37 protein-coding genes, 2 tRNA genes and 1 pseudogene (1 of these 40 running past the window's edge) are annotated in these 57,671 nt (G+C 38.6%); 32 read left to right on the top strand and 8 right to left on the bottom strand.

Annotated elements, in window-relative coordinates; all coding sequences use genetic code 11:
- Both PGN18_RS19795 and PGN18_RS19800 read right to left on the bottom strand, forming a co-directional pair.
- The coding region (locus tag PGN18_RS19795; protein WP_335321309.1) for an IucA/IucC family protein at positions 1–957 on the bottom strand (957 nt) is incomplete at its 3' end.
- Complete coding sequence (locus PGN18_RS19800; RefSeq protein WP_335321310.1) at positions 902–2,443, bottom strand: pyridoxal phosphate-dependent decarboxylase family protein; 1,542 nt, start codon at positions 2,441–2,443, stop codon at positions 902–904. The genes PGN18_RS19795 and PGN18_RS19800, both read right to left, overlap by 56 nt.
- 322 nt (positions 2,444–2,765) lie before the next feature.
- Between PGN18_RS19800 and PGN18_RS19805 the strand changes: the two genes are divergently transcribed.
- Positions 2,766–5,201 (top strand): TonB-dependent receptor, encoded by a 2,436-nt coding sequence (locus PGN18_RS19805; protein ID WP_335321311.1) that lies wholly within the window; start codon positions 2,766–2,768, stop codon positions 5,199–5,201.
- 163 nt (positions 5,202–5,364) lie between these two features.
- Here PGN18_RS19805 and PGN18_RS19810 read toward each other — a convergent pair whose 3' ends face one another.
- Entirely contained in the window at positions 5,365–6,585 is a 1,221-nt protein-coding gene (locus tag PGN18_RS19810) for a metallophosphoesterase (RefSeq protein WP_335321312.1), read from the bottom strand.
- A 214-nt stretch (positions 6,586–6,799) separates the two neighbouring features.
- Here PGN18_RS19810 and PGN18_RS19815 point away from each other — a divergent pair, with 214 nt between their 5' ends.
- From PGN18_RS19815 to PGN18_RS19870, 12 genes and pseudogenes are all read left to right on the top strand, one after another.
- A complete protein-coding gene (locus tag PGN18_RS19815) occupies positions 6,800–7,246 on the top strand; it encodes an RrF2 family transcriptional regulator (RefSeq protein ID WP_090499724.1) in 447 nt (148 codons plus the stop codon).
- A 409-nt stretch (positions 7,247–7,655) separates the two neighbouring features.
- A complete protein-coding gene (locus PGN18_RS19820; RefSeq protein WP_335321313.1) occupies positions 7,656–9,746 on the top strand; it encodes a HEPN domain-containing protein in 2,091 nt (696 codons plus the stop codon).
- Between the two features lie 111 nt (positions 9,747–9,857).
- Positions 9,858–10,628, top strand: a complete 771-nt coding sequence (gene cobA, locus PGN18_RS19825; protein ID WP_335321314.1) for a uroporphyrinogen-III C-methyltransferase — start codon at positions 9,858–9,860, stop codon at positions 10,626–10,628.
- Positions 10,612–12,123 (top strand): TSUP family transporter, encoded by a 1,512-nt coding sequence (locus PGN18_RS19830; protein WP_335321315.1) that lies wholly within the window; start codon positions 10,612–10,614, stop codon positions 12,121–12,123. The genes cobA (PGN18_RS19825) and PGN18_RS19830 overlap by 17 nt, the downstream gene beginning before the upstream one ends.
- A 2-nt stretch (positions 12,124–12,125) precedes the next feature.
- Entirely contained in the window at positions 12,126–12,827 is a 702-nt protein-coding gene (locus PGN18_RS19835; protein WP_335321358.1) for a phosphoadenylyl-sulfate reductase, read from the top strand.
- A gap of 95 nt (positions 12,828–12,922) precedes the next feature.
- Positions 12,923–13,849 (top strand): annotated as a pseudogene (cysD, locus tag PGN18_RS19840) (sulfate adenylyltransferase subunit CysD); the annotation flags it as partial.
- A 172-nt stretch (positions 13,850–14,021) separates the two neighbouring features.
- Positions 14,022–15,272 carry a sulfate adenylyltransferase subunit 1 gene (locus PGN18_RS19845; protein ID WP_335321316.1) on the top strand — a complete coding sequence of 417 codons (1,251 nt, stop codon included), beginning with the start codon at positions 14,022–14,024 and terminating at the stop codon, positions 15,270–15,272.
- 417 nt (positions 15,273–15,689) lie between these two features.
- Complete coding sequence (locus PGN18_RS19850) at positions 15,690–16,154, top strand: hypothetical protein (RefSeq protein ID WP_335321317.1); 465 nt, start codon at positions 15,690–15,692, stop codon at positions 16,152–16,154.
- 169 nt (positions 16,155–16,323) lie between these two features.
- On the top strand, positions 16,324–17,118 hold the full coding sequence (gene cobA / locus PGN18_RS19855; RefSeq protein ID WP_335321318.1) for a uroporphyrinogen-III C-methyltransferase: 795 nt from the start codon (positions 16,324–16,326) through the stop codon (positions 17,116–17,118).
- An 843-nt stretch (positions 17,119–17,961) separates the two neighbouring features.
- Positions 17,962–19,374, top strand: coding sequence for a glycogen synthase (locus PGN18_RS19860; RefSeq protein ID WP_335321319.1), 1,413 nt, complete (start codon positions 17,962–17,964; stop codon positions 19,372–19,374).
- Positions 19,375–19,382: 8 nt separating this feature from the next.
- The gene (locus tag PGN18_RS19865) at positions 19,383–20,651 is read left to right on the top strand and encodes a glucose-1-phosphate adenylyltransferase (RefSeq protein ID WP_335321320.1); all 1,269 of its coding nucleotides are present in this window, start codon (positions 19,383–19,385) and stop codon (positions 20,649–20,651) included.
- Between the two features lie 230 nt (positions 20,652–20,881).
- A complete protein-coding gene (locus PGN18_RS19870) occupies positions 20,882–22,666 on the top strand; it encodes a glycoside hydrolase family 15 protein (RefSeq protein WP_335321321.1) in 1,785 nt (594 codons plus the stop codon).
- 331 nt (positions 22,667–22,997) lie between these two features.
- Here the strand turns inward: PGN18_RS19870 and PGN18_RS19875 are convergent, their stop codons facing one another.
- From PGN18_RS19875 to PGN18_RS19885, 3 genes are all read right to left on the bottom strand, one after another.
- Positions 22,998–25,187 carry a bifunctional alpha,alpha-trehalose-phosphate synthase (UDP-forming)/trehalose-phosphatase gene (locus PGN18_RS19875; protein WP_335321322.1) on the bottom strand — a complete coding sequence of 730 codons (2,190 nt, stop codon included), beginning with the start codon at positions 25,185–25,187 and terminating at the stop codon, positions 22,998–23,000.
- Positions 25,188–25,272: 85 nt separating this feature from the next.
- On the bottom strand, positions 25,273–26,628 hold the full coding sequence (locus PGN18_RS19880) for a sensor histidine kinase (protein ID WP_335321323.1): 1,356 nt from the start codon (positions 26,626–26,628) through the stop codon (positions 25,273–25,275).
- 89 nt (positions 26,629–26,717) lie between these two features.
- A complete protein-coding gene (locus tag PGN18_RS19885) occupies positions 26,718–28,088 on the bottom strand; it encodes a sigma-54-dependent transcriptional regulator (RefSeq protein WP_335321324.1) in 1,371 nt (456 codons plus the stop codon).
- A gap of 236 nt (positions 28,089–28,324) precedes the next feature.
- Here PGN18_RS19885 and PGN18_RS19890 point away from each other — a divergent pair, with 236 nt between their 5' ends.
- The 19 genes from PGN18_RS19890 to PGN18_RS19980 all read left to right on the top strand — a co-directional run bounded on the left by PGN18_RS19890 (position 28,325) and on the right by PGN18_RS19980 (position 55,812).
- Positions 28,325–29,569, top strand: coding sequence for an efflux RND transporter periplasmic adaptor subunit (locus PGN18_RS19890; RefSeq protein WP_335321325.1), 1,245 nt, complete (start codon positions 28,325–28,327; stop codon positions 29,567–29,569).
- Positions 29,570–29,730: 161 nt separating this feature from the next.
- The gene (locus tag PGN18_RS19895) at positions 29,731–30,429 is read left to right on the top strand and encodes an ABC transporter ATP-binding protein (RefSeq protein WP_335321326.1); all 699 of its coding nucleotides are present in this window, start codon (positions 29,731–29,733) and stop codon (positions 30,427–30,429) included.
- 243 nt (positions 30,430–30,672) lie between these two features.
- Positions 30,673–33,042 (top strand): ABC transporter permease, encoded by a 2,370-nt coding sequence (locus tag PGN18_RS19900; RefSeq protein WP_335321327.1) that lies wholly within the window; start codon positions 30,673–30,675, stop codon positions 33,040–33,042.
- A gap of 76 nt (positions 33,043–33,118) precedes the next feature.
- Positions 33,119–35,479, top strand: coding sequence for an ABC transporter permease (locus PGN18_RS19905; RefSeq protein WP_335321328.1), 2,361 nt, complete (start codon positions 33,119–33,121; stop codon positions 35,477–35,479).
- Between the two features lie 85 nt (positions 35,480–35,564).
- Positions 35,565–37,940 (top strand): ABC transporter permease, encoded by a 2,376-nt coding sequence (locus PGN18_RS19910; RefSeq protein ID WP_335321329.1) that lies wholly within the window; start codon positions 35,565–35,567, stop codon positions 37,938–37,940.
- A 77-nt stretch (positions 37,941–38,017) separates the two neighbouring features.
- Positions 38,018–40,396, top strand: a complete 2,379-nt coding sequence (locus PGN18_RS19915; protein ID WP_335321330.1) for an ABC transporter permease — start codon at positions 38,018–38,020, stop codon at positions 40,394–40,396.
- Positions 40,397–40,473: 77 nt separating this feature from the next.
- The gene (locus tag PGN18_RS19920; protein ID WP_335321331.1) at positions 40,474–42,855 is read left to right on the top strand and encodes an ABC transporter permease; all 2,382 of its coding nucleotides are present in this window, start codon (positions 40,474–40,476) and stop codon (positions 42,853–42,855) included.
- 93 nt (positions 42,856–42,948) lie between these two features.
- Positions 42,949–45,342 (top strand): ABC transporter permease, encoded by a 2,394-nt coding sequence (locus tag PGN18_RS19925; protein ID WP_335321332.1) that lies wholly within the window; start codon positions 42,949–42,951, stop codon positions 45,340–45,342.
- A 77-nt stretch (positions 45,343–45,419) separates the two neighbouring features.
- A complete protein-coding gene (locus PGN18_RS19930; protein WP_335321333.1) occupies positions 45,420–47,846 on the top strand; it encodes an ABC transporter permease in 2,427 nt (808 codons plus the stop codon).
- A gap of 88 nt (positions 47,847–47,934) precedes the next feature.
- On the top strand, positions 47,935–48,618 hold the full coding sequence (locus tag PGN18_RS19935; protein WP_335321334.1) for an ABC transporter ATP-binding protein: 684 nt from the start codon (positions 47,935–47,937) through the stop codon (positions 48,616–48,618).
- A 52-nt stretch (positions 48,619–48,670) separates the two neighbouring features.
- Positions 48,671–49,474 carry a helical backbone metal receptor gene (locus tag PGN18_RS19940; protein ID WP_335321335.1) on the top strand — a complete coding sequence of 268 codons (804 nt, stop codon included), beginning with the start codon at positions 48,671–48,673 and terminating at the stop codon, positions 49,472–49,474.
- Positions 49,475–49,569: 95 nt separating this feature from the next.
- Positions 49,570–49,872 (top strand): hypothetical protein, encoded by a 303-nt coding sequence (locus tag PGN18_RS19945; RefSeq protein WP_335321336.1) that lies wholly within the window; start codon positions 49,570–49,572, stop codon positions 49,870–49,872.
- 149 nt (positions 49,873–50,021) lie between these two features.
- Positions 50,022–50,106: transfer RNA gene (locus PGN18_RS19950), tRNA-Leu, on the top strand.
- A gap of 653 nt (positions 50,107–50,759) precedes the next feature.
- A tRNA-Leu gene (locus PGN18_RS19955) sits at positions 50,760–50,841 on the top strand.
- Positions 50,842–51,002: 161 nt separating this feature from the next.
- Complete coding sequence (gene tig / locus PGN18_RS19960) at positions 51,003–52,352, top strand: trigger factor (RefSeq protein ID WP_335321337.1); 1,350 nt, start codon at positions 51,003–51,005, stop codon at positions 52,350–52,352.
- A gap of 75 nt (positions 52,353–52,427) precedes the next feature.
- Positions 52,428–52,784 (top strand): four helix bundle protein, encoded by a 357-nt coding sequence (locus PGN18_RS19965; protein ID WP_335321338.1) that lies wholly within the window; start codon positions 52,428–52,430, stop codon positions 52,782–52,784.
- Between the two features lie 153 nt (positions 52,785–52,937).
- Positions 52,938–53,645 carry an ATP-dependent Clp endopeptidase proteolytic subunit ClpP gene (gene clpP, locus PGN18_RS19970; protein ID WP_335321339.1) on the top strand — a complete coding sequence of 236 codons (708 nt, stop codon included), beginning with the start codon at positions 52,938–52,940 and terminating at the stop codon, positions 53,643–53,645.
- The gene (gene clpX, locus PGN18_RS19975) at positions 53,629–54,867 is read left to right on the top strand and encodes an ATP-dependent Clp protease ATP-binding subunit ClpX (protein WP_335321340.1); all 1,239 of its coding nucleotides are present in this window, start codon (positions 53,629–53,631) and stop codon (positions 54,865–54,867) included. The genes clpP and clpX overlap by 17 nt, the downstream gene beginning before the upstream one ends.
- An 81-nt stretch (positions 54,868–54,948) precedes the next feature.
- Entirely contained in the window at positions 54,949–55,812 is an 864-nt protein-coding gene (locus tag PGN18_RS19980) for an AMP nucleosidase (protein ID WP_335321341.1), read from the top strand.
- A 237-nt stretch (positions 55,813–56,049) separates the two neighbouring features.
- Here PGN18_RS19980 and PGN18_RS19985 read toward each other — a convergent pair whose 3' ends face one another.
- On the bottom strand, positions 56,050–56,709 hold the full coding sequence (locus PGN18_RS19985) for an ATP-binding cassette domain-containing protein (RefSeq protein ID WP_335321342.1): 660 nt from the start codon (positions 56,707–56,709) through the stop codon (positions 56,050–56,052).
- Between the two features lie 733 nt (positions 56,710–57,442).
- On the bottom strand, positions 57,443–57,671 hold the end of the coding sequence (locus PGN18_RS19990) for a sigma-70 family RNA polymerase sigma factor (RefSeq protein ID WP_010601359.1). It continues 632 nt past the right edge of the window; only the last 229 of its 861 coding nucleotides appear in the window; the start codon falls outside the window, past its right edge; the stop codon is at positions 57,443–57,445.

Genomic DNA, 57,671 nt, shown 5'->3' on the forward strand with positions numbered 1-57,671 from the left:
GTTAACCCTTTCTGAATTGGTTATTTTTACATGCAATGAAAATTTAAGCATCCAATCACTTGACGCGTTATAAACCGTCCTAACGGATGATGTTGGGGTGTACAATTCTCCTAAATGCCCCAAAAAGATTAGCAGTTTTTCTTGTTGCATCGCTTTTACATTCGGAAGTTCAAGCAGGTGTTTGGCCTCCCAGGGGTGCATGGGCACTACTTTATAATCTGGATGCTGATCGAGCAAGCTGATCATTTCCGTATTATTGCTATCTGATAATTCTATTCTAAAAAGATCGGTCATGTCAAAACCTTCAGCATTTTTTTCCATGATATTTTCTGCTGAGATCAGGAAATAAGCCAGCTGGAAATGCCCCTGCGTTTCCGGCGAATATTTAAAAAGTTCTTCCTTACTGTTAAAACCAGATCTGCCTTTAGGAAAGGGATGCGCATTGTGACCTAAAAACAAAGATTGCTCTGCTTCGATGAAGCTCATTTTAGCAAAATTTACAGGTTTGCCGTTCTGCTTAAAAAACAATAAAAATGCTTCGAGGTTTTCTACGCTGTTGGCCAAACGTTGGGTGACCAGATCGGCATCAATAGTACCGAATTCTTGCTTACTAAATTGCATGGCCAGTTCCATAAACCTGTATATGGTTACTTGATTAATGGCATCCGTATCAATATTCCTTTCAATTACGGGGAAATTAAATACATGGCGGCCACTATCAGCATAAAATTTTAAAGGTGCATATACTTCGAAACCAATAGCCGTAAAGTCAAACCTGATATGCAAACGATCGTTTGTTGTAACCAGGTAACTGGCTAGTGGTTCGTCGTATTTAGGGATTCCTATATAACGGCTCCAGTTGGTATATTCTCTGCAGTAACTGTTTAGAAGCGCATTAAAATTAGTTTCTTCTGAAATCTGCTGAAGCCTGGTTGAGTCTAAGGTATTCGTTTCCATGTTTTTTAATGATTTTAATAATGTTTTCAATATCGCTGATGGTAGTTAGCGGGTTAAGTAGGGTAAATTTGAGGTAGAACTGTTGATTAATCTTAGTACCGGCAACCAAAGCTTTTCCTTGGTTGAACATGGCTTTTTTGATGTATTGGTTCATGGCGCAAACATCTAAGCGCAGGTTTTTGGGACGATAACGGAATACCAATGCACTGATGTCTGATTCGTTCATCAGCTCGAAATCATGATCTGAATGCAACAAATCGGCAATTTTTGCTGCCGTTTCGATAATCGTATCGAAATAGCCACCGAGTTTGTTCCTGCCCATCATCCTGAGTGTAAACCAAAGTTTTAAAGCATCAAACCTGCGGGTAGTTTGTATCGATTTATTCACCTGGTTTGGCAAACCATCTTCGTCGTGGTCTTTTGGATTCAAGTAATCAGCATGATGCGTAATCAGGTTGAAAAAGTTTTTATCCCTTACCAGGAAACCGCTGCTGCTTACCGGCTGGAAGAACGATTTATGATAATCAACGGTAACCGAATGGGCGAGCTCGATACCATTGAGCAATGCTCTGTACTTGTCTGTCAGCAATAGTCCACAGCCATAAGCCGCATCGATATGGAACCAGCAATTGTATTTTTGACTTATAGCTGCAATTTCCTTTAGCGGATCAATATTCCCAAAGTCGGTGGTTCCCGCTGTACCCACAATGGCAATAGGAATATTGCCCTGAGCAATTTCCCGCTTAAGGGCATCTTCCAGTAAAACCGTATTCATCCTGAAACCGCGGTCGGTTTTGATCTTGATCACTGATTTTTCTCCCAAACCCAATAGCGAGGCATTTTTCTGAATACTGAAATGCGCTTTTTCAGAGACAAATATTCTGAAACGGCAAGCTTCCTGAGGTAGTCCTTCAACTTTAATATTGTGGTTTAATGAGGTAATGGAATAATGATCGCGGGCCAGTAAAAGTCCCATTAAATTGCTCTGTGTACCACCACTGGTAAAAATACCATCGGCTTTTTTGCTGTAACCAATCTGATCGCAGGTCCATTCGATTAGTTTTTGCTCGATCAGTGTACCGCCGGCACTTTGATCCCAGGTATCAATGGAAGAGTTAATGGCAGATATCATGACTTCTGCAGCTACTGCCGGAATCACGATCGGGCAGTTTAAATGGGCAATATATGCAGGGTGGTGAAAGGCAACCGCATGACTGGTATAGAGTAGTTCAACTTCTTTAAGCAAACCATCATAGTTATCATGCGTTTTGTCAAATTCTACTGAATCAAACAGTGGTTTTAATTTCGAAGGAGATATTCCACTAAAAGGTTGCTGGTTATTGTTGAGGAATTTTTTTACCGCCTGGGTCACTTTTCCTACAGCATGTAGATATTCCGCTTCATTTTCGTGATGAAAGATTTCCTTGGTCGGACTTTCCGTAAGGAAATCAATGACTTCATGTTTTTCTAGGGCTGATGTTAACATTAGGTTTTCAATTTTTCAAAAATTCAAGTTTTAAAGGGCAAGGAATAAAAGGGCAAATTTTTAATAGCATTTGGCTGGGTCGGCTAAAACGAAAGAGCAATTCAATTACAAATTTCAACGGCTAAGTTATATTTTTATTTAGATCGATTAAAAATAATATTAAAATTTATTTTTAATCATTTTTGATAACCAGTTAATTGAGCGCTACTTAACCGTTTTAGTAGAGGAAAAGTTAAAAAAGATAAATTTTTATTTGGATTTAATCTAAATAAGTTATTGTTTTGCGCAAAATTATTTCGGTTAATGCATTAAATAAATAAAAATGAAAAATCTATACTTAATTGCAATCCTGATTGGTGGGTTTATCTTTACTGGTAAAGCGCAAACGGTTACCGGGAAGGTAATGGGCGAAACAGCCCCGCTTGCAGGAGCAAATATTAAAGTTGAAGGTAAGAATGTTTCGACTACAACAGCTGCTGATGGTAGTTTTGAACTAAAGTTAAACGAAGGTGCTTATCAGTTACAGGTTAGCTATGTAGGCTATACAACCATACTACAAAAAGTGATTTTGGCTAAGGATCAGACTGTTAACCTTACGCTCTATCTAAGTCCTACGGCTAATATGCAAGAGGTTGTGGTGGTTTCATCGCGTAAACCGACCAAAATAAGTGAGATACCGGGTACAGTTTGGGTAGTTGATGGCGCAAAAATTCAGGAACAGGCGAGAGCCGGAATCCCGCTTAAACAAACTTTAGCGCAACTGATTCCGAGTTTGGATGCTGGTCCCGAAGGGCGCACCAATTACGGACAAAACCAACGCGGCAGAGATGCATTGGTGATGATTGATGGCGTTTCGTTAAACAGTACGCGCGGGGTAAGCCGTCAGTTCGAATCAATCGATCCGTTTAATATAGAAAGAATTGAAGTTTTATCTGGTGCAAGTGCGGTTTATGGTGGTGGCGCAACAGGCGGTATCATCAATATTATTACTAAAAAAGGGCAGGATAGTCAGCCCAGCTTTACTACCCAGGTTGGTGTACGCAGTGGTTTGAAAGAAAAAAGCGATCATGATTTGCGCGTAGCTCAGGCTATTTCTGGTGGTAGCAAAGATTGGAACGGGCGTATCGGTATGGGTTTCCAGAAAAACAATGCTGCCTATGGCGCAGATGGAAAGCAAATTTTTACGGATATTACCCAAACCGATTTACAATATAACCAGTCGTTCGATTTCTTTGGAAGTACAGAATTTAAATTGACCGATTATCAAAAATTATCTGTAAATGCCCAATATTACAATTCGGGCTACCGTGGTGATAAAGATCTTTTTCTAGGGGCAAATTACGGTGGATTATTATCCAGTCCGGCGCTCTTAGAAATGAGAAATGGTTACTCTTCAGATGTTGACCCGAAAACGAGCAGAGCCAATATCAATGCAAATTACCAGGCAAGCGACATTTTAGGCGGGCAGACATTGTACGTACAGGCAGCTGCCAGAAACGAACAATTTAGCTTTCACCCATTTCCGGGCCAGGCAGCCATACCACAACGGCTTTACAGCGGCTCATCTATCCAGAATACCAATTACAGTGCTTTAAAACTGGTATTAAACAAAGATTGGAACAGGCTCAACCTTACTTACGGTATTGATGCTGATCACGAGAATTTTAATGCACAGCAGGCTTTGTTTGATAGAGCAAAAGCCTTTGCATCAGGAGGTTTAACCAATACTACGGTGGCTACAATTGCACGTTATCCTAATTTCAGGGTAAATGGTTTATCTGGTTTTTTACAGGCACAGGTTAAGGTAACCGATTTCTTAAGTCTTTCGGGAGGGGTGCGCCAGCAACGGATGTTTGTTAAAGTTGGCGATTTTGTGGGTACAGCTGCATCCGTTCCTTTGGCTTATGGTGTCGGCGGGACTGCAACGGCTATTGCTGGTGGCGAAAACCATTACGATGTAAACCTGCTAAATGGCGGTTTAGTCTTTAAAATCAACGCAGCTCAACAGGCATGGGTTAATTTCTCACAGGGCTTTAACCTCGCCGATCCGGCAAAATATTATGGACAAGGCACTTATACACTGGCTGGTAGCAACTGGAATTTAGGTAACTCCATAAATGTAGCCAGCTCACCCTTAACAGGCATCAAAACAGAACAGTACGAAGCCGGTTACCGTTACCGAACTGGTATATTTAATGGACAAGTGGCTGGTTTTTATGCGCTGTCAGATAAAAATGTAAAAACAAATAGCACATTCAATATCGAAGTTTTCGATGAAAATGTAAGGAATTTGGGTGTTGAAGGTTCGGTATCATTAAACCTGAAAAACGGTTTTGAAGCTGGCGTAAATGGTTTGTACATTAAAACACAGAAACAAAATGCCGATGGTACATGGTCTTTGCAGGATATAACTGTTGCCAGTCCATCAAAAATTGCAGGTTACCTGGGTTATAACGGGAAAGTTTTTGGTATAAAAGCACAGGCTTTTCATTCGTTTGACGCTAAAGGTTATGCTGCAGTTGCAAATGTTGTGGTACAAAATGAGTTGAAAGGCTTTACTACTGTTGATCTACTTGGATCGGTAAAGTTATTTACCGGAAGTTTATCATTTGGTGTGCAAAACCTGTTGAACAAAAACTATCAAACCATCTGGAGCCAGCGCTCTCAGTTCTTATATCAATCGTTAGCTAAGAAAGAAACGTTTTATTATGCAGGCCGCGGCCGTACTTATAATTTGACGTATACGCTTAATTATTAAGCTATCGGTCGTCATTTCGAGCGAAGTGCAACGCAGTCGAGAAATCTATCTAAATAGATCTCTCCCCGCCTGTAAGGGCAGGCCTGTCCGCACAGGCGGGCATTCCGCTGCGCTCCAGTCGAGATGACGACTTTTTTTAGAAAAAATATTTGGCAATAAAGATTTACTTTTTCTTCAGTTCAATCACTGTAATTTCAGGCCAGATACCAATCCTTCCTGAAAAACCCAGGAAACCGAAACCCCTGTTTACATTCAAATATCTGCCATTTTCACTTTTAATACCCGCCCAATGTTTATAACGGTATTTTACCGGACTCCATTTAATCCCAAAAGCTTCAATGCCAAACTGCATGCCATGGGTATGCCCGGCCAATGACAGTTGAATTTTTGAAGGATAATTTTTGACCTGTGCATCCCAATGTGAAGGATCATGTGACAGCAAAATCTTAAAATCATTAACGTTTGTATTTTGCAAAGCTTTATTTAGGTCGCCGCGTTCTCCAAAACCGATTCCCCAGTTTTCTATTCCTGCCAATATTATTTTTTCACCGTTCTTATGCAGTTCTACATGTTCATCTAATAAAAGTTTAAAGCCAATTTCTTTGTGATAAGCTTTTAATCGATTTAGGTTCTGTACTTTATCTGCTTCCGTAGGCCACTTGATATAATCACCATAATCATGGTTTCCTAGAATAGAAAACTGTCCGAATGGTGCTTTAATCTGCGAAAAATGCCCGATGTAGGGCACAATTTCAGCAGCGGTATTGTTGACTAAATCGCCGGTAAATACAAATAGGTCGCTCTTTTGGGCGTTGATCATATCGATACCTTTTTGCACGGCTTTTGGGTTGGTAAAACTCCCGGCATGTACATCTGAAATTTGGGTCACCGTAAAACCATCAAAACTTGCAGGTAAATCATCAAAGTATAAAGTGTGTTTAATTACCCGGTAGGCATATTTCCCTTGGGTAATGCCATAAGCAAACAGGACAACGGTGAAGCAGAACATTACAAAAGCGAAATCTACGCAGTAATTGTTACGGGCAGCCATATGGAATCCACCAGGTTCAAAATTAGTTGCCAGTGCCATCAATAAGCGAAAAACATCGCCGAGCAACAGAAATAAAGCGAATACTACTTCGGCAACAAAAACAATCAAAAAAGCATGACTAACGATCTGGAAAAACTTATTGATACCCTGTATCCGCATTTGCTGAATGGCAAAAAATAAGGCAAAAGTTAAGCCGATAATAAATACCCAAAAAATTGGACTTAGTAAACTGGATTGATTGATGGTGCCCAGACCAGATAAAACATAAGCATTAAGGGCAAAAAATATAAATGCAACTGTTAACAGCGGCAATAGATTGAGTTTTCTTTTCATTATTAAAAATCGGTAAATCAGAATAGGATAAAAATAGAATTTAAACGCAGAGAAATACTTACTGTTACTACTGTCTGTTATTTTTACGCTTCTTTGATTAAAGCAATTTCTATTTTGACGCGTTATATTTATCAATATGATAGTTAGTTGAATTAAAATCAACTTCCTGTTGCATATTTTATAATTTACTTTCTTTTATTAGCTTTGTACAAATATGCTATCCAAAAAAACAAAATATGCCATAAAAGCGCTTGTTGCGCTGGGCAAAAATTTAGATAAACCGCCCATGCAGATTTCTAAAATTGCGGAGGAGGAGCATATTCCTAAAAAATTCCTGGAGCAAATTCTGCTCGATCTGCGTAATGCAGGCTTCTTGTACAGTAAAAAAGGTGCAGGTGGTGGTTATAGCCTCAATAAAAAACCAGAAGATATTTTATTAGTGCATGTAATGCGAGTAACCGACGGGCCGATTGCCATGGTTCCGTGCGCAAGTTTAAACTTTTACCACAAATGTGATGAGTGTGTAGATGAGAAAACATGCGGTATCAGAAGTGCTTTTATTGATGTAAGAGATGCTACGCTTAAGGTTTTAACCGAAACCAGCATTGCAGACGTGATTGGCCGTGAGGATAACCTGAAAATCGGTATCGTTAATTTGTAATATTTATTTTCCAGATAACGCTTGCACTCGTTTCCAAACGAGTGCATCAATAACTCTACGATTATATCGTTTGTAAATGATAATCTCACGAAAGTTAGCAGTTATTAGTTGGCAGTTTTCAGGTATTCCTGTCTGAATTTAATACCCGGATTTTTCCATTCCAATATGCTTTAGTTGAAATGATGTTTTATTAGCGTAAATTTTTTCATAATAAATTACTACTATTCCTATATACTTTATATATTTGGCGTATGAACTTCAATTTTATACCTAATCAGTTAACCGCTACGCAAATGATGTGCTGTTGTTGTAAAAAACAGTAACAGGAGCCTACAGATAATTTTAAGTATAAAATATGGAATGCTTCTCGGTAACAGGGAAGCATTTTTAGAATAAGCTAACAACACATATGCAAAGTTTCAGAACAGAACTCGAAAATCCGGTTGTCGAGCAGGACATTATCGATTTGGAGAATAAGATTAAAGCTTTCAGAGATGGAACCATCCACGACGAAAAGTTTAGAAGCCTACGTTTGGCTCGCGGTGTTTACGGACAAAGGCAGCCAGGTGTGCAGATGGTGCGTATTAAGCTGCCGTTTGGTAAGGTAACTTTTAAACAGTTGTTGCGTATTGCCGATATTGCAGATGAATACGGAAGTGGCAATTTACACCTGACAACGCGGCAGGATATCCAGATTCATTATGTGAGTTTAGACCGCACGCCGGAGCTTTGGGCTAAGTTAGAGCAGGATGATATTACCCTTCGTGAAGCCTGCGGAAATACGGTGCGTAATGTAACCGCTTCTCCCAACGCGGGAATAGATGCGGAAGAACCTTTTGATGTTTCGCCTTACGCCCAGGCAGTATTTGCCTACTTTTTGCGTAATCCAATCTGTCAGGAAATGGGACGCAAAATTAAAATTTCTTTTTCTTCGAGCGATCGCGATACCGCTTTCAGCTACATTCACGATTTAGGATTTATTCCTAAAATTAACGAAAAGGGTGAGCGTGGATTTAAGGTTTTATTTGCCGGAGGTTTGGGCGCACAGCCGTTTTTAGCCAATGCCGTTCACGAATTTTTACCTGAGGATCAATTAATCCCTTTTACCGAATCTGTTCTTCGTGTGTTTGATCGTTATGGCGAGCGTAGCAACCGCAATAAAGCACGCTTAAAATACCTGGTTCAAAAACTGGGTTTAGAAGAAGTTTTACGTTTGGTTGCTGAAGAGCGTATTGCCAATAAAGTAAAAACCTTTAAAATAGATGTTAATGCTGTTTCACAGCCACTCTTGCCTTTAGCGCAGGAATATCCTGCAGTTGAAATATTGAATGAAGCCCATTATAAACACTGGTTAGCCACCAATGTAATTGAACAAAAGCAAGCGGGATTTTATGGCGTTTATGTAAAAGTTCAGGTAGGCGATATCAAAACAGATAAAGCAAGGGCATTTGTTGATGCCATCAGGTTATATGTGGCTGATGAAATCAGGATTACGCAGAATCAGGGCTTATTGCTAAAGTTTGTACGGAAAGAAGCGTTGCCTTCCCTATATGCCGCTTTAAATAAAATTGGTTTTACAACAGCTGGTTTTGATAGTTTGGCCGATATTACTACTTGCCCCGGAACGGATACCTGTAATTTGGGTATATCGAACTCAATGACGCTTGCCGAAGTTTTGGAAGAAGTGATTTATACTGATTTTCCGGAGTTTATTTACGAGAAAAACATCAAGATCAAAATCAGTGGTTGCATGAACTCCTGCGGTCAGCACGGTTTGGCCGAAATCGGTTTCCACGGAAGTTCAGTAAAAGCTGAGGGGAAAGTGGTTCCGGCTGTACAGGTGATGCTTGGTGGCGGAACAGTTGGTAATGGTGTAGGCAGGGTAGCCGAACGTGTAATCAAAGTGCCTTCTAAAAGAGCAACCAGTGTTTTACACTTTATTTTAAATGATTTTAAAGCCAATAACCTGGCCGATGAAAACTTCCACCAATATTATGACCGAAAAGGTAAGGATCACTTTTATCAGCTTTTAAAGCCTCTGGCCGATTTAACAAACCTTCAGACAGAAGAATTTGTAGACTGGGGACATGTGGAAGAATTTGTAACTGCTATAGGCGTGGGCGAGTGTGCAGGTGTGGTGATCGATTTAGTGGCTACTTTATTACTGGAAGCGGATGAAAAGTTCGGTTGGGCGAAACAGAATTTAGATAATGGTGCTTATGCGGATGCCATTTACCATACCTATGCGACGTTTGTGAGCGCTGCAAAATCTTTATTGTTGGATAAAGGGGTAAATAGCAGCACACAGGTTGGCGTAATCCGTGAATTTGATAACCATTACGTTGAAACAGGCGAATTTAATTTATCAACCAATTTCTCTGACCTGGTTTTACAGATTAACAAAAACGAACCAACGGCTGAGTTTGCACAGAAATATTTTGAAGAAGCAAATCAATTTTTAAATCAGATTAAGGAAAAAAGAGCGGCATTGGTGAAATAAGATTTGAGACGATTGATCTGAGACAATAGATATGAGATTTGAGAAATGCAGACGCCATGTGCCAAACAACTTTTTCTTCAGTTTTTCAAAATTTAATAATTAAAAAGAAAGATGGTTAACCAAAATATAGAATCAAAAATTACACTTTTAGGCGCAGGCCCCGGAGATCCGGATTTATTGACCTTAAAAGGTGTAAAAGCGTTGCAAACTGCCGATGTAGTATTGTATGATGCTTTAACCAATGATGCTTTATTGGAGCATGCCCCTGCAGAGGCCATTAAGGTTTATGTAGGAAAACGTTCTGGTGAGCATTCTTATCCTCAGGATACCATTAATAAATTAATGATCGATTATGCTTTAAACTACGGTCACGTAGTGCGTTTAAAAGGTGGCGATCCATTTGTTTTTGGCAGAGGGTATGAAGAATTGGATTATGCCGCGTCGTATAGCATTCCGGTCAGTGTTATTCCTGGTATTTCGAGTTCAATCGGTGTGCCGGGCTTGCAGCAGATTCCGGTTACACACCGGGGCATGAGCGAAAGTTTTTGGGTAATCACCGGAACGACCACTTCTGGCGAAGTTTCGGCTGATATTTATCAGGCAGCACAATCAAAAGCTACGGTATTGGTACTGATGGGACTTAAAAAACTAGCTAAAATTGTCGAAATTTTTAAAGCTGCGGGCAAGCACGATTTACCAGCTGCAGTGGTGCAGAATGGATCTGCAGAAGATGAAAGATTAGTTGTTGGTGTAGTTGAAACTATAGAACGTTTGGTGCGGCAAGAAAACATTAAAGCGCCTGCCTTATTGATTTTTGGAGAAGTTGTATCATTACATCCATCATTTAAAAAATTAATTAAACAATATGCAAGTATTGCCTAACCAACATGATCATGCAGCATCTTTTTCTGAAGAAGAAAAAGGCAATCAGCTTTTTCCGGTTTTTATAAAGCTGAACAAGCTGCGTACATTATTGATTGGTGCAGGGAATATTGGGCTTGAAAAATTAACAGCGATTGTAAATAACAGCCAAAGTGCTGCTATTACTATTGTTGCGGAGATTGTTTCGCCCGAAATCTATACACTTATTGCAAACTATCCGCAGATAAAGGTGAAGCAGAAAAGTTTTGATATCAACGATTTAGATGATATTGATATCGTTTTTGCCGCAACCAATAATTATATCTTGAATGACGAGATCAGAAAAGTTACGCACGAGCGTGGTCTGCTGATCAATGTGGCTGATAAACCAGAATTATGCGATTTCTATTTGGGATCCATTGTTCAGAAAGGCGATTTGAAGATTGCTATATCTACAAATGGAAAATCACCAACCATAGCCAAACGTTTAAAGCAGATTTTAAACGAAGGTTTACCTGCAGAACTGGATGAAACATTACAGAATATGAGTGCCTTGCGCCAAACCTTAAATGGCGATTTTTCGGCAAAGGTTAAGAAGCTAAATAAGGTTACTCAAAGTTTGATCAACCCTAAAAAGAGTTTTGCTGAACGCAATATCAAATGGTTAATTTGGGTGGCTGCAGTTTTACTGCTTGGGGCAATTGGGCTTTCTCTTTGGAATACCGAGCCGGAATTTCAATCATTCCTTATTAATATCGACCCATTATTTTACTGGTTTTTAGGCGCAGGATTTGCATTTGCATTAATAGATGGTGCCATCGGCATGTCGTATGGTGTTACTACGGCATCATTCTCACTGGCGATGGGTTTACCTCCCGCATCAGCAAGTATGGCGATCCACATTTCTGAGGTAATGAGTAACGGTATTGCAGGCTGGATGCATTACCGTATGGGCAATATAAACTGGAAACTCTTTAAGATATTGATTCTTCCGGCGATCATCGGTGCGGTATTGGGTGCTTATATTTTATCTTCCCTGGAACACTATAGTGCCTATGTTAAGCCAGTTGTAGCCGTTTACACCCTGTTTTTGGGTGCTGTTATTTTAATGAAAGCCTTTAACATCAAAAGAAAGAAGGCCGATCAAAAAATTAAGAAAATTGGTTTATTAGGCTTTTTTGGTGGTTTTATTGATGCCGCCTTTGGTGGCGGCTGGGGTTCAATCGTATTATCCAGTCTAATTGCAGGTGGCAGGCATCCATTGTTCTCTTTGGGTACGGTAAAAATCAGCCGCTTTTTTATAGCCACTTTAAGTTCGCTTACCTTTTTTACCATGTTGGGTGGCAAACACTGGGAAGCAGTTGTGGGTTTAATTATCGGTAGTGCAATCGCTTCGCCGATAGCCGCAAAAGTATCGAACAAAATTTCGGCAAAAACCATCATGGTTGCTGTTGGCATTATTGTGATGCTTGTAAGTTTACGTAGCGTAATCATGTTTATTTTAAAATTAATGTAGTGATGGGGAACCTAGAGGAGATCAAAGCAGCACTGGCAGGTTTAAGTACAATAGATAGGCTGAAATTTTTGGCAGATCAATATGCCGGCCGTATTATATTTTCGACCAGTTTTGGTTGGGAAGACCAGGTAATTACCCATTTAATTTTTGCCAACAACATTCCGATTAAGGTTTTTACTTTAGAAACCGGACGTTTATTTCCGGAAACCTATTATGTTTGGAACCGTACATTAGAAATTTATGATAAACCCATTCATGCCTATTATCCGCAGAACGAATTGTTACAGGATATGGTGAATGCAAAAGGCCCGAATAGCTTTTACGAATCGGTAGAGAATAGAAAAGAATGCTGTTATATCCGTAAAATCGAACCTTTAAAAAGAGCATTAAAAGGGAACGAAATCTGGATAACAGGCATCAGGGCCGATCAGAGTGCCAACCGCGAGGATATGCATGATTTAGAATGGGATGAAGGAAACCAACTGATTAAATTTCATCCTATATTCGACTGGACTTTGGATGATGTGGAAGCATACATTAAAGAAAATAATATTGTATACAATACCTTGCATGATAAAGGTTTTCCGAGCATAGGCTGCGCCCCATGTACAAGAGCAGTACAACCGGGCGAAGATTTCAGGGCCGGAAGGTGGTGGTGGGAAGACCAGAGCAAAAAAGAATGTGGTTTGCACGCAGCTTCGTGATGGAAGAAGTAAAAACTTGATGGAAGAAGTAAAATGGGAGATGGAAAACGGATGAACCTTTCAACTTTCAAACCTTCCAACAATTAACAACAGCAACAACAAAGACAACGTATAAAATGAGTACATATAATTTTGATTATTTAGATGAGCTGGAGGCCGAAGCTATTCACATTTTACGTGAAGTTGCAGGTCAGTTTGAAAAACCTGCCCTGTTATTTTCAGGAGGCAAAGATTCAATTACCCTAGTTCGTTTAGCAGAAAAAGCTTTCCGTCCGGGGAAATTTCCTTTTCCTTTAGTGCATATAGACACTGGTCATAATTTTGAAGAAACCATTACCTATCGTGATCAAATGGTAGAGCGGATTGGCGAAAAACTCATTATTGGTTCTGTTCAGGAATCGATCGATCAGGGTAAAGTGGTGGAGCAGACCGGTAAAAATGCCAGTAGAAATGCTTTGCAAACCGTAACCTTGCTTGATACCATCGCTAAATATCAGTTTGATGCCTGCATTGGTGGCGCACGAAGAGATGAGGAAAAGGCCAGGGCAAAAGAACGTATTTTCTCTGTTCGTGACGAATTTGGTCAATGGGACCCGAAACGCCAACGCCCTGAACTTTGGAACATTTACAATGGTAAAATCCATAAAGGTGAAAACATCCGCGTATTCCCGATCAGTAACTGGACAGAATTAGATGTTTGGAATTATATTAGAAGGGAAAAAATAGAACTTCCGAGCATTTACTTTTCGCACGAGCGGGATGTAATTACCCGTAACGGCCAATTGATGGCCGCTTCGCCATTTTTAAATATGGATGAGGAAGATGTTGTAGCGTGTAAACAGGTTCGTTTCCGCACGGTTGGCGACATGTCTTGCACCGCTGCCGTAGAATCGGATGCATTTTTGATCGACGATATTATTTCAGAAATCAGTGCGTCGAAAATTTCAGAACGTGGTGCACGTTTAGACGACAAAGTTTCTGAAGCTGCGATGGAAGACAGGAAAAAGGGGGGGTATTTCTAGGTAGTCTTGGGTCTTTTAGTAGCAAGTCTTTAGTATCAAGTATCAAGTATCAAGTCTTGACACTGGTTTGCTAACTAAAATTAAACCTCCTGATTAAACTAAGATGATTATGAAAGTGATAGACTAAAATTGATACTGATACTTGATACTTTTATCTTAATACTTTAACAACATGAACATATTAAAATTTTTCACAGCAGGCAGCGTAGATGATGGTAAAAGTACCTTAATTGGCCGTTTGTTATACGATACAGATTCTATTTTAGCCGATCAGTTAGAAGCTTTGCAGCGCTCTAACCGCAAAAATGACGATGGAACAATAGATTTAGCCATTTTAACTGATGGTTTAAGGGCAGAGCGCGAGCAGGGCATCACCATTGATGTGGCCTATAAATATTTTCAGACAGAAAAACGTAAATTTATTATAGCCGATACTCCTGGCCACATCCAATACACCAGGAATATGGTTACCGGGGCCTCTACCGCCAATTTGGCCATTATTTTAATTGATGCCCGTAATGGTGTGGTAGAACAGACCATTCGTCATTCCTATATTGTTTCCTTATTGGGCATTAAACATGTGGTGGTTTGTATCAACAAAATGGATATGGTTGATTATAGCGAAACCGTTTATAACGCCATTATAGAAAAATACAAGATTTTGGCGCAGCAATTAAAGCTGGCTGATGTAACCTATATTCCTGTGAGTGCATTAAAAGGTGATAATGTGGTGCAAGCATCTGAAAACATGCAGTGGTATGAAGGTGAAAGTTTGTTACATTTCTTAGAAAAAGTAGATACTGATCATTTAGACCGATCTCAATTGGCACGGATGCCTGTACAATGGGTAGTTCGTCCTCAAACAGCAGAACTGCACGATTACCGAGGTTATGCCGGACGTGTGTTGAGTGGAACTTTTAATTTAAATGATAAAGTTACTGTCCTTCCTTCAGGCGCAAGTTCAATTGTAGAAAAGATTGAGTTTTTTGATGAAGAACTTGATGCTGCGCACGCTGGTCAATCGGTCATCATTCACTTAAAAGATGATGTAGATATCAGCCGTGGAGATACCATTGTAAACGCATCGGCTTTGCCGCAGGAAACAAAATTGATTGAGGCTGATCTTTGCTGGATGGATACCCGTGCGTTGGATACCTCCATCATGTACAACATTCAGCATAATAGTAAGGTTACAAAATGTAAAATCAGCGAAATTCTGCATAAAGTAGATATCAATACTTTAGAAAAGCATACAGCAGAAGAATTTAAATTAAATGATATCGGTCGTGTGATTGTGAAAACCGCTGATGCTTTAGCGTTTGATTTATATGATAGTAACCGCGCAAACGGTTCAGCCATTTTGGTTGATACCCGTACCAATTTAACGGTCGGGGCGCTCATGTTCAGGGCGGCTGTGGAGTAGGGTGTGAGATGTAAGATGGAAAAATGTTAGAGGGAAGATGTAAAATGGTAATGTGCGATGGAAGATCGAGGATGAACGATTGAGAAATATCAATAAACAGGTTCATGCTATACGGCTAAAATCTTAATGTCCTTGACTCCTTAGTGGTGGAAAAATGGATGATGTCAAATGTAAGATAGAAAAAAATCAGTTTTTTATTTCAGCTCATTGATCCTAAAATCTTGCAATCCTGGAAATCTTAATCTAGAGAACCACGATCAAATATAATAATGAAAGCTTTAGATTAGTCTTAAGCGAAAACAATTTCAGCGGGGCGCCAAATGGTAGCCCCGTTTTTTGTATATTCATCTTATGGAAATGATTCAAACTTTTCATCTCCTTATTACATTATAAACGGAAATCCAAATCCTAAACCACATGAAAAGAAATCTTTTGTACTTCGTTTTTGCAGCTGTTCCATTTGTTTTTGCCTGTAACCAATCAGATAAAAAGGCTGATACCGCAAAAAAGGATTCTGTGATCAATCAAACCTGTTACGCCGCTTTCTTCGAGAAAGACAGCGCAGCGATGATTGTGAAAACCATGGAATCTGGTAAAGTAACCGGTGCACTGTTGGTGAAGTATGCTGACAAGCCTCAAAATAACGGAAAGATCAATGGTAGGTTTAATGGCGACACTTTACTGGTTGATTATCGGTTTAACACGGGTAAAGATACCACAAAGGCCTTTACTAACCCGTTGGCATTTTTAAAGAAAGATGGTAAACTCATTATGGGGGTTGCACAGATTGAAACCACACTAGGAAGATCGTATTTTGTGAAAGGGAGACCCATTAACTATGAGGCAGGGAAATTTACTTTTTCAGAAGTGAATTGTAAATAAGCTCTGGGTGCAGCTAAGGATCTTGTTAAGCTAAAAACCACTTTTATAGAGATTCTTCACTTCGTTCAGAATGACAAAAAAAATATTTTAAAATAAATTACTACTATTTCTATAGACTTTATATATTTGTGTAATTAAACAAACGTATAACGAGCATAAACTTTCAGTTATGATTTTGAATAAAGTAGAAAAAGCGAACATCGAACCAAAAATTACTTTAATAGGTGCAGGTCCTGGTGACCCGGATTTATTTAGTTTAAAAGGGGTTAAAGCATTAAAAACAGCTGATGTTGTTTTGTATGATGCAAATGTGAACGAGGCTTTATTGTGTCATGCACCAGATGGTATTCCAAAAGTTTATGTGGGCAAACGTTCTGATGATGAATCATTTTCTCAAGATGCAGTTAATAAGCTCATTGTTGATTATGCTTTAAACTATGGCCATGTTGTACGTTTAAAAAGTGGTGACCCGTTTTTCTTTGCGAAGGGATATGAAGAAATAGATGCGGCAGAATCTTACAGTATTCCTACTGAAATTATTCCAGGTATTTCGAGCGCCACAGGAGCTCCGAGTTTGCAAAAGATCCCAATGATTTATAAAGATATGAGCGAAAGCTTTTGGGCAGTTACAGGAACAAATTCGAAAGGTGAAATTTCAGAAGATTTGTACATCGCCGCAAAAACAAAAGCTACCATTGTTGTTTTAAACGGGATTGAAAAGGTAAAAGAGATTTCAGCCATCTTTCAGGCGGAAAATAAAAATCTGTTACCTGTAGCGGTGATTCAAAATGGTTCTACACCAGAAGAAAAAATCGCGGTAGGTATTGTTGATACGATTGCAGAGATTGTTGAAGATAAGAAAATAACCGCTCCCGCTTTATTAGTTTTTGGTGATGTAGTTTCATTACATCCTCAATTTCAACCTATTCGCGATTTTTACGAGATTATCGCCGAAGAGTACTAGGTATTTTTAAACCAAAAAATATATTTGTTTTGTTGTTTAGAACCGCTTATGGATTTAAGCGGTTTTTTTATATGCTGCAATTTTAATAACATACGTGGCGTCACCCTGAACTTCCGCCCGGCTAGTCGCATGGGTGTTTCAAGGACTTTTATCTGCGGAATCAGCGGGAAATTCTGAGCTGTTTGCTCCCGCAGATTCAAAAGAACAACGCTGAAAAATTACATTTCTGGCATTTGATAGGACCAACATTGTTCATAAGCCTGATTGCAGTGTAGAGCCCGCAACGCTGGACTGCAACGGAAAGCAGGGTTGCAGGCCGCCACAAAAACTGAACATTCACTTTCTAATAAGGCATAAATCAATTTTCAGAAGAGTCGTCACCCTGAATTTATTTCAGGGTCTTTGTGGTAATAATTGTTTAAGAGAAATCCTTTGCGTTTATCTGCGAAATCAGCGGGAAATTATAAGTGATTATTTCCCGCAGATTTAAAATGATCATCGCTGAAAATTATATTTCCTGCGTTTGGAATTAACCAACACTGTTTATAAGCCTGATTGCAGTGTAAAGACCGCAACGAAGTGAGGACTTGCAACGAAAAGCAGGGCTGCAGGCCGCCATGGAAAACTGAACACTCACTTTCTAAAAAACACCAAGTTAAATTTATATGAATTAGCTCTCTCGCCACCTATACAGGCAGGACTGTCCGAACAGGTAGGCATTACGCTTTGCTCCAGGCGAGATGACGATATTTGATAGAATAATCAACTAAAAATATAATTTTCATTATTTGCAAAACTCAAAACAATTAGTAACTTACTTGGGTTATCTACACCAAATATTTGATGGAAATTATACATATAAGTGCCGAGTGTTACCCTGTTGCAAAAGTTGGTGGTTTAGCTGATGTAGTAGGGGCCTTACCAAAATACCAGAATAAATTAGGCCACATAGCCAAAGTGGTTGTGCCTGCGTACGATACCAAATTCATCCGCGAAAATGAATTTGAGGTTACCTATGATGCCTGGGGAAACTATGGGAATCACCACTTTCAGTACCGTATATTAAAAGAAAAGACCAATAAACTGGGTTTTGATTTATACCTGGTTCATATTCAGGGTTTAACTGACCGCCCTAATGTATATGGTTATGGCGACGATACGGAAAGATTTATGGCTTTTCAGATTGCCGCACTTGACTGGATTGTACAATGGGAACATCGCCCGGATGTAATTCACTGTCATGATCACCATACCGGTTTAACGCCGTTTATGGTTTCAAATTGCATAAAATATAATCCGATACGCGGTGTGCCAACTGTTTTAACCATTCATAATGCGCAATATCAAGGACAGTTTGGGTGGGATAAATTGTACTATTTGCCCGCATTTGATTTGTGGAAGGGTGGTTTACTGGGATGGGATGATGCTATAAATCCTTTGGCATCTGCCATTAAATGTGCCTGGAGGGTAACTACGGTTTCGCCGACCTACCTGGAAGAAATGATGGGGCAGGCACGTGGACTGGAAAGTTTATTAAGACAGGAACGTTGGAAATCTGTCGGCATATTAAATGGAATCGATAACGAAGTCTGGAATCCTGAAACAGACCCCATGCTAAGCAAAGGTTATCAGTTAAAAACAGTTGAAGCTGGAAAATTAGCAAACAAAAAAGCACTCTGTGATGTTTTTCAATTAGATTCATCTAAGCCCCTGTTTACTTTTATCGGAAGATTGGTTGATGAAAAAGGTGCTGATATCTTACCCGACATTTTTTATACTGCTCTACAACAGCATGGTGATAACATCAATGTTCTGGTTTTAGGCTCGGGAGATAGTTGGGTGGAAGGGAGGTTAAACCAATTGAAGGATTTCTTTGGCGGCAGATACAATGTTTATATCGGTTACAATGAACAGGTTTCGCATCAGATGTATGCCGGTGCAGACTTCCTGATCATGCCATCAAGAGTAGAACCTTGTGGCTTGAACCAGCTTTATGCCTTGCGTTATGGTACTGTTCCCATTGTGCGCAGGGTAGGTGGGCTGAGAGATACTGTAATTGACATTGGCGAGAATGGTTTCGGGATCTGCCACGATCAAACGAGCATTTGGGATGTTACACATTCGATTAACCGCGCAGTTGGATTTTACAATGATAAAAAAGCCTTTAAAGCTGTAAGAAAAACCATGATGAAAATTGATCATTCGTGGGATAGGGCAGCCTTGAATTATATAGAATTATACCAAAATTTAAAATAAGCTTAAGCATGACTGACAAAGTTTTAGGCGTTATCCTTGGCGGTGGCCAGGGCTCTAGATTATCGCCACTCACACAAACACGTTCTAAACCGGCAGTTCCGATAGCTGGTAAATACCGTTTGGTAGACATTCCAATCTCGAACTGTCTCAATTCGGGTATCCACCGTATGTTTGTGTTAACGCAGTTTAATTCGGCATCACTTAACAAACACATCAAAAATACGTATCATTTTAGTCACTTCAGTACGGCTTTTGTTGATATTCTGGCGGCAGAGCAAACGGTACAAAATTCTGGTTGGTTTCAGGGCACTGCAGATGCTGTACGTCAATGTATGCATCATATCGTCTCTCATGAATTTGATTATATTTTAATCCTTTCCGGTGACCAACTTTACCAGATGGATTTTAAAGATATGATCGAAAAACATATCGACGCTGCCGCAGAAATTACCATTGCTACCATTCCGGTAACGGCGAAGGATGCAACTGATTTTGGTATTTTAAAGGCTGATGAGGAAAACATGATCACTTCTTTTATCGAAAAACCTAAAACCGGTTTGGAGGATTGGGTTTCTGATACGGGTGAAGAAATGCAAGGAGAGGGACGTAACTTTCTGGCATCGATGGGTATCTACGTTTTTAATCGCGATTACCTGATCAATATCTTAAACGAAAACGAGGAGGAAAAGGATTTCGGTAAGGAAATTTTACCAAGAGCCATTACAGAGAGTAGAGTTCTAAGCTATCAGTATGAAGGGTATTGGACTGATATTGGTAACATTTCATCTTTCTTCGAAGCCAATTTAGGCTTAACGGATGAAATACCTAAATTTAACATGTTCGATAGCAATCATGCTATTTTTACCAGGGCAAGGATGTTGCCACCATCCAAAATTTCGGGTACTACTTTAGATAAAACCATTATTGCTGAAGGCTGTATTATTCAGGCCAAAAAGGTAGAACATGCTGTTTTGGGGATCCGTTCGAGAATTGGAAAAGATACGGTAATTACTAATGCCTATATTATGGGTAGCGATCGGTACCAGACTCTGGAAGAGATAGAGGAAGAAAATAGTAAGGGAAATTCTTTAATTGGTATCGGCGATCGTTGTTTTATCAATAATGCCATTATTGATAAAAATTGTCGTATTGGTAACGATGTTAAAATTAATGGAGGTGACCATTTAGAAGATGGGGACTTTGAACTTTACGCTGTTAAAGATGGTATAGTAGTCATTAAAAAAGGAGCAGTAGTACCAAGCGGTACAGTGATTTAGAAATATTGTCATTCTGCGTTTAACGAAGAAATCTTTCCAGACCTTACAGGTTTCAAAAACCTGTAAGGTCTTTTCAAAACCATACCTTTCCAAAAAAAGCTGACCTTTCGTTATACTAAATAGACTTCGCGTTTTCGAAAAGCTGTGAGGTTTAGAAGTTAGAAGGTCTTTTTCTTTTTCTACCAACATTTTTCCCATAAGCTTGTTAGTACATAAACAAAAAACAGTTTATGACCGATCAGCACCTTTATCAAACAGGAATTATAGGAAATTGCGCTTTCATTGCCCACGTAAATAAAAATACCGATATATCCTGGCTCTGCTGGCCACGCTTTGATAGCCCATTTGTATTTGGAAGTTTATTAGATGAAAAAAAAGGCGGCGAATTTTCGATTTTGCCACAGGGCGAATTTACTTCTCATCAATATTATATTGAAAATACCAATGTTTTGAGGACAGAGATTACCACTGAAGATGGAAAATATCGGATTACCGATTTTGCACCACGTTTTCATTTATACGATCGCTATTTTAAACCGCTGATGTTTATCAGAAAGGTTGAACCTTTAGAAGGCAACCCGCGCATTACCATTAAGTGTGAGCCGGTTTGCGACTATGGAAAAGGTAAAATGAGATCGAGCAGGGGAAGCAATCACATTGACTATCTGGGTTGTGATGAAAATATCCGCTTGAGCACAAACGTTTCACTGACCTATATTTTCGACGAAAAAGCTTTCGTATTGAATGAGCCTAAATATCTAGTGATGACCTATGGTCAAAATTTAGAAGCCCCCATAGTTAGTACAGCCGAAAATTTTTTAAGGGAAACCATTTCTTACTGGCGCTTATGGATTAAACATTCATCAATAGCTGGTTTTTATCAGCCATTCGTAATCCGATCAGCCTTGGTGCTTAAAATCCACCAATACGAAGATACAGGTGCCATTATAGCTGCAAGTACTACCAGTTTGCCAGAATCGCCAGGCAGCACAAGAAATTGGGATTACCGCTATTGCTGGCTTCGCGATTCGCACTATGTACTCACATCTTTAAATCATATCGGCCATTTCGAGGAAATGGAGCGGTATTTTAATTACCTTTCTGATATTTCGCGTGCTGAAGATGTACGTTACCAGCCCTTATATGGTATTGCTGGCGAAAGACAAATCACGGAGCACACACTTGATCACCTGGAAGGTTACAAAGGAGAACAGCCGATCCGGATAGGAAACCAGGCTTATGAACATATCCAGAATGATATTTATGGTCAGGTTTTAATTTCTATGTTGCCTCTTTATACCGATCACCGGTTCGTATTTTCGGAACGTGGCGATTCTGTTAAATGGATTGAAAGTGTACTTTCTAAAATTGAACGCACCATTGATGAAAAGGATGCCGGAATATGGGAATTCAGAAATATTGCCAATGTACATTGCTATAGCAACCTTTTCCAGTGGGCAGGTGCACAGGCGGCTTTGAAAATGGCAAAAACCATTGGTAATGAAGATTTCGAGAAACGGGCAAAGATTCTGATTGACAAGGCTTCAGCACATATAGAGGCCTGCTATGATCCTGAAAGAAAAGTATATACCAATGCAGTAGGAAGCCCACATTTAGACGCCAGTACATTACAGTTGATTATGATGAATTATTTAGATCCTGCTTCGGACAGGGCAAAGGATCATTTAATTGCGTTGGAAAAAGAACTGAAAACCGAAGATGGACTTTTTTATCGTTATCTGCATGCTGACGACTTTGGTAAACCAAAAACCACCTTTTTAATCTGCGCTTTTTGGTATGTGGAGGCTTTAGCTTGTGTGGGCCGTACTGATGAAGCGATTAAAGAGTTTGAAAATATCATAAGATACTGTAACCACCTGCTATTGTTCAGCGAGGATGTTGATGCAAAAACTGGTAGCCAGTGGGGCAATTTCCCGCAAGCTTATAGTCATGTAGGTTTAATGAATGCGGCTTATCGCATTGCAATTAAACTGGACAGACCAATATTTTTGTAAGATCGTAAAAGTATCGTCATCTCGACTGGAACGCAGTGGAATGCCCGCCTGTGCGGACAGGCCTGCCCGTACAGGCGGGGAGAGATCTATCTTAAAATATTTTTCTAATAGATTTATTTCTTGACTGCGTTTCGCTCCGCTCGAAAAGACGATATCTTTCGTAAGAAATAGGTCTGTTAGGATACAGACCTTCGTATTGGATTAATAGATTTGGACGAAAAATCTGCGGAAATCATATTGCATCTGCGGGATTTCTTTTTAAAATGATAGTTAAAAAAGGTCTGTGGGGACACAGACCTTGGCATCATGGTATTAATTGACTACATATTTATTAACCCCGCTCTACAAACTCTTCTTTTACCAAACTCCAAAGTAGCTTTCTCACTTCTCTAAAATCATTTAGGTAATACTTTGCTTCCGAAATGTTATTGCCCACTTTTATGGTGAAAGCATCATCTGGCAATACTTTGAAAATGTCTTCGTCGGTATGGTCGTCGCCTAATGCCAGAATGAAATCAGGGTTTTTATCGTACAACCAGTTTAAAGCTGCTTTTCCTTTATTAACTTCTATATTTTTAAACTCGATAACTTTATTACCTGGCATCAACTGCAGGCCTTTATCAGCAGCGAGGATTTTCATGTGGCTCACAATTTCATTGGCCCGTAAATCACCTAAGCCCTCTTCTGCTTTTCGGTAATGCCATACCAATGAATAACTTTTTTCTTCAATAAACGACCCCGGGGTACGGTCAGTATAGGTTTCCAACAAAGTTTTTATTTCCTGTTTCCATTGGTCAGTAAGCAGAGGGAGACTGTTCCATTTATCTCCATAAGACTTTTGCCATGCACCATGCTCGGCAATGAGGTCAACTTTTAAATGGCCAAACCATTGTTCCAGTGTTTCGTTCCTCCTTCCGCTGATAATCACTACTTTATTGGCATGATCAAGGGTTAGGTTTTCTATCAAATCATAAAGTTCATCATCAGGAGACGCATCATCAATGTTCCCGGTAAAGTCTACCAGGGTGCCGTCATAATCTAAAAATAGAACCCTATCGGTTGTTGTCGCATATTTAGCAGCAATTACTTCATTAATCGAATTTACTGCATGTTTGGTTAATAATGATTTTTGAGAATCTTTCACTTCGTTTAATCTTAAAATAAAATTGTTAACCCAATGTTTAACGTTAAATTTTTCTACTATTGCCCGCATGGCTTTCATACGTTGCTGTTGTTTTTCCAGAGGCATTTTTAATGCAGTTACAATCGCTTCCATAATGTCGCCTATATTGTTAGGATTAACAATAAGGGCATCAGTTAGTTCTTTGGAAGCGCCTGCCATTTCGCTTAAAATCAATACACCATCTCCGCGATTTCGGCTGGCTACATATTCTTTACTCACCAGGTTCATCCCATCGCGCATAGGTGTAACCAGGCAGATGTCGGCCGATGAATAAAGGGCCGAAAGTACTTTAATAGGAAAGGAGCGGTAAAAATAATTTACAGGAATCCAATTAATGGAGCGGTATCTTGCATTCAAATTTCCAACAAACTGATCAATCTGATCTCTTAACTCACTATACTGTGGCACGGTATCCCTTGAAGGGACCACAATCATGAAAAGTTCTATTTTTCCAATATATTCTGGATGGTCCTGAAGTAGTAATTCCATGGCTTTCAACCTTTCGAGTATGCCTTTACTATAATCTAAACGGTCGATAGAGAGGATTACTTTCATCTCTTCTTTGCCAGTCCTGAAATAATCGATTTCATTTTCTACTTTCTCTGTGGAAGGTAGGTTTGAAAATTTATCAAAATCAATTCCCATTGGGAAAGCTTCTATCACAATTTGCCTTTCATGGCTGTTGAGTACGTTTGACGACGAATTTACAGGTAGCAAACGTGTGGCTGTACTGATGAAATGACGGACATCATCGTAGGTGTGGAAACCAATCAGATCGGCACCTATAAGGCCATTTAACAATTCTTCCCGCCAGGGGATAAGCCTGAAAATCTCGTATGATGGAAAGGGAATATGCTGGAAAAAGCCGATGGTGGCATTTGGGAGTTTCTCTCTCAAAATACCTGGTAAAAGGAGCAATTGATAGTCTTGAATCCAGATTTTATCCTTTCTACCTAATACCTGCATGGCGCTTTTTGCAAATTTCTCATTAACGGATTGGTAACAATCCCAATAGCTTTGCTCGTAATGGGCATAGGTAACCAGATAATGAAACACAGGCCATAATATTTCATTTGAAAAGCCTTCGTAATATAAGTTGATTTCGTTTTGGGTGAGAAAAACCGGAAAAAGGTTTAATTCGGAAAGTTTTTGGGTAACTTCTTCCTGACGTTCTTCCGGAACCTCGATTCCGGGCCACCCAATCCAGATGGAATTGCCTGATTTGTATACATCGCCAAGGCCGGTGGCAAGGCCGCCTTCGCTGGGAATAAATGTGTATTCGTTATTCTCTTCAATGATCTTAACGGGGAGTCTGTTCGATATTATAACTGTCTTCATGCTCTTATTTGATGTATCTATATCATTAAAAGCATTCTCAAATTGGTTTTGTTTGAATTTTTAGGTCAAAAAAACATTCAGATGATTAAACATAGTTAAATACTAAGGAAAAGGTTGTACCACTTTCAGGAGTAGAAATTACTTCGATACTTCCCCTATGCATCTTCATAATGTTGCGGCTAATGGTTAATCCTATTCCCGATCCGTTTTTCCTGGTGGTATAAAATGGAACGAAGATTTTTTCCAGATCATCAGTTTCTATACCTTTTCCATTATCGGTAACATCTATATATAGTTTCGTGTTTTCTAAACGGTAATTTACATTAATATAAGGCATATCCTTATCTTCAACCGCATAAATACTGTTGGTGATAAGATTAATCAACACCTGTTCTATTAATTTAAGATCCAGCTGAATGGTGATTTTTGATGAAGTCTGTTCTACATCCAGCACTACATTTTTAACTTTTGCAAATGGCTGCATCAGTACTTTAATGTGCTTCAATATTTCTCCAATGGTATGCGCCTCCAGGTTAGGTGTAGGGAGTTCAGCAATTAAGCGGTAATCTTTTACAAAATCCAATAAACCGGATGAACGCCTTTGAATGGTATGTAGCGCTGTTTTGAGGTCGTCCATTTCGTCTTCTGTCAAATCCTTTTTATCAGTTACCATTTTATTAATCGTATCCGATAATGAGCTTATAGGCGTGATGGAATTTAAAATTTCATGCGAAATCACGCCGACTAACCTGTTCCAGGCTTCTGTTTCTTTTTGCTCAATTTCGTCCTTAATGTTCTGGAAGCTGATGATAATGTAGTTTTTGCCATAAAGGTTTACAGGAATCACCTCAGTAGATAACTGGATCAGTTTGTCCTGAATTTTGAGTTCCAGAAACCGCTTTCCACCTGATAAAATCTGCTCTATTTCGGTTCCAAATACTGGGAGATGCTGTTTTAACCGATGCCAGTATTTATAGGCCGGTACACCTAAAAGATTAGAAGCGGCCTGATTGAAAAAGGCAATTTCATCATCTTTTTCCGCTGTTGTATTGCTCACTACAATTACACCAACCGGAACCTGTTCTAAAATGGTTTTGATGAGCTGAAACATGGCTTCCTGTTCCAATCGGATCTGTTTATGTACTTGTAAAATATCACCAAATGACTCGTATAATTCCGGGAAACTGCCTTTAGTTGTTTTGTTTTTGAAGTTTAAAGTATGATCTCTCGTTTTTACGGCCAAAATGAAACGGTTAATATCCGACCGGATTTGATTGATATAGTAGTAAAGAGATATGATTGTACCCAACAAAATCAGTGCGACACCTATGATGGTAAACCATAGCTCAGTGTTTTTGATGAGATAAAACAAGAGGTAACCCAGCAGATTGATGATCAGCAGGCGGAATATTAAACGGAAGGTAAAGCGTTGGTAGAACATAGTTAAGGTTTAGGGATTAAGGTATAAGGTTTAGGGCTAATAATGGTCTTTTTTACCTTATGCCTTACACCTTATACCTCAAGCCTTTCTCAGATTCCAAATTTTTCAATTCTTCTATAAAGTGCCGCACGGGTTAAACCTAGTTCTGCTGCAGCTTTTGATATATTTCCTTTATGTTTATCGATGGCTTTTTGCACCATCATTTTCTCCATATCCTCCAAAGCCATTTCATCTGGCAGGGCATTGTTCTGCGTGTAGCGATGTGGACTTAACTGCAGATCATCATCCGTGATATCGGTTCCATCGCTCATTATTACGGCTCTCTCTAAAACGTGCTGTAACTCCCGTACGTTGCCCGGCCATTGGTATTTCAATAATGCTTCCTGGGCCTTACTGTTTAGTTTTTGTACGTTTTTATGATATTTAGCACTAAAAACCTGCAGAAAGTGGTTGGCCAAAAGTAAAATATCTTTCCCACGTTTACGTAATGCCGGCAATAAAAGTTCAACCGTATTGATGCGGAACAATAAATCCTGTCTGAATGTGTTTTTTGCTACCATTTCATTCAGTGGCATATTAGTGGCGGTAATGAGGCGTACATTTACTTTACGTTCTTTGCTTTCGCCCAAGCGCGTAACCGTGCGGTTTTGTAAAACACTTAATAGCTTGGCCTGAAGTGGCAAGGTTAAATTTCCAATCTCATCTAAGAAAATGGTCCCTCCATCGGCCAGCTCAAAGCGGCCAGGTTTATCTTCTTTGGCGTCAGTAAACGCACCTTTGGCATAACCGAATAACTCACTTTCAAATAAATTTTCATTTAACGCACCTAAATCAACATGCATAAATACCTGGTTTTTCCGTTGCGAATTTCCGTGTATCTCATAGGCAAAAACCTGTTTACCCGTTCCGTTTTCACCCAGGATGAGTACATTAGCATCGGTAGGGGCTACTTTTGAAAGGGTATGCTGTAATTGCTTAATTTCATCGGCCTGACCAACAATATTCTCGAAGCCTCTTGTAAGATCTTTTTGAAGCGAAGAATGTATTTTTTCCAGCTTTTTAACTTTTCTGGTTGATTCACGAAGTTTTGATGCCGATGAAATGGTAGCAAATAGTTTTTCATTTTCCCAGGGTTTAAGAATAAAATCGGTAGCACCTTTTTTTATGGCTTTTACTGCCAGTTCAACATTCCCGAAAGCAGTCATTAGTATCACGACATAATCTTTATCGATAGATAAAATATGTTCTAACCAATAAAGGCCTTCTCTGCCATCACTAGCCCCTTTTTGATAATTCATATCAAGCAAAATGATGTCAATTTCATTTTTGCTCAATAAAACATTAATTTCTTTAGGCGATTTGCACGTAATTACCTGCTTTACCTGTTGCTTTAAAAACAAACGGGCACTTAACAGGATATCGTCATCATCGTCGATAATTAAAACTGTGGCATCTAACATAACCTTGCCTTATTTAGTTAGCATCTATTATTTTCTTGCTTATTCGATCTTTCTATCAATTATTGAAAGGAATGAGCAAATTTAATAAAACTGTCCGCTCCCGCACATTAACTGTCCGATATTGAACATCTGAAAAATAAAATAATCATTTGTGTGTTGATAATCAGGTTGTTAAATGTGTGTGTGGCTTTTGGCACAGGCTTGGTTATTAACCTGCCAAAGCAGTATACCAAACAATGGATAAGAAAATAGAGAAAAAAAGATTTAGCACTAAAACCCTTTTAATGATAGGAGGGGCAATTGCTTTTGTGGCAATTGTAATTTATGGCTATACTTTGTCCCTCAAAAAAGTTTATAGTGCCGATGCAGACAAATTGACTATTAGTAAAGTAGAATATGGTGATTTTGAAGATGTAGTGCTGTTAAATGCCAGTGTAGTTCCTTTAACATCGGTAATTGTGAGTTCAGCGGAAGGTGGAACAGTTGCTGAGATTTTTACGGAAAATGGGGCATCTGTAGTAAAAGGCACGCCACTGCTGCGGATTGCAAATTCGAATGCCATATTGGGTTATACCTCACAACAAACTGCCGCTACCGAGCAGATTAATCAATTGCGTAAATCGAGGTTAGATTTGGAACAGAACCAAAGGATCCTGAATCAGGACGTATTGGACGTGGAAAACAATTTGCGTACGGCAACTCGTCAGTATCGATTGGATAGTGCACTTTTTGCCAAAAAGGTAATTACGCTCCAGGAGTTTAACAAGTCTAACCAGGATTATGAATATTATCAAGGTAAATTGAAAATTGTACGTCAGGCTATAAAACAGGAAAATCAAAGCCGTAAAATGCAACTTGCCCAAATTGATCAATCGATGGGACAGATGAATGAAAGTTTAGAGATGATCCGCAAGAATATTGAAAATATGACAATTAAAGCTCCGGTTTCTGGCAAACTTTCGTCATATGATCCGGTAATCGGTAAATCCTATAATGCTAACGAAATGATCGGAAAGATAGACGTATTGCAAGGTTACAAATTACAGGCAGGAGTTGATGAATATTATATCAATAGGGTTAAAGAAGGACAAACAGCCAACTGTGAATTTAATGGTAAGACTTATAATTTAACCGTAAGTAAAGTAATTCCTGAGGTTACGTCAGGCCAGTTTCAGGTTGAAATGGTTTTTAAAGGTGTAGCCCCTGAGGGTTTACGCCGTGGATTATCATTGCAAACAAAACTAACTTTGTCTGATAATAGCAAATCATTACTTCTTGCCCAGGGACAGTTTTTTCAGAGTACTGGCGGCTCCTGGGTTTTCGTGGTAAACAATGGAAAAGCGACCAAGAAAAATGTTAAAATCGGAAGGAAAAACTATTTGTATTATGAGATATTAGATGGGTTGCAAAAAGGCGACGAAGTAATTACTTCATCTTACGATCAGTTTAATCAATACGACCAGGTGGAGATTAATAAATAAGGGTTAGCGTTTGGAGTTGGGAGTTGGGAGTTGGGAGTTGGGAGTTGGGAGTTTTTTAAAAAATAAGTTTAAAGTTAACCAAAATATAATCAGGTCTTGATACTTGCTACTAAATACTTGCTACCAAGTACCTGATACTAAATACTTGATACTAAAAAGCTATGATAAAAATAGAAAATCTGGAAAAAGTTTATAAAACGGAAGAGGTAGAAACTACTGCACTTAACGGGATCAACCTTCATGTTGCAGCGGGAGAGTTTGTCTCCATCATGGGACCATCGGGCTGTGGAAAATCTACCCTATTAAATGTAATGGGTTTATTAGACAAGCCCGAAAGTGGAAGCTACAAATTTATCGATACGGAGCTTTTAACGCTTAACGATAGGGAGCGCTCAAATTTCCGTAAAAAAAATATGGGCTTCGTTTTCCAGAATTTCAATTTGATTGATGAGTTAACCGTTTTTGAAAACATTGAACTGCCCTTGATTTACAACAAGATCCCGGCTGGAGAGCGTAAGAAATTGGTAAATGAAATTATCGAGCGAATGAATATTGTAAACCGTAGTGGCCATTTCCCGCAACAATTATCGGGCGGACAGCAGCAAAGGGTAGCGGTAGCAAGGGCTTTGGTTACCAAACCGAAACTGGTTCTGGCCGATGAGCCTACCGGAAACCTGGACAGCTCGCATGGTAACGAAGTAATGGAGTTGCTCTGCGAATTGAATGAAACCGGAACCACCATTGTAATGGTTACCCACTCCAGTCACGATGCAAGTTTCTCTAACCGGATTATCAACCTGAAAGATGGGCACGTGATATCGGAAAAAATAAATAAAAGCAGGAGTGAAGAATTGATATAGGGAGAGAAGGCTGAAGGTTTTAAGGTAGAAGGTCGATATGTCAACCTTTTACCCCCACCACCTTCCTACCTTCAACCTCAAAGAAGATTTTAGTTTAGTTAATAATAGCCGCTCAGTGATCTTCCCGGATGGGAAGATCCGGGATTGGCAACCATAAGGTAAAGGCTTAAAGGTAGAAGGCGTATAGTTTATTCGCTCAAACCTTCCAACCTTTTAACCTTCCAACCTTCAACCTTAACAAATATGTTCAAATTAAACCTAAAAATAGCTTTACGGAACCTTTGGAAAAACAAAGGCTTTTCTCTGATCAACATTGGAGGCTTGGCCATTGGCCTGGCCAGCTGTATGGTGCTGTTGCTTTATGTTGCTTATGAGTGGAGTTACGATAAGCAATTCTCCAATCATGATAAAACTTATGTTGTTTATCAAAATATGGAGGCAAACGGTAAAACTTTTAGCTGGGCGTGGACACCTAATGTGATGGCTAAAGAAGTACAGGAAAAAATTCCTGGTGTTAAATATGCCTCGCATACTACTTATCCTGGAAAAAAGTTAATTACGGTTGGCGATAATAAAATAAACAGCAGTGCCATATTTGCCGACCACAATTTTATTAAAATACTGGATTATAAATTTCTTGAAGGTAACCCGGCCCGGGTTTTAAAAGATGTAAATACCATTATCCTCACCAAATCTTTTGCAAAAAAGTTATTTGGAAATGAAGATCCTATTAATAAAATGGTAAAGCTGGAAAATCAGGAGGTATTAAAGGTCGAAGCCGTAATAGAAGATGTGCCTGCCAATAGTAGTTTGGCTTTTGAGTGCATCATGCCCTGGGCGCTTTTTGAAAAACGGGAAACCTGGGCAAAGGAGGACAATTGGGGCAATAATATGTGTTTAACACTTGTTCAATTACAAACCAATAACTTTTTCAGCGCTGCAAATAATTTGATGCATGATATTTATAAACGCAATCAGAAAGATAATATGTCTGTAGCTTTATTGCATCCATTAACCAAATGGCACCTGTACGATGATTTTGAAAACGGCAAATCGGTAGGAGGTAAAATAGATCAGCTAAGAATATTCTTGTTGCTTGCCTTTTGCATCTTGTTGATTGCCTGTGTCAATTTTATGAACTTATCTACTGCACGTTCAGAGCGCAGGGCAAAAGAGGTTGGTGTTCGTAAAGCAATAGGGTCGACGCGTAAAGCTTTGATCAATCAGTTTTTTTTAGAATCCTTGCTCCTCACTTTTATCGCCACAGTTTTAGCTTTTATTTTGATTGAGGTTAGTTTACCATATTTTAACAGTTTGTTAGATATCAAATTGACAATAGATTATCACAATAGCCTGTTTTGGTTAACCTTATTGGGTTTAATGATTTTAACCGGGTTGATTGCCGGCAGTTATCCGGCGCTTTATCTATCTTCTTTCGAGCCTATTAAAGTTTTAAAAGGTTTCACCCTGAAAACAGATTCGTCTGCTGCAGTAAGGAAAGTATTAGTGGTTGGCCAGTTTGTTTTTGCTGCGGCTTTAATTGTTTGTACAGCAGTAATTTATCAGCAGCTTAACTATGTGAAAAACAAACCTATTGGTTACGATAAATCCAATTTGATTCAAATTGCTGTAGTAGGTAAAATAAATGACAATGTTAAATTGGAATTACTTAAAACCCAACTTCTGGCATCAGGCGCAGTAAGCAACGTTACAACATTTAGTACAGATTTTACTGAAGGTGGAGACAATACTACGGCTGTAGATTGGGAAGGTAAAAATCCGAACGAGGCTATTTCTTTTAACCATAGGGCAATAGGATATGATTTTGTTGAAACTATCGGCACAAAAATGATGAGTGGAAGGGAATTTTCAACAAAATTTCCAAATGATACAACTAGTGTATTGTTAAATGAAGCAGCCGTGAAAATGATGGGATTGAAAAATCCTATTGGCAAGGTAATTACTTTCTGGGGTAAAAAATTAACTACAGTTGGTGTGGTTAAAGATTTTGTGGTAGAAAGTGCTTATCAAAGAGTGGCCCCGATGATTTTTAGAGCATATACAAATGGCGATGCGCGGGTGCTGATAGTGAGGTTAAATCCTAATCAAAATATCAGTTCATCACTGGCTAAAATTGATGAGCTGGTAAAGCAAATGGAACCAAATTATCCTGTAAACCGGAAATTTGTGAACGAATCGTTCGAAGGGAAATTTAAAAATGAAAAATTACTAGGTTCACTTTCAAACTGGTTTGGTGGTTTTGCCATTTTCATTTCTTGTTTAGGTTTATTGGGCCTGGCACTTTTTATGGCCGAGCAACGCAAAAAAGAAATCAGTATCCGTAAGGTTTTAGGTGCCAGCACCGGCAATATCTTGGTATTATTAAATAAAGATTTTATAAAGCTGGTGGCTATTGCCAACATGATTGCCTTTCCGTTAGCTTATATCATTATCAATAAATGGTTATCTGCTTTTGACTACCGTGTGGCTATCTCATTTATTCCCTTTTTGCTAGCCATCGTTATCTCCGTTTTAATTGCCGTGTTAACGGTCAGTTTGCAATCGGTAAAAGTGGCGAAAGCTAATCCTATTGATGCTTTGAAATATGAATAAGGTGTAGGGTTAAAGGTTTAGGGCGTACGGTTAAAACGCCCAGACCTCAAACCTTATACCTCAAACCTTACACCTTATGTTTAGACTCAACCTAAAAATAGCCTTACGCAATCTGTGGCGAAATAAAGGCTTTACCCTGATCAATCTGGGCGGATTGGCCCTTGGTTTGGCCAGCTGCATGATCTTATTATTATATGTAGCCTACGAATATGGTTATGACAAGCAGTTTACCGATTACGATAAAACTTATGTGCTTTACAATAACCAAAAAGCCGCTTCAGAAACTTTTAGCTTTATGGCTTTCCCAGGTCAGTTGAGAGATGAAATCAAAGAGAAAGTTCCTGGTGTGGCTAAAGTAAGCCGCCTATCCTATCCTGAGCCGATGCTTTTATCCTACAATCAGAACAACTTTAAAATGAATGCCGTTTTCGGCGATCCGGATTTTCTTAAGATGTTCGATTATAAGGTATTGAAAGGTAATCCGAATACGTTTTTGAACAGTGTAGATGGGGTAATTCTGACAGAGACACTGGCTAAAAACCTTTTTGGTAATGAAGATCCACTTAACAAAGTGGTTAAACTTGATAACAAGGAGAGTTTGAAAGTAGAAGGCGTTATTGCTGATCGCCCTAAAAATTCGACATTGGGACAAGATTATATCATGTCCTGGAGATTGTACGAGAAATTAAATCCATGGACCAAAGAAAGTGGCTGGGGAAATAATTATTGTATGTTGTTTGCGCAACTTCAGGATAATTCCTTTTTTAATCGTGCCAATAACCAGATGAAAGGCATGATTAAAGCCCACGATAAAGAAGTCAATGGCGAACCTTTTATGCATCCTTTATCCAAATGGCATTTATACGATAAATTTGAAAATGGCAAAAATGTAGGCGGAAGGATAGATCAGCTCAGAATATTCTTTCTTTTGGCTTTTTGTATCCTGTTAATTGCCTGCGTTAATTTCATGAATCTCTCTACCGCCAAATCAGAAAAACGGGCACGCGAAGTTGGGGTGCGTAAAGCCATAGGCTCTTCGCGAAATAACCTGGTAGGCCAGTTCATGTTCGAATCCGTTCTATTAACCACACTGAGCATGCTTGTGGCTTTTGTTTTGATTGAAGTAAGCCTGCCGTATTTTAACAATTTATTGGGCATTACCCTGGGGATAGATTATAAAGATTATAAATTTTGGACGGTATTTTTAGGTTTAACCCTGTTTACTGCGGTAATTGCCGGAAGTTATCCTGCTTTTTACCTTTCTTCTTTTGATCCGGTTAAAGTTTTAAAAGGGTTTAAACTTGCAGGAGGCTCTTCATTGTCAATTCGTAAATTCCTGGTTATTTTTCAATTTGTATTCGCGGCATGTTTAATCGTTTGTACTACAGTGATTTATCAGCAGTTAAACTATATTAAAAATAAGCCTATCGGTTACAACAAAGCAAACCTGGTACAGATTTCTACCGAAGGTGAATTTTCGAAAAAGGAAAAACGCGAAATCCTAAAAAATGAATTGCTTAAATCAGGTGCCATAACCGCTTTTACCGAGTATAGTTTGTCGTTAACTAGTGGAGGCAACAATACTTATGGAATCAATTGGCCGGGTAAAAATCAAAAAGATAAAATACTGGTTAACTTCAGGTTTACAAACCTCGATCTCACGAAAACTACCGGCATGGAAATTTTAAAAGGAAGAGACTTTTCTAAAGATTTTGTAGATACGGCTAATGTATTGGTTAACGAAGCAATGGTTAAGGTGATGGGAATGAAAGATCCGGTTGGTAAAATGATTGAATGGGGGCAGCCCGTAAGAATCATTGGTGTGGTTAAAGATTACGTAATGGAATCACCCTATCAGAAAGCGACCCCTTTACTTATTGCGCAAAATCCCAATAATGTCACTACTATTATTATGAGGTTAAATGATAAAAACAACATCACCTCATCTGTTAACCAGATTAGCGAAACAGCGAAAAAATTAAATCCGGCTTATCCGGCTACGATAAGGTTTGTTGACGATAACTTTGAATTAAAATTCAGGAATGAAAAACTGTTGGGAACGCTTTCTAACTGGTTTGGTGGTTTTGCTATTTTTATTTCCTGCCTGGGTTTATTAGGTCTGGCTTTATTTATGGCCGAGCAGCGCAAAAAGGAAATCAGTATCCGTAAAGTGTTGGGCGCCAGTACAGCAAATATCCTCACTCTATTGAACAAAGATTTTGTTAAACTGGTTGCCATTGCTAATCTGATTGCATTTCCGTTGGCTTACATTATTATCAACAAATGGCTTTCTGGCTATGAATACCGGATTTCAGTTTCAGCACTGCCGTTTATTGCGGCCATAAGCATTTCAGTTATTATAGCAATACTTACAGTAAGTATGCAATCGGTTAAAGTAGCAAAAGCAAACCCAATAGATGCGCTAAAATATGAATAAATGAAGGCTGAAGGTTTTAAGGCAGAAGGCTAAAGTGCCCAAAAACCTTCCATCCTTTAACCTTTCAACCCTCAACCTTATAATTATGTTCAAATTAAACTTAAAAATCGCGTTGCGCAACCTGTGGAGAAATAAAGGAATTACTGCCATTAATATCGGGGGGCTGGCCGTTGCTTTGGCCGCATTTATTTTGGTGATACTTTATTTTACGTACGAAACAAGTTTTGATAAAACTAATCCTAACTATAAAAATATTTATGTGGTAGGGCGGATTGAACCCGACTTTAAGACGAACTACACTTCACCACCCTTAGCAAAAGCCATTAAAAATCATTTCCCGGAAGTGGAAAACGCAGGGATTACCAAACGTGGGTTTTTCGAATTCACCATGAAGCATGGCAAAAATACATTGTTTGCTAAAAACTTTATGCAGGCGGATTATAATGCAGCTAAAATTCTCGATTTGAAGCCTACAGGCGGTTTGGAAAAACCTGCAGGAGATGTTGAAAGGCTTTCTTACCTGAGCAAGGAAAACATGAAAGCGCTCTTTCCTGACAAAACGGATAATAAACCGGAAATGGTGGGCATGGGCTCAAGCAATTCGGGCATCACGAGCAAAATTAATGGCTCAATTATCAATAATTTGCATTCAAACATCACTTTTGATGGCATTTCAATTGGGAATGAAATAGGAAAGGGCGAGGAATACGGATACAATAACTACACCACTTACATTCAGGTAAAACCAGGAACCAATGTCGAAAACCTTGAGCAGAAAATTACAGCATTATACCGCAGAGAATTACTAAAAGGCGAAACTAACCGAAAGACAATTGAAGAAATTAAAAGTATTTCCACCTTTCTGGATCCGCTGGCGAATTTACATTTGAAACCAAGAGCTGGTAATGATGCGCCCTACAAAATATTAATGTCCCTTTCCATATTGGGAATTTTAATTCTGGTAATCGCTTGTATCAATTTCACTAATCTAAGCATAGCACAAGCGACCAAAAGGGCCAAAGAAGTTGGTGTTAAAAAAGTAATGGGTGCTTACCGTTTTCAGCTAACCACTCAATTTCTTGTAGAAATATTTATTCAGTGTTTTGTAGCAACGATTCTTGGATTAATTTTAGCCGAACTGGCATTGCCATATTTCAATAACCTTTTCCAGATCAACCTTTCTATCTGGACGATTGAAGATAATCTATTTTGGCAATTGCCCTTAGTTTTATGCCTGATTACCTTAATTGCCGGTGCTTATCCTGCTTTAGTATTATCCGGTTTCAAGCCAGCGTTGGTGTTAAAGGGTAATTTTTCTACAAGTAAAAAAAGTTCCTGGTTGCGAAATGGTTTATTGGTTTTTCAGTTCAGTATCGCAGTAATTTTTATTATTGGTTTGTTTATTATAAACTCACAGCTTAAATACATGCGAAGTGAGGATTTAGGTTTTAGGGCAAATCAGGTTGTGTATATTAAGAACATCAGCACGTTTAATAAGCCTGAAACATTCGTTCCTGTTAGAGATAAAATTTTAAAAATTCCTGGAATAAAATCGACCACTGTAGCCACAGATATTCCGAACGGTGCAGAAGGCGGCGCTAATGGTTACACTTTCGAAGGTGTACAATCCAGCCTTGATTTTATAGATGTAGATTTTGATTACTTTGAAACGCTGGATATCAAATTAAAAGAGGGCCGTTTTTTTTCAAAGTCATTCCCTGCTGATACGACCAATGCTGCCGTGATAAATGAAAGTACAGTTGCTAAATATGGTATGAAAAACCCGGTTGGTAAAATAATCAGAGGCTGCAATATTGATTATAAAATTGTTGGTGTAATTAAAGATTTTAAGGCTCAGGGATTTGAAAGTGCAGTTAAACCAACCATTTACGCGATTAAAAACCCTTGCGGCAATTATAAAACGCAAATAATGGTAAAGATTGAGAGCAACAAAATGTCTTCCGCGCTAGCTGCTTTGAAAGCACATTGGCCTCAGATAAACCCGAAAGATGGCGAAGATTTCAGGTATGAATTCTTAGATGAGCTTTACGGCAAGCTTTTCAAAAAACAAGAGCAATTACAGTCGATGTTTATTGGAGCAGCTTTACTCACCATTTTTATTGCTGTTCTAGGCTTGTTTGCCTTCGCAAAATACATCACCAATGGACGTATCAAAGAAATCGCAGTGCGCAAGATTTTGGGTGCCAGCGATATTCAGATTTTTAGTTTAATCAACAGTTCATTTTTTATAATGGTGCTTGTAGCTAATGTAATCTCTTGGCCTTTAGCATATGTCATCACAAAAAGGTGGCTTGAAACCTTCGCCTACAGAATCGATCTGCCAATTTTACCATTTATAAGCAGCGCTCTAATAACCATTTTATTAACAGTAATTACCGTGAGCATTCAGGCTAGAAAAGCTGTCAAAGCAAATCCAGTTGATGCCTTGAAATACGAATAACGAACTGCGATAGGCGTTTGGTGTTTGGCGGGATGTAACGCTGATCGCCAAACGCTTTACGCCAAGCCTTAAACCTTATGTTCAAATTAAACTTAAAAATCGCACTACGGAATCTGTGGAAGAACAAAACCTCTTCTTTCATCAATGTAATTGGCCTGGCTATCGGCTTGGCCGCCTGTTTAATGCTGTTGCTTTATGTAACCTATGAGTGGAATTTTGATAAGCAGGCGAAAAACTGGCGCAATGTGTATGTGGCCATGACTAATGTTCCAGGCGAAGGAAACAAAATTGCCGGCACTTTCAATGGTTCCACCACTGCTTTAGGTCCGCTTTTGAAAGAAAAATTGCCCGAGGCAAAATATGTTGCCCGGATGGATTACGGTAAAAAAAGTTTAATAGCAAACGGACAAAATAGTTATAAAAAGGATTCGAAATTTGCCGAACCTGATATACTTCAAATGTATGATTATCAGTTTGTTTCAGGTGACTCAAAAACTGCACTAAAGAATCCACTTTCAGTTATTTTAACAGAAAGTATAGCCAGAACCTTATTTGGAACTACTGATGTACTGAATAAGTCCGTTCGTTATCAGGATAAAGAAAATCTTACCATTACCGGCGTAATTAAAGATTTACCCGAAAATAGTTCTAATCGTTTCGATTTTTTAATGCCCTGGTCGCTTTATGAGATTGTAGATGGTAGCGCAAAGGATTTAAACTGGAATAATTACAGTTTCGTAACGATGGTGTTATTAAAACAAGATGCAAATATTGATTTGGTAAATCGTAAAATTGATGCTTTGATTAAAACAAATGTGCCACAGAATGCACAATCACAGCCACACTTTTTGTATCAAGCCAGCAAACTGCATTTGTTTGGAAAGTTTGAAAATGGCAAACCTATAGGTGGTGATATTGAGCAAATTTATCTTTTTATTGGTTTGGCATTTGGAATTTTATTGATTGCCTGCATCAATTTTATGAACATGGCGACGGCAAAATCGGAGAAAAGAGCAAAGGAAGTAGGTATCAAGAAAACGATCGGTGCAAACCGCTCATCACTAATTCTTCAGTTTTTAACCGAATCGATGGTACTTACATTGGTTGCAGTTGTACTTGCCATTGCTTTACTTGAACTTTCGATTCCGGCATTCAATCAATTGCTAAATATTAATATTGGCATTTCTTATTTTAGCTTGACGAGTTGGCTTGGGATACTGGCCATTGTATTAGTCACGGGGCTAATTGCTGGTAGTTATCCAGCTTTTTATCTGTCAGCCTTTAATCCAATCCAAACCTTAAAAAGAAAAATCACGGCTAAAGGATTTTTAAATATCAGTTTAAGGCAGGTGTTGGTTATCGGACAATTCTGTTTCGCCATTATACTCATTATTGCAACTTTAGTTATCTATCGGCAAATTCAATACATTAAAAATAAGCCTGTCGGTTTTGATGTTAATGCCTTGGTCGAAATTCCTCAGGATGGCGAACTAAAAACCAGATTCGAGTTATTTAAATCTGAACTGCTTAAATCCGGTGCGGTAACTTCGATGTATCAATCATCCGTTAGTCTTTCACACCACGGCCGCAACTTTATGGATATCAAGTGGGATGGAATGACCAAACCCGAAAATACAATCATGTTTAATCAGGTAGCTACTTCGTACGATTTTATTAAAACCAATGGTATTAAATTATTGGAGGGACGGGATTTCTCGAAAAACTTCGCATCAGATACCAGTGCCTTGCTGGTAAGTGCCTCGGCTGTGAGGGTATTTGGTTATAAAAACCCTATTGGCAAAAGGGTAAATCTTTATGGCACCAACGCTTATATTATTGGTGTATTTAATGATTATGTATGGGATTCGCCTTATAAATCAAACAATCCGCAGGTTGTATTTTTAAATCCAAAGCAAACTGGTACAATTACGATGCGTCTGAATAATACAAACAGTTTGCAAAGTAATATCGAAACCATCAGCAGAATTACAAAGACTTTTAATCCTGCATATCCAACGGAAATTACCTTTATAAATGCATTATATCAGGAAAAATATAAATCAGAAAAAACCTTAGGTATTCTTTCCAATTTATTTGGCGGCCTAGCCATTTTCGTTTCCTGCCTGGGTTTATTTGGTCTGGTTGCTTACAGTGCAGAACAACGTACCAAAGAATTTGGTGTTCGGAAGGTTTTAGGTGCATCGGTAGCCAATTTAATGCAGTTACTGTCGTTGTCTTTCCTAAAAATGATCGCCTTAGCCATTGTAATTGCCATTCCGGTAAGTTATTATATAATGGGGAAATGGCTGAATAATTTTGAATATCACACAGAATTTAGCTGGTGGATTATGCCGGTAGCTACTTTTGGTACCTTATTAATGGCTTTAGTTACGGTTAGCTTTCAAGCTTATAAAACGGCGAAAGCTAACCCTGTTGATGCTTTAAAATACGAATAACAAACTGCGATTGGCGTTTGGTGTTTGGCGGATATTTAACGCTGATCGCCAAACGCTTTACGCTAAACCTAAAACATATGTTCAAATTAAATCTAAAAATCGCCTTACGCAACCTCTGGAGACACAAAGGCTTTACATTAATCAATGTTGGTGGCCTGGCTATTGGTATGGCTTGTTGCTTAATGTTATTGCTGTATGTCAATTACGAATGGAGTTTTGATAAACAGTATAAAAATGCAGATAAGGTTTATTTCGCAAGTTTAAACCTGAAATATAATGGCAAACTGGCTACAACCATGGCCGTGCCGAATAAATTGGCTAATGCTGCCATGATAGAACTGCCAGGTATTAAAAATGCTGCACGCATCACCATGCCTGGCAACTCCAGACTCTATAGCCATGAGCAGAATCATTTTAAACTGGAAGCATTGAGTGCAGATCCCAGTTTTCTGCAAATCCTTGGTCAGAAATTTATTTATGGAAATCCAGAAACAGCATTGGCCGAACCGAATAATGTATTAATCAATGCCTCTACAGCTAAAAAGTTATTTGGCAGTCAAAATCCACTGGGCCAGCTTATTACTTATGATAATAAAATCAGCTTGAAGGTAAGTGCAGTAATTGAAGACCTGCCTAAAAACCAGACCATTCAGTTTGATGTTTTACAGCCCTGGACATTTTATGAACAGGAAAATCCGGGCGAGAGAGAAAACGGATGGGGCGCTATCACCTGTTTAACTTTATTCCAGCTAAAAGATAATGCCGATTTAACCGCTACTAATACAGCCATTAAAAACTTTATTGTAAATAAAGAAGCTGATCTGAAAGAAATGACTTACCAGCTTTTTCTTTTTCCTTTGGCTAAATTCCATTTGTACGATCATTTTGAGAACGGAAAATCGGCTGGAGGTAAAGTAGATCAATTGCGTTTATTTGTTTTTCTGGCCATTTGCGTATTGCTTATTGCCTGCATCAATTATATGAACCTTTCTACGGCAAAATCAGAAAAACGCGCCAGGGAAGTTGGTGTGCGAAAAGCCTTGGGTTCCACCCGAAATACCATTATGGGGCAGTTTATGATCGAATCGCTATTATTGTCTGTTATAGCGATGGCCATTGCTTTCATCACGCTCGAACTTTCCATGCCCTATTTTAACAACCTGCTTGATATTTCAATCAAGATTGATTACAGTTCTTACTCATTTTGGATACTGTTGCTGTCGATGGTATTGATTACAGGTTTGCTCGCCGGAAGCTACCCTGCATTTTACCTTTCTTCTTTTATTCCCGTAAAAGTGCTTAAAGGTTTTAAAGGTTCAACAGGTTCATTGTCTATCCGTAAAACATTGGTAATATTACAGTTTAGTCTTTCCATCTGCATGATTATCTCTGCCGTTGTGATTTATAATCAGATCCAGCACCTGAAAAATAAGCCACTGGGTTTCGATCAAACTGCACTCGCCCAGATCGATCTGGAAGGAGAATGGACTAAACCGCAGAAACTGGCGCTGTTTAAAAATGAGTTACTAAGAACAGGCGCCGTTATGGCAGCTACAGAATATGCAAGTTCTTTTACCAATGGAGGGTCGATAACAAGCGACATTACCTGGCCAAATAAGCCCAAGAATGATGTTTCTATTATCCATTATAGAAGTACTGGCTTCGATTTCACCAAAACTACAGGGGTGAAAATTGTAGCGGGCAGAGATTTTGATCCTAAATTTCCGGCAGATACCGCCACCTCACTTTTACTCAATCAATCTGCTGTCAGAACCATGGGCTTAAAAAATCCTGTTGGTACAGTGATTCATTGGGGCGATAATCCACCGCTTAAAGTGGTAGGCGTGATGCAGGATTATTCAAATGAATCGCTTGCTTCGAAAATACAACCCACCGTTTACTATTATAATATTAAAACCAGTAAGGTTTTATTGCTGAAGTTAAATCCGGCACAATCATTAAGTACTTCGGTTGAAGCAATAAAAACCGTCAGCAGCCGCTTAAACCCCGCCTATCCTGTTGAGATAAAAATGGTTAGCCAGGGGATGTCTGAAAAACTAAAAAGTGAAAAATTACTTAGCGTACTTTCGAACCTATTTGGCGGTTTTGCGATTTTTATATCGTGTTTAGGCCTGCTCGGTCTGGCTTTGTACACGGCCGAACAGCGCAGCAAAGAAATCAGCATCCGCAAAGTATTGGGTGCTAACCTTTCTGATATTTTAATCCTGCTGAACAAAGATTTTATGAAACTGGTGGTTATTGCCAACTTCATTGCCATTCCGGTGGCTTACGTGCTCGTGGCTAAATGGCTCGAAAAGTATGATTACAAAATTTCGATAAATCCATGGCCTTTTTTGCTGGCACTTTTCACTTCGGTATTGATTGCACTCGTTACGGTAAGCATGCAAACTTTTAAAGTTGCCAAAGCCAATGCCGTTGATGCACTTAAATACGAATAATGCCCGGAAGGGCGAAGGTAATAGGGTAGAAGGTTTAACCACCTGAACCCTCAACCTTCCAGCCTTTAACTTTTCAACCCTCAACCTCAAAAGATGTTCAAACTCAACCTCAAAATCGCCTGGCGAAACCTCTGGAAAAACAAAGGTTATACATTGATTAATATCCTTGGTCTGTCAATAGGGATGGCAAGTTGTATCCTGATTTTTATTTTTATCCGGTATCAGTTAAGTTTCGATGAAGGTTTTAAAAATGAAGACCGTATTTTCAGAGTAGTTACTAATTGGAAATACGAAGCTTTCGACGATTTTTCTTCCGGTGTACCGATCACTTTTCCGGCAGCAGCAAGAAATGAAATTGCAGGATTTGAGAAAGTTGGTTTTATTGTAAAACGGGGCGATGTTTTTCACATCCGAGACGACCATGGACTAGAAAAGATTAAAATTCAGCATGCTGTTTACTATGCCGATCCGGATTTTTTTGAGGTTTTCGATGATATTAATTGGGAGTATAGTAATCCTCGAGCGGCCCTTTCTGAACCCAATGCTGTAGTGCTATCCAAGGCCAATGCAATTAAATTTTTTGGTTCGGTAGAAAATGCAGTGGGCAAAACCATCACTATGGGAACCCGTGTTAACCTTAACGTTACAGGTGTGATACAGGATATGCCGCAGAACAGTAGTTTCCCACTTGGGATCATTGTAAGCTATGAAACGTATTATGGTCGCAACAATACGAACTGGGATTCGGTAAATTCCAGCTCATCGAGTTATGTGCTGTTAAAGAAAGGAACAACACTTGCCGATATGCAGGCTCCGTTAGCGAAGTTTAATAAAAAATATTACCCAATCGAAAAAATAGCCGGCAACCAAAATAACCAGCTGCAGGCGTTAAGAGATATCCATTTTAGTGAAAAATACGATAATTTTGCAGATTCTACTATTGGCAAAAGCGAAATTTATGGTCTGGCTATTATTGGTTTGTTTCTGATACTCACCGCCTGCATCAACTTCATCAATTTAAGTACAGCGCAATCTGTAAACCGCTCGAAAGAGGTTGGTGTACGTAAAGTGATGGGAAGCAAAAGGAAACAGTTAATTGTACAGTTTTTAACCGAAACTTTTGTAGTTAGTTTAATGGCTTTGTTAATAGCCTGCGTAATTGCCGAACTAGCCATTCCGCTAATGCAAAACCTGTTCAAAGGTCAGGTTCAGTTCAGTCTCTTTGCGCATCCTTTAATTTTCTTTTTTATGGCGATTTTAGTCGTTTTTGTGGGCTTTCTTGCTGGTTTCTATCCTGCATTAGTCGTGTCAGGTTTTAATCCGGCGCTGGCTGTTAAAAATAAAATTGCTTTAAATGGCAATGGTTTAGGCCTCCGCAAAATTTTAGTGGTGATTCAGTTTTCCATAACTGTCATATTGATTATTGGAACACTGGTCATTATCAGGCAAATGGCATATGTACAACAGAAATCATTAGGTTTTAACTCAAATGCAGTTGTAATGGTAGGTATGCCGGGCGATAGTTTGAGCAAAACAAAATTAAACACTTTTAAGGCACGGGCTTCGCAGATTCCCGGAGTAGAGTTGCTTAGTTTTTGCCAGACACCGCCTTTATCTTCCGATGTAAATTCAACAGACTTTACCTATAATGGTGTCAAGAATAAAGATTTTGAGTTAAGAACGGTAAGGGCAGACGAAAATTACTTTAAAGTCTTCGATTTAAAGCTTGTAGCGGGCAGAATATTTCAGAAAAGTGATACCGCCAACGGCTGTGTGGTGAATGAAACCTTTCTCAAAAAAATGAGTATTCTTAAACCTGAAGATGCCATAGGTAAAGTGATAAATGCAAGTGGCAACCTGGTGCCAATCACAGGCGTGGTTAAAGATTATAACGATAAATCGTTGAAAGAAAGCATATCGGGACTTGCAATTTTTCCCGGAAAACTTAATTATTGGAATGTGGCGATAAAAATGGATAGCAAACAGATACTACCTGCCATGAAACAGATAAAATCCTTGTGGAACAGTACCTTTCCTGACAATATTTATGATGCAGATTTCGTTAATGCGCGGATAAAAAGCTATTATGAAAGTGAGCGCATCACAGGCATATTATTTAAGGTGTTTGCCGGCATAATTATTTTCATATCATTTATTGGTTTATTCGGATTAATATCTTTTGTGGCCACACAGAGAACCAAAGAAGTTGCCATTAGGAGGGTGCTGGGCGCCTCAACACTTGAGCTCGTAAAAATGCTGAATGGTTCCTTTCTCATTATGGTATCCATTGCCAACTTATTAGCATGGCCACTCGCTTACCTTTTTGTTTCAAAATGGTTAGCAGGTTTTGCCTATCGCATTGATATCAGCGTTTGGCCATTTGCTCTTGCGATGGCCATATCAATGACAATTACGCTGATTACGGTAAGTTTCCGCTCTTATAAAGCAGCCTCAGCAAATACCATTGATGCACTTAAATATGAATAATAACCTGCGGTAAGCGCTTAGCGTACAGCGTAACTTTCCCGCTCATCGCTAAACGCCATACCCTAAACCTTAAAAAGATGTTTAAACTTAACCTTAAAATCGCTTTACGCAACCTTTGGAAAAACAAGGTATATGCCGCTATCAATATTGTCGGACTGGCACTTGGTTTAACTGCTTTTGTGCTCATGATTTTATATATTAATCATGAAGAGAGTTACGACAAATGGTCTCCGGAATTAAAAAATGTTTACCAGATCAGAGAAAAACACAATTTTTTTACCCCTGATAATAAGGAGCACTGGAATGAGGTTTCAAACAGCCGCATCGCGAACCTGATCAGGACAAAATTACCACAGGCAGTTGCAGTAACCAAAGTAGATAACGACTGGGACTTTGGCAGTGGCTATTCCGTTAAAACAGACAACGCCGATCCGATTATGGTGGATAAGATAAAAGATTCGGATAGCAGTTTCTTTAAGGTTTTCGACTATCAGTTCGTTCAGGGCAGTGCAGATAAAGCACTGGAAAACAAAAATACCATCGTTTTGAAAGAAGATCTCGCCATAAAACTTTTCGGTACAACAAGAGCTCTGGGTAAGACAATAAAAATAATACGCTGGAGGGATGACAAGGGCAATCTGTTAACCGTCACCGGTGTAGTAAGTGAACCTAAATCGCCACAAAGCGTGGGTTTTAGTGCGATTGTGCGAACTGGAAATAAAGATAAAGATCCTGATGAACCGACAAATAATAATTATTGTCTGGTTTATACCAAACTTAATAAGTCCAGCGATACACTCGTGTTAAACCAAACTTTGCAGAAGTTATATGTTGATTTCAAGAAAAACTTGCTGAAAGGGCAGAAGCAGGATAGTGAAGATATCCAAAAACCTGAAAAATTGCCGGGCTTAAAAGTTATCCCCTTAGAAACTGTTCATGCCAATCCGCCGTATACCCTAAGCTGGTTCGAAAAGTTGAAACCTGTAATGGCTATATCGGCATTTTTGCTCTTGGTTTCCATCATTAACTTCATCAATCTAGCTACTGCACAGTCCGTTCAGCGGGCTAAGGAAGTAGGTGTAAAAAAAGTACTTGGTTCTTACAAAAGGCAGTTGACCGCTCAGTTTTTAGTCGAATCAGGGTTGCAAAGCCTGATTTCACTTTTTCTCTGTATCGTTTTGATTGAAATGGTATTGCCGGCTTTTAACCAGCAGTTTAATGTGGCATTAAGTTTTTGGCACAATGCCCGATTGATGATCCTGATTGTTCAGCTGTTAGGCCTGTTTGTGTTTGTAACTTTACTTGCAGGTATATATCCAGCCTGGATTTTATCCAACTATAATCCTGTAGCCGTTTTAAAAGGGAATTATGAAAATGGTTTGCGAGGTATAATCCTCCGGAATGTCCTGATCGTCTTTCAGTTCGTCATTTCTGTAACTTTCATTATATCCATTGGGGTAATGGAAATGCAATCCCGGTTTATCAGCAATAAGGATTTAGGTTTTGAAAGAGGAAATCTGATCAATATCAAAACCAATTATGAAGATAAATTTGCCGATAGATTGAAGAAAATACCTGGCATTCAATATGTTGCGACCACTACACAGGTGTTGGGGAATAGCTTTAATGTGCCCGAAGAAGTTCAATACAAAGGTAAGCCGATAAAGTTAAATACCGTTACCGTTACAATGGATGCATTGCCTGCACTCGGTGTGAAAATATTGCAGGGCAGGATTTTTTCAAAAGAATATAAAAGCGATACCGTTAACACTGTAGTCCTAAACGAGGCGGCGGCAAATTTATTCGGTAAAAATCTAGTCGGACAAACCTATCAAAAAACCGATTGGCAAGGTAAAAGCAATGTTTTTCAAGTGGTTGGCATTATTAAAAACTATCATAATGAAGGCTTTGAAAAAGCGGTTTTGCCAACGGTTTATAAAGTGACCAGACTTGGTGGAACTTCTAATACAAACAATTTGCTCGTACGTTTCAATACGGCTCAACATAAAGAAATCATCAACAAAATTGAAAAGGAATGGAAAATGATGTATCCAAACTTCCCGATAGAGTACTATTCTATGGATGATGCTTTTTCAAAAAGCCTGGAAGAAAACAGGCGGTTTATGAACATGATTATCCTGTTCAGCCTGGTTTCTGTTTCCCTTTCATTGCTTGGTTTATTTGCGCTTTCTACATTTGTGGCTAAGCGGAAGACCAAGGAGATTGCAGTAAGGAAAGTGCTTGGTGCATCAAATATCCAGATTATAAGCTTGCTTAACAAATCGTTTTTAATTCTGGTTATCGTGGCCAACTTAGTGAGTTGGCCTATCGCCTACATCATTATAAAAAAATGGCTCGAAGGCTTTGCTTATCGCATAGACGTACCCTTTATGCCTTTTGCTGCTGCTACATTAATTTCTGTAATTATAGCCATCCTCACGGTGAGTATACAGGCAAGAAAAGCCGCTGTAACTGATCCGGTGAATGCACTTAAATATGAATAACGGCGAGAAGGCAGAAGGTTTTTAGGTAGAAGGCTAAATTGTCCAAAACCTTCAAACCTTTAACCTTTAACCCTCAACTTTAAAAAATATGATACAACTTACCAATATCGAAAAGTACTACGCCAGCAAAGGCGTTAAAAATTATGTATTACGCCTGGTCACCACTACCATAAATCAAGGCGAATTTGTTTCCATCATGGGGCCATCCGGTGCCGGAAAGTCGACCTTGCTTAATATTATTGGCATGCTGGAAGAACCCACTTATGGCAATTATCATTTTATGGGCGAAGATGTAACCAGTTTGAATGAACGTAAACGGATTGAGCTGTACCGCAACCATATCGGTTTTGTGTTTCAGGCCTACCATTTAATTGATGAAATGACGGTTTACGAAAACATCGAAGCACCACTTTTATACAAGAAGGTGGGTAGCGCAGAACGGGCCAGCAGGATAGCCGATCTTCTCGACAGGTTTAACATCGTGGCTAAAAAAGATTTGTTTCCTAATCAGTTGTCTGGCGGTCAGCAGCAGTTGGTAGGCATCGCAAGGGCTTTGGCTGCACAGCCTTCCATTATTCTGGCTGATGAGCCTACAGGGAATTTGCAATCGGCACAGGCTGAAGAAATTATGGGGCTGTTTAAAAAACTTAATAAAGAGGAGGGGATTACGATTATACAGGTTACCCATTCAGAAAAAAATGCACAGTATGGAAACAGGATATTACACATTGCAGATGGCGTAGTAAAAGAAGATTTGGCGGTTAAAGCTTAGCTATTTCTACCGGTAGTAATCCTTTTTAATTAGGGTTAATTACCTTTGCGTTATGCAAAAAACGTTTACCGATCAGATGGGGCGGGAGGTAACCATTAATTTTCCGCCCAATCGGATTGTTTCTTTGGTACCTTCACAAACCGAGTTGTTATTCGATCTTGGCCTTGATGCCGAAATTATCGGTTTAACCAAATTTTGTATCCATCCGATCGAAAAGTTTGCGGAGCGTATCAAGGTAGGGGGTACAAAAAAATTGAACATTGATTTGATTAAGGATTTAAAGCCTGATCTTATTATTGGTAACAAAGAAGAAAACACGCAGCAAGACATCGAAGAGTTAGCCGAATATTTTCCGGTATGGATGAGTGATATCTTTACTCTTGATGATGCCATGAAAACCATCGGACAGATCGGCGAACTGGTAAACCGGCAGCCAGAAGCCAGTTACCTCAATCATTTAATATCAGCTGGATTTAATGATTTAAAAATACTTGCACTTCAAAATAAAGTTGATATAAAGGTCGCCTATCTCATCTGGCGAAAGCCTTATATGGCCGCCGGAAAAAATACTTTTATTGATGATGTTTTGCTAACTAATGGAATGACGAATATTATCCATGAGGAACGTTACCCCGAAGTAGCACTCGAGGAACTAAAAACTTCGAACTGTGAACTGATTTTGCTTTCATCAGAGCCTTACCCTTTTAAAGAAAAACATATAGCAGAAATTCAGGCAGCAATTCCAAATGTTAAGATTCTATTGGTTGACGGCGAAATGTTTAGCTGGTATGGAAGTCGATTGGTTAAAGCAGTTCAATATTTCTTTGAATTTCAGAAGCTAATCGCGAGCCTTTAAAAACAATTTTTACAATTTGTAGCATATCTTTAAGTTAAATCGTTACCTGTAATATATCATTGTTTAATGATCAATATTTACAAATACATAATTATATGAAAAAGATATTAGTATTAGTTTTATTTGTAGCGGCAATGTCTGGTTGCAGTTCAATGAAAAGTGGCGAAAAAGCCAGTATGTTTACCATAAGCGGAACGATAGAAAAGCTAGGAATGACTACTTTTCAATATGGTACACATTTATTAAAAGCCGATAGTAAAACTTATGCCTTAAAAAGCGAAACCATAAATCTGGATTCGTATTTGAATAAAAAGGTTAGGATTGAAGGAAAGAAGGTTGCTGGTTATCCTGTTGATGGTGGCCCTGAACTGGTTGATGTAACACTTGTGAAATTTTAGGTATCAAAGGAAATTTAAGATGGTTAGCGTTTTGGCTAACTCCATAGCCCTTGTCTTACAAACCTTGGGGGATAATCAAATTTTTATAAGTCATTAATTTGATTATTCAATTAAGTTTCTATCTTTGCAGTCCTTAAAACATCCTGCCTGCGGAAGTGGCGTAATTGGTAGCCGCACCAGACTTAGGATCTGGCGCTTCACGGCGTGGGGGTTCGAGTCCCTTCTTCCGCACCATATTATAAGCCGTTCTAATAATCCAGAACGGTTTTTTTATGCCCTAAACTTTTTTGGTTAATTCTCCTAATATTCAAACATGGTACTATCGAAACAACTCCTCAGGGGGGCAATTGGAAATTGACATTTTCGTTCGCGTAGGAATGTTTGGCATGTTAGAATATTTTCAGGGCAATGGCTGCTGGCACCAACATCCGGTTAAAAAAAATCCAAAACGTCCCATCGGGGACAACTCCCCGGTGGCCAATTGCAAAATTGGCGTTTTCGTTCCGGAGCGACGTTTGGTGTTTTAACCATCAATATTTCATCTATCCTTGCCACCTAAACCTGATCGAAGTGGTTCCGATTTTTTATCGGAAATAACGGAGAGCAGGGCTGCATAACCATAAGCGCTACTGGACCTGCTTTCCGAAAAAAAACTTTTATTTTTTCCTGCTGGCTGCCGTCTTCACTTGCCAAAATATAATCAAAGTAGTTCACAAAGACGGTTGAAAAGAATGCACATCGTTCTAAAATCCTTCCACTAGTAAAATTTTCTCGTTAAAAATTAGTGAGTTAGCATTTATTTTAAAGAATAATAGCCAAAATATGGTCTATACCTTTTGATTATCCAATCTTGTTTCTATCTTTGCAGTCCTTACAACATCCTAACTGCGGAAGTGGCGTAATTGGTAGCCGCACCAGACTTAGGATCTGGCGCTTCACGGCGTGGGGGTTCGAGTCCCTTCTTCCGCACAACAAGATAAAGGCCGTTCCGATGTTTACATCGGAACGGTTTTGTTTTTAAAAACATTGATTAATAAAAATTGATGTGCTTTTTCGGTTGTGGCGATATATGGTTTTTATCATATCTTAATTCTCCGATATAAAGCACATCTTAATATATCTCAGAAAAAATGAATATTACACAGGAAAAAACCGGCAACTTAAATGCTGTTGTAAAAATCAAGATCGCACCTGCTGATTACACCGGAAAAGTGGATAAAGCTATTAAAGATCAAGCTAAAAAAGCACAATTACCTGGTTTCCGTAAAGGAATGGTTCCTGCTGCCCACATTAAAAAAATGTATGGCAAAAGTATCTTAGTAGAAGAGGTGAACAACTTGTTAAACGATACCTTATCTAACTATATCGCTGAGCAAAAATTGGAAATTTTAGGTCAACCACTTCCTAAAATAGACGATAAACGCGAATTCAAATGGGATAATACAGATGATTTCGAGTTTGATTATGAATTAGGTTTAGCGCCAGCTTTTGACGTAAATCTTTCATCTAAAGATACGTTCACGGAATACGTAATTAAAGCTGATCAGGAAACTTTGGAAAGCCGTATCAAAAATATCCGTCGTAGTTACGGTAAAATGACCAATCCAGAGGTTTCAGCTGATGGTGATGTGCTTTACGCGGAATTAACACAGGTAGCTGAAGATGGTACTGCTGTTGAAGGTGGCATTACCAGTACCGGAAGCGTTCGTTTAGATCAGATTAAAGATGAAGAAATCCTTAAATCATTAATTGGTTTAAAGAAAGACGATGATGTTACCATCGATATCCAAAAAGCATTTGAAGATGCTGCTGTTGTTGCAAAGGCTTTAAATATTTCAGAAGAAGAAGCTGCTGCTTTAAAAGGAAACTTTAAACTTCATGTTAAAAACGTTAACCGTTTAGAAGAGTCTGACTTGAACCAGGAGTTTTTTGACAAATTATTTGGTGAGGGTACAGTAACTGACGAAGATGGTTTCAGAGCTAAAATTACTGAAGAAGTTGAAGGTATGTTTAAACAAGATGCAGAACGTAAATTATCTAACGATATTTATGAAGCATTATTAGCTAAACATAGTTTTGAATTGCCTGATGAATTTTTACGTCGTTGGTTGAAAGCTACCAACGAAAAATTAACAGACGAAGAATTAGCTGAAGGTTATGATGATTTCGCTAAAAACCTGAAATGGACTTTAATCGAAAATAAAATCATTAAAGATAACAGCATTGAAATCAAGTATGAGGATGTAGTTCAGGCCGCTAAAGCTAAATTAGATGCACAATTCAGAATGTATAGCCCAAGCCCACTTCCTGAAGACCAGTTGGCACAATATGCTGTTCAATTTTTACAGGAAAAAGAAAATGCAAACCGTGTTTTCGAAGAAGTAAAAGCATTAAAAACTTTCGAACAAATCAAATCTGTTGTTACTTTAGAACAAAAAGATATTGATTACGATAAGTTTGTGGAGTTAAATAAAGCATAGGGCATTGAGCATGGTGTAGATTACCAAATCGCCTTGTCCAATTGCAAACCCAAATAAAAAATCTTATTTTGTTGAATGGCAAAATTTAGATTTCAAGACCTATTAATCTGGCAAAGGGCTATTTTAACGGGAAATAAATTAATTGATATTTCTGAAAGATTAGAAGAAATAAAAAAATTTAGATTTGCAGAGCAGCTTCGAGGAGCTGCTCTTAGCGTATCTAATAATATTGCAGAAGGTTCAGGTTCCAATTCAACACCTGATTTCAAAAGATTTTTAAATTTTGCCCACCGTTCTGTATTTGAAAATGCTAATATTCTATTGGTATTGAATTTAAGGTTGCTGGTTTCTGACAAAGATTTGGGTGAGTTACTGGAAGATTTAGATGTTTTGGCAAGGATGATTTCCAGTTTTTCGAAAAGTTTGAAATAGAGCGTGCAATATTGTCAGACATATTGATGTGGTATACTCTTTGTCTAAATAAAATATAATTAAAATATTATTTATATTTTGGTTTATATTATTCACGAAACGATGGGGAACAGAAGCGCTCTGCGCTATGCACTCTGCTAAAAAACTCAAATAATGAACATAGACTCACAAGAATTCAGAAAATTTGCCGTTAAAAATCAGGGAATTGGCGGTTTACACGTAGATAAATTTATTGCACAAGCTAATCTGAACCCTCAGAACATGACGCCTTATATTATTGAAGAGCGTCAGCTAAATGTAGCTCAGATGGATGTTTTTTCAAGGTTAATGATGGACCGTATTATCTTTTTAGGTGATGCGATTTATGATCAGAATGCAAATATTATCCAGGCGCAATTGTTGTTTTTGCAATCAACAGATGCTGATAGGGACATTCAGATTTACATTAACTCTCCAGGTGGCTCAGTGTATGCTGGTTTAGGTATTTATGATACTATGCAATATATTCAGCCAGATGTTGCTACCATCTGTACAGGTATGGCCGCATCAATGGGTGCGGTTTTATTAGTAGCCGGTGCTAAAGGTAAACGTGCGGCTTTGCCTCACTCAAGAGTAATGATTCATCAGCCATCAGGTGGTGCACAAGGTGTGGCATCTGATATGGAGATCAACTTAAGAGAGATGTTGAAATTGAAAAAAGAATTATACGATATTATTTCAGAGCACTCTGGCCAGGCATATGATTGGGTAGAGAAAGCTTCAGATCGCGATTATTGGATGACAGCTGACGAGGCTAAAGGATTTGGTATGGTTGATGAAGTATTATCGAGAAACGCAAAAAAAGATGGCGAAACAAAATAAAGAATCCCGTTGCTCATTCTGCCATTCTGGCAAGCATGAAACGTTAATGTTGATTGAAGGTATGGACGCGTTTATCTGTGATAAATGCGTTACCCAGGCCAATCAGTTGCTTGCACAGGAGTTAGGTACCAAAGGCACAAAAAATATTCAGGAGGCAATAAATTTATTAAAGCCTCTTGAAATTAAACAACATCTTGATCAGTATGTTATTGGTCAGGATGATGCAAAAAAAGTATTGTCTGTCGCTGTTTACAACCACTATAAACGTTTAAATCAAAAAGTTGATAAGGACGAGATTGAGATTGAGAAATCGAACATCATGTTGGTAGGGGAAACAGGTACTGGAAAAACCTTATTGGCAAAAACCATTGCGAAAATTTTGCATGTGCCATTTTGCATTTGCGATGCGACAGTTTTAACCGAAGCTGGTTATGTTGGTGAAGATGTTGAAAGTATCCTGACCCGATTGCTTCAGGCCGCAGATTACGACGTAGCAGCTGCCGAACGTGGTATTGTATATATAGATGAAGTAGATAAGGTAGCGCGTAAAAGCGATAATCCTTCCATCACACGCGATGTTTCAGGCGAAGGGGTTCAACAGGCTTTATTGAAGATTTTAGAAGGTACAGTAGTAAACGTGCCACCTCAGGGCGGACGTAAGCACCCAGATCAGAAAATGATCCCTGTAAATACTAATAATATTCTATTTATCTGTGGCGGCGCATTTGATGGTATTGAACGCAAAATTGCCAATCGATTACGTACCCAGGCAGTAGGTTATAAAGTAAAGAAAGATGAGGTTGTCTTAGATCTTAAAAATCTTTATAAGTATATTACACCTCAGGATTTAAAATCATTTGGATTAATTCCGGAATTAATTGGTCGTATACCAGTTCTTTCTCACTTAAATCCATTGGATAAAGCATCGTTAAGAAACATTTTAACAGCGCCTAAAAACTCACTCATCAAACAGTACGTGAAGCTTTTCGCTTATGAAGATGTGAAGTTGGTTTTTGATGATGAAGTTTTAGATTTTATTGTGGATAAAGCAATGGAATACAAACTGGGTGCACGTGGTTTAAGATCAATTTGCGAAGCAATTATGTTGGATGCGATGTTTGATACACCAACACAAACGGATGTCAGGGAATTGCACATCAATCTCGATTATGCGATAGAGAAATTTGAAAAGGCCGACTTTAAAAAGTTGCAGGCTGCATAAAAATTCAAATCCTTCCCGAGCATCGGGGGGGATTTTTTGTAATACGCTTAGCGCATGGCGCATAGCGCTAAATTAATTGTTATGAACGAAGAAAAAGACGTAAAAAAAGACGAGGGAATTGTAGAGAAATCGAAAAAAGTAAAAGAAGTGGAAAGTCCTGTTAAGTCAGGATTAAAATCAAAAGATGAAATTGTAAAAAACTGGTTGCCACGTTATACCGGTAGGCCATTAGATCAATTTGGCGATTACATCCTGTTAACCAATTTCAGTAAATATGTAAGTATGTTTTCGGAGTGGAATGATAATGCTCCGATTATGGGCTTGGATAAGCCTATGCAAAGTGTTACCGCAAACGGCATCACCATTATCAATTTTGGTATGGGAAGTCCGTTGGCAGCAACCATGATGGATTTACTAACCGCAATTAAACCTAAAGCGGTGCTGTTTTTGGGTAAATGTGGTGGTTTAAAAAAGAAAAACCAACTGGGTGATTTAATTTTACCAATTGCAGCCATTAGGGGAGAAGGTACTTCAAATGATTATCTGCCTGCAGAAGTACCTGCCTTGCCAGCTTTTGCATTACAGAAAGCGATTTCTACAACTATCCGTGACCATGGCCGTGACTATTGGACCGGAACCTGTTATACCACCAACCGTAGGGTTTGGGAACACGACAAAGAATTTAAAAAGTATTTGAAAACATTACGTGCAATGGCAGTTGATATGGAAACTGCAACGATTTTTACCACTGCCTTTGCGAATAAAATACCTGCTGGCGCGTTACTTTTGGTTTCCGATCAACCGATGATCCCTGAAGGTGTCAAAACTGCAGAAAGTGATAGTACAGTAACCGAAAGATATGTAGAAACGCATTTGCGTATCGGTATCGATTCATTAAAGCAATTGATCAATAACGGACTAACGGTTAAACACCTGTTATTTTAAACATAAAAACGTTATCCTATAATGATCGTCACTCTGAACTTCCGCCCGGCCGGTCGGGTGTTTCAGGGTCTTTAGTATATTTTAAGGCCGGGAGTAGCTATCTGATCAGATCATGCATTGATTTTTGTTTAATCATCCGAACTTATTTCAGTATCTTTTAACTTGAGTTATTGATGGATAAGATAGATGCTGAATAAATCCAATAACCGTCCAATCAGCATCGCGTAGTCTTTAAATTTAAGTTGTAAATTTAGGTAAGTACCCGTGTAATACCAAATCATCCTCATCCCTTATATTGTAATTACATCCATTATGAAGCAGTACAATCCTATCAGAAACATCTAGGATCGATTTGTAGTAATGATCAGTAATAATAAAGCCTTTATAGGCTTTCGATAGATCTATATGTCTTTTAATTTCGTCAATAAACAAAGGCGATAGTTGCGAGAACGGCTCATCGAGTAGTACATAATCAGCGTCACTGTAAATCATGAGCAGGGATTCTAAAAATCTGCATTCGCCGCCGGATAAATCATAGAACTTTGATTTTAAATTTTTAGCAACAAATTCAATCTGGTGCAACTCGTCAAAGTGTTTCTTGCAGAAAATATTGATTGCCTGCGAAACATTAACCTGATCCGGTATAAACCTATCTTGTGGGAGATAAGCAAGATTTTTGGATAAATAACCTTTACTGTAAACCTTGCTATTAATATTAAGGTATTTAAATTTGGCTTTTATACTTCCAAAAATAATTTTTAACAGCGTAGATTTACCTGAGCCATTTCTGCCTAACAGGCCCACCACTTCTCCAACATTGCAATTAAGATAAACACTGCTTAATACCGTTCTATTTGCAAAAGATTGGTTAACAGTGTCGATAAAAAGTTCTGGCATATTGACAATAAAAATAAGATTCCGATTAATGTGATTAAATCATAAAGAACTAAGTTTGCCATAATTTTTTTAAAACCAATACCTTGATTTTTGAAAAAATAGGCGGTAGATTGGTAAAACATAAAATATATGCCTACAGAGAATGACCAGCCGATAAGTTTGATAAATATGGCAAGAGAATAAATGCCGGGTTGCAGGAATCCACTTAAAATGAAAAATACCGCGGTTAATAGACTAACGAGTATATTCCATAAAAAGATAGGTTTATATATCGTTATGGATTTTTTGAGTAGTGCAACCGACATGATTTAAAGATATAAAATCATAACGATAAAATTAGTTGTTTTTAAAGAAAAAAGATCGCTACCTGAGTTAGAATAATAATTTGTTCTGAAGATGTTTAATAATATTTTTACTATCTGGTCGTCGTCCCTGAACTTCCGCCCGGCCGGTCGGACGGGTGTTTCAGGATCTTTTAATTAGAGTTATTGAGAGATAGATGCTGAACTAAATTCAGCATGACATATCAGGTTAAAGCAATTGTCGCTCTGAACTTGTTTCAGGGCCTTATTCAGAGATGATAGATGCTGAACTAGATTCAGCATGACGTATCAAGTAAATTAATCGTCATCCTCGAATTTGTTTCAGGATCTTAACTGCAAAAGCGGTGTCCTTAAAACAAAAAAAAGACCGGCGTCTGCCGATCTTTTTGTATCTGTTTGAATCTGATTTCTTATCCTAAATAAGATTTTAAGATTTTACTTCTTGAAGTGTGGCGTAAACGTTGTAGCGCTTTATCTTTAATCTGACGAACACGCTCGCGCGTTAAATTAAATTTCTCGCCAATTTCCTCTAAAGAAAGTGGGTGGTTTGAACCTAAGCCGAAAAATAAAACGATAATTTCTCTTTCCCTTTCAGTTAAAGTAGACAGAGAACGTTTAATTTCTTCTGATAAAGATTCG

Source organism: Pedobacter terrae (assembly GCF_036946585.1).
Taxonomy (GTDB): Bacteria; Bacteroidota; Bacteroidia; order Sphingobacteriales; family Sphingobacteriaceae; genus Pedobacter; species Pedobacter terrae_C.

What these genes read in the sequence shown, in the direction of transcription:
- PGN18_RS19830 (WP_335321315.1), top strand. Translation starts at nt 10,612, where the DNA reads ATGCAAGTATTGCCTAACCAACATGATCATGCAGCATCTTTTTCTGAA.
- tig (WP_335321337.1), top strand. Translation starts at nt 51,003, where the DNA reads ATGAATATTACACAGGAAAAAACCGGCAACTTAAATGCTGTTGTAAAA.
- PGN18_RS19935 (WP_335321334.1), top strand. Translation starts at nt 47,935, where the DNA reads ATGATACAACTTACCAATATCGAAAAGTACTACGCCAGCAAAGGCGTT.
- PGN18_RS19895 (WP_335321326.1), top strand. Translation starts at nt 29,731, where the DNA reads ATGATAAAAATAGAAAATCTGGAAAAAGTTTATAAAACGGAAGAGGTA.
- PGN18_RS19945 (WP_335321336.1), top strand. Translation starts at nt 49,570, where the DNA reads ATGAAAAAGATATTAGTATTAGTTTTATTTGTAGCGGCAATGTCTGGT.
- PGN18_RS19870 (WP_335321321.1), top strand. Translation starts at nt 20,882, where the DNA reads ATGACCGATCAGCACCTTTATCAAACAGGAATTATAGGAAATTGCGCT.
- clpP (WP_335321339.1), top strand. Translation starts at nt 52,938, where the DNA reads ATGAACATAGACTCACAAGAATTCAGAAAATTTGCCGTTAAAAATCAG.
- PGN18_RS19940 (WP_335321335.1), top strand. Translation starts at nt 48,671, where the DNA reads ATGCAAAAAACGTTTACCGATCAGATGGGGCGGGAGGTAACCATTAAT.
- PGN18_RS19930 (WP_335321333.1), top strand. Translation starts at nt 45,420, where the DNA reads ATGTTTAAACTTAACCTTAAAATCGCTTTACGCAACCTTTGGAAAAAC.
- PGN18_RS19850 (WP_335321317.1), top strand. Translation starts at nt 15,690, where the DNA reads ATGAAAAGAAATCTTTTGTACTTCGTTTTTGCAGCTGTTCCATTTGTT.
- PGN18_RS19865 (WP_335321320.1), top strand. Translation starts at nt 19,383, where the DNA reads ATGACTGACAAAGTTTTAGGCGTTATCCTTGGCGGTGGCCAGGGCTCT.
- PGN18_RS19925 (WP_335321332.1), top strand. Translation starts at nt 42,949, where the DNA reads ATGTTCAAACTCAACCTCAAAATCGCCTGGCGAAACCTCTGGAAAAAC.
- cobA (WP_335321314.1), top strand. Translation starts at nt 9,858, where the DNA reads ATGGTTAACCAAAATATAGAATCAAAAATTACACTTTTAGGCGCAGGC.
- PGN18_RS19860 (WP_335321319.1), top strand. Translation starts at nt 17,962, where the DNA reads ATGGAAATTATACATATAAGTGCCGAGTGTTACCCTGTTGCAAAAGTT.
- PGN18_RS19800 (WP_335321310.1), bottom strand. Translation starts at nt 2,443, where the DNA reads ATGTTAACATCAGCCCTAGAAAAACATGAAGTCATTGATTTCCTTACG.
- PGN18_RS19965 (WP_335321338.1), top strand. Translation starts at nt 52,428, where the DNA reads ATGGCAAAATTTAGATTTCAAGACCTATTAATCTGGCAAAGGGCTATT.
- PGN18_RS19805 (WP_335321311.1), top strand. Translation starts at nt 2,766, where the DNA reads ATGAAAAATCTATACTTAATTGCAATCCTGATTGGTGGGTTTATCTTT.
- PGN18_RS19815 (WP_090499724.1), top strand. Translation starts at nt 6,800, where the DNA reads ATGCTATCCAAAAAAACAAAATATGCCATAAAAGCGCTTGTTGCGCTG.
- PGN18_RS19835 (WP_335321358.1), top strand. Translation starts at nt 12,126, where the DNA reads ATGGGGAACCTAGAGGAGATCAAAGCAGCACTGGCAGGTTTAAGTACA.
- PGN18_RS19985 (WP_335321342.1), bottom strand. Translation starts at nt 56,709, where the DNA reads ATGCCAGAACTTTTTATCGACACTGTTAACCAATCTTTTGCAAATAGA.
- PGN18_RS19845 (WP_335321316.1), top strand. Translation starts at nt 14,022, where the DNA reads ATGAACATATTAAAATTTTTCACAGCAGGCAGCGTAGATGATGGTAAA.
- clpX (WP_335321340.1), top strand. Translation starts at nt 53,629, where the DNA reads ATGGCGAAACAAAATAAAGAATCCCGTTGCTCATTCTGCCATTCTGGC.
- PGN18_RS19900 (WP_335321327.1), top strand. Translation starts at nt 30,673, where the DNA reads ATGTTCAAATTAAACCTAAAAATAGCTTTACGGAACCTTTGGAAAAAC.
- PGN18_RS19885 (WP_335321324.1), bottom strand. Translation starts at nt 28,088, where the DNA reads ATGTTAGATGCCACAGTTTTAATTATCGACGATGATGACGATATCCTG.
- PGN18_RS19820 (WP_335321313.1), top strand. Translation starts at nt 7,656, where the DNA reads ATGCAAAGTTTCAGAACAGAACTCGAAAATCCGGTTGTCGAGCAGGAC.
- PGN18_RS19920 (WP_335321331.1), top strand. Translation starts at nt 40,474, where the DNA reads ATGTTCAAATTAAATCTAAAAATCGCCTTACGCAACCTCTGGAGACAC.
- PGN18_RS19905 (WP_335321328.1), top strand. Translation starts at nt 33,119, where the DNA reads ATGTTTAGACTCAACCTAAAAATAGCCTTACGCAATCTGTGGCGAAAT.
- cobA (WP_335321318.1), top strand. Translation starts at nt 16,324, where the DNA reads ATGATTTTGAATAAAGTAGAAAAAGCGAACATCGAACCAAAAATTACT.
- PGN18_RS19915 (WP_335321330.1), top strand. Translation starts at nt 38,018, where the DNA reads ATGTTCAAATTAAACTTAAAAATCGCACTACGGAATCTGTGGAAGAAC.
- PGN18_RS19875 (WP_335321322.1), bottom strand. Translation starts at nt 25,187, where the DNA reads ATGAAGACAGTTATAATATCGAACAGACTCCCCGTTAAGATCATTGAA.
- PGN18_RS19890 (WP_335321325.1), top strand. Translation starts at nt 28,325, where the DNA reads ATGGATAAGAAAATAGAGAAAAAAAGATTTAGCACTAAAACCCTTTTA.
- PGN18_RS19980 (WP_335321341.1), top strand. Translation starts at nt 54,949, where the DNA reads ATGAACGAAGAAAAAGACGTAAAAAAAGACGAGGGAATTGTAGAGAAA.
- PGN18_RS19910 (WP_335321329.1), top strand. Translation starts at nt 35,565, where the DNA reads ATGTTCAAATTAAACTTAAAAATCGCGTTGCGCAACCTGTGGAGAAAT.
- PGN18_RS19810 (WP_335321312.1), bottom strand. Translation starts at nt 6,585, where the DNA reads ATGAAAAGAAAACTCAATCTATTGCCGCTGTTAACAGTTGCATTTATA.
- PGN18_RS19880 (WP_335321323.1), bottom strand. Translation starts at nt 26,628, where the DNA reads ATGTTCTACCAACGCTTTACCTTCCGTTTAATATTCCGCCTGCTGATC.